Raw genomic sequence first — 57,671 nt, 5'->3', positions numbered from 1 at the left:
GTGTCTAAACCGCCGTTTCCATAAAGCGTATCAACGCACTCGAGATGCCAACTTCTCGCTAGATGGCCTAGTCGGTTTTAACTTTTTCGGCAAAACCGTGGGGGTCATTGGTTCTGGAAAAATTGGCGTTGCCACCATGCGCATTTTAAAAGGCTTAGGCATGCAGATCCTCTGCTTTGATCCATACCCGAATCCAGATGCGATTGCATTAGGTGCTCGCTATGTGGAACTGCCAGAGCTGTTTGCAGAGAGTGACGTCATCACGCTGCATTGCCCAATGACAAAAGAAAACTATCATCTGCTCAACGATACCGCATTTGATCAGATGAAAGATGGCGTGATGATCATCAATACAAGCCGAGGTGAGCTGCTTGATTCAGCCGCGGCAATCGAAGCACTGAAGCGTGGACGCATCGGCGCGCTGGGATTGGATGTGTATGACAACGAAAAAGATCTGTTCTTCCAAGATAAATCGAACGATGTGATTGTGGATGACGTATTCCGACGCCTCTCGGCTTGTCACAACGTGCTGTTTACCGGTCACCAAGCATTTCTCACCGAAGATGCACTCAACAACATCGCACAAACCACACTCAATAATGTTCAGCTCTTTTTTAGCCATCAGCCATCAGGTAACGAGCTAATTCAATAGCTCACGCAGATGGGGTAATAAATCGCTGGCCAGAAGCCCTCTCTGGCCATGCGATTTGGCATTTAAATCCGCCGCATTACTGTGTAACCAAACCCCAAGTTTAGCGGCATCTGACAAGCTGATCTTTTGTGCCAAAAGCGCCACAATAATCCCCGTCAACACATCCCCCATGCCACCACTCGCCATTCCTGGGTTGCCTTGTAAGCAGACGGCGATCTCTTGGCCATCATAAACTAAAGTTCCCGCACCTTTGAGCACCACGACCCCGCCATAGCGTTGTTGAAGCGCACGAATGGCAGCAAAGCGATCCTGCTCAATGTCTTCGACTTCACACCCCAATAAACGAGCAGCTTCAACCGGATGCGGAGTGATAATTCGCTGAGCATCATAGTTAGACTGATGAGAGAGGAAATACAGCGCGTCAGCATCCCACACTTTCGGAACCTTTAAAGCACTCAACTGCTGCATGATTTGCAGTGCTTGGTCATCTCGACCTAAGCCGGGACCAAGAGCCAAGGCATCACACCATTTAATCCTTTCTTCAAATAAGTGCTGTTTGCTCCAACTGGTACACATCACTTCCGGAGTATTCGTCAGCATAGAGGTCACATTATCAGAATGAGTCATGGCCGCACTCAGTCCAGCTCCTGTGCGAGCACAGGCAGAAGCACAGAGGATCAACGCTCCGCCCATTCCTTCATTTCCTCCAATGATCAACGCTTTTCCGTTTTGGCCTTTGTGAGTGCAGGCTTGGCGTGGTGGCAACAATTTATGCCGTAGTTTACCTTCAATCGCCACTAATGACGGCTTATTGTGCTCTGCAAATACCTCTTCGACACCTAACCCTGCGTAGTGCAGCGTTCCCACATAGCAGCGTGCTTGTCCTGTGACTAAACCTTGTTTTAGACCAATCAGGCTCACAGTGTGCTGCGCTTTAATACAAGCCCCCATCACTTGCCCTGTATCAGCACATAATCCTGAAGGAACATCAATAGCTACAATCGGTTTGCCACTTTGATTTAACTGATCCACTAAGGGGATCACTTGTGGCCGTAATGCCGCTTTTAAGCCAATACCAAACAGTGCATCAATAATGACATCCGTAGACTCGGGGATTTCAGATTGCGGTGCATATATAACGCCCCCTAATTCTTTCCATTGTAGATAAGCTCGATGAGCATCTGGTGGTAGTTTTTCAGGATCCCCCAATTGCCAAACCGTAACATCAATCCCCATATGTCTTGCTAACACCGCCACAATATAGCCATCCCCACCATTGTTACCGCCACCGCAGCAAATTAACCAATGATGACTAGTAGGAAATTGAGCAAAAGCGATAGTAAAGACGGCTTGACCTGCTCGTTCCATGAGATTGAACAACTCCAGCCCTCTCTCTTGAGCGGCGTCTTTTTCGCCCCGCTTGAGTTGCTGTGCTGTATAAAAATAGCTGGGTAACGGCATAACGGTGTCCAAAAACTGACAAAACGGCCATCAATAGGCCGTTTTTGTTTACTGAGAGGATGCTTGTAAAGAGATGAGAGCTTCACTAGTCGCATCTTGAATAGATAAAAAGAGCGAGTTGACTACGCCAGTCGGAGTTCGCATGGGATTCAGCGTGACATTTTGATACATGAACTTAGCTTGCTGAGTCACTGGGCGCACGTTGCGACAATGGAACAGATACGGGCGCTGTTGCCAAGTTATAAAACTACGGCAACCCAGATCGTAAACCGGTTTCGATTTAAGCTTAAACCACTCTTTAGGGATCTCCGGGAACAGTTCAAACAGCGATTTACCGATCGCTTCATGTGGCTGCTTACCGCTGTGATGGGTCATGAATCCATTCCAGACCTGAACGTTATAGTCACGATCGATCACCACCAACCCCATATCGACATTCTGTACCATGTCGACCATCCAGTGAAATTGCTCAAACTCCGCAGGTAAGGCTAGCATTAGAAGTCCTCCATCAAATAAGCAAGTTTGTTATCTAGCAACGGCAAGGATTCATCCACAAACATAAATAACAAATCGCAGCGAATCGATGTTCCTTCAATGTTGTAACTCACTTCAAAAGTCATCGTCTTACGAAATGTTCCTTCAGTCGAATTAATCACCGAATCAATCGAGAGATGCCGCCCGAGTAAAACGGGAGAACTTTGAAAAAAGCGCACTTCCGCTTGGTGCCCTAAACCATTTAAAAAAGAGCCCACCAAAATATTGGAAACATCCATCAAGAGCTCCAGCTCTTGCAGATCCTCGGTATCCACTGGCACTTTCATTAATTTTTTCAGATCAGCCACACTGGAATCACTCAGTAAGACTAAAGCCTCACCTGCAATCCCCTCACCACTGAATCCTTGGCAAACACCGGACACTTGGCTGTTATCCGCTAAATCACGCAAAGCCATGTGCAACTCACTTACCTCAAAAATATTCACATTCGGTAAGGGTAATTCCACGAATACATCAAAGTGACGAGCCAAAGCGTCTGCTGCTCGGCCAATCGAAACGTTTGCGACCTCCATATAGATGTCACGACGTTTTAAAATAGGCAATTCAACAGAAGTCGGCGTAACAATGCGCGGCTGTGTAGGCGGCTCCACCAACATTTTGAGCACGTCATTAAGCGCATTTGGGTCAATCGGTTTTTGAATAAATGCTTTGGCACCAAGCGCCAACACACGCTCTTTCGCTTTAGGTTGGATATCACCAGACACCACCACCACTGGTAAGTCATAGCCTTTATTCGCTATAGCTTCGAGTGTCTGGAAACCATCCAACTCAGGCATGGTCAGATCCAGAAACATGAGTTTAAAACTCTGTTTTTCTAAAATCCCCATTGCATCCAAACCATGCACGGCAAAAGTAATATCAGCATTAAGTGATGCAGGAAGCGAACGCGCCATCTGTTTGCGCGCGAGTGGAGAGTCATCACAGATGAGAACAGGGAAAGACATGCCACCACCTTATATGTTTTATCAGTAACTAAAGTGTATACCCAAAATTCACACAACAGCTAGGTAAATGGTGGTGGGAGTGTAAATCAAATAGCTGGCCAGAAAGTTAGCAGAGCAATACGTAAGATAACAGCAAAGACAATACAGCTTATCCCTAACCGATACCATTTGAACTCTTCGATCGTCATGGGAATGCGCTTATAGAACATAGTGACCACACCTTTCCAATCTTGGCTGCGTCGTCCATAACGCATCACTCCTGTCAAAACTAACAAAATCCCGCTGACAAGAATTACTTTCTCAATCCAAAATAGTGCAACGTCCATAAACATACCCCTCATTCAATTTTCTTTATTGTAATCATCAGATTGAGATTTGACTGTTGTACAAAGGTCTAAGGTATGAACACCGGATTGGTTTTAGTAGAAATAAATACAACCAATATTGAGCTCGTATAATGCAAAAAGCAGAGCTCAGCGGCTCTGCTCTTCATACAATCAACGTATCGTACTCTTAGTGAGAAGGCGATTGGGTGTGCGTGGCAAGGATTTTAGCTCTAAGTTTCATTGCCAGCTCGCGGTAACGGAACCAAAAATAGGTCGCCACAATAGAGAAGAAAAGATAAGAAAGCGCAAACACAAACGGAGAGCTCATCAACTCATTCGAGATACCCCACATGACCCCGACAACGGTCACTGTCACTTTTGCAAAAAATCCGCACAGCAACAAAAATACCGCTAGTTGAGGAAAACGAGTGCTGCGAAACGCCAACCAGTAGCAACTACCAACCGCAAGTGAAGCGACACCAAAACCAAGCATAAAAGAATGAATATGCTCCGCAGAAGCAATGCCACCAGACACAGAAAGCATGAGAATTAAAAACAGTTTCATGATGCACCTACCTTAATTTACTGCAAAAAGCATCCATTCATTTTTGAAAACTCATTTTTAGCTAATTTTGAACGTTAAAATTATTATTTCAAGCTCAAAAACTAGACAGATTTTGTATCCAAATTTTAATGAAAAACCTTGTTACACAAAGGTTAAATGCAAACTGCTTATAAGATCAGAGGTAGAACAGACAAGAACGAACCAAAACACACAAGCCGAAACATTTTAAACAAAATTGTTACATTTAAATTGAGTGCTATTTTTACTGTTTTGAGATGTGAGACAAGTTTATAACATCAAGGTAAGTTGCCTATTTCAGCAATGAGTGAGACGTTACATAAAAGTAACCAAGAGTAGTAATTGGAAAAATTTGCGCAGACAGAGGCGTGTGATCGAATTGCTGTATTCTTAGAAGAAAAAAGCCTTACGCAAACACAAGGTCACACATTGGTTTTGCGTAAGGCTCTCGGCCTTTGTATTTCATTTTTCGCGAATAGCTGCCTTTGCCTTTCTTCGCTTTCTCAACTCGACATCGAAACACTGCACTCGTAACAACCGCTTTGAGTGCGTTATCTTTAATCGTTCCACGTCCGCAATCGGTTTCAACCACCGAGGAGCGTACGGGTTCAACAACTGGCTCTTCTTTCATTGGTTCAACTCCATATCATTAATAACCACATTACAGCGGTGACGACATTTTGTACTCAATTTCAGCTGAGTCAACTCATAATAGTGCGGAATAAAGAGAAAACGCAGTTACATAGAAATGGTGCTCAGTGCAAAAAATGGATTAATTTTGTTAACAGCTTTCGACTCTATTCAAGATTTGATTGACAAGCCAAAGGTTTACTCTAGACTCGATCGCGGCTAGAAAGAGTTCTTTGTATACACATCGCTTGGTTGGATTATTCGTAACCGTCCGTGTCGTACGCAATAGCAAGCAACTTTTCCACGCTATCCGCGCCGTAATCGGCCTACGTTAAAAATGTTTTTAGGATATTTATTATGTCTACTCCAGTTACTGGTACCGTGAAATGGTTCAACGAAACTAAAGGTTTTGGTTTCATCAAGCAAGAAAACGGTCCTGACGTTTTTGCTCACTTCAGCGCAATCCAAGGTGACGGTTTCCGCACTCTGGCTGAAGGTCAAAAAGTGGAATTCGTGATCACTCAAGGCCAAAAAGGTCCACAAGCTGAAAGCATCAAAGTTCTGTAATAGACTTGCCAAAGATTTTAATAGCCAGCCTAGTTAGGCTGGCTATTTTTATGCTTATTTTTTCTATCTTTAGTTCAGTTATGCCGCTAACTGTGCATGTGGACCAAACACTTCGTAATGAATACGTTCCTTTTCTACTCCAAGTTCCAATAGCTGTTTCACCACGTACTGCATAAACCCAATAGGGCCGCACAAATAGAAATCACCATCTTGGACTAGTGAGACTTGGGTTAACTGCATCTCTCCTTGCAAAGCATGTTCTGATGCTTCATCGCGATACCATACCTGTTGTTGCCAACCATGCTCAGCGACCAACTTTGCAGTTTCTTGAGCAAAAGTATGTTCCTTCGCACTGTTACACGCATAAAGATAAGTCACTCCCGATTTGTTGTGCTCCGCTAACGTGTGCAAGATGGCTTGCATTGGCGTTGCGCCTACACCAGCAGAAATCAACACGACAGGACGGTTGCGCTCAACGTAGAAAAAGTCTCCAGCGGGGGCGTAAAGTTTTACACTGCCTCCCACTTTCACCTTGTTGTGCAGATAGTGCGAAACCACCCCTGGGTTATCACTTCCTACGCCTTCACGCTTAACCGAAATACGATAATCTTTGCCATTCGAGCCTTGTGACAACGAGTATTGGCGAATTTCTCGATAATCACTTCCCTCTGGGGTCACCTCAATACCAATGTATTGTCCGGGTTGGTAATCAAGAACAGCCCCACCGTCAGCAGGTACCAGAATAAAACTGGTCACGTATTCCGATTCGGCTCGTTTCTCTTGCACAACAAAGGTTCGCCCATTCCGCCATCCGCCTAGTGCGTGATTACGTTCTAAGTAAAGAGCACCTTCTCGGTCAATAAATACTTGAGCCAAAAAGAAGTACGCGGCAGTCCAAGCCTCTTCAACTTGTTGAGTGAAAGCCTCTGGAGCTAATTCGCGCAAGGTTTCAAGCAGATGATGCCCGACAATCTGATAGTGCTCAGGCTGAATGTTAAAGCTGGTGTGTTTATGAGCAATACGCTCAACAGCACTGGTTAAGGCCGCTAAATTATCAATGTGCTTAGCATAGGCGGCAATCGCTTCAAACAACGCCACACTTTGTCGCCCAGTCTTCTGATGGGTCATATTGAATATATGCTTCAGCTCAGGGTTATGACTGAACATACGTTGGTAAAAATGCTGAGTGAGCGCAGGGCCTGCTGACTCTAGCAAAGGAATAGTACTTTTGATGATATTAATGTGTTCTTGGGTGAGCATAACTTCTCCTCAGTAGGCTAAAACGGTGGCTTAAGCCACTCTAAACAAGCCTTTTCTATGAGCAGATTACGTGCCAAAAACTAATTTATTGAAAAATATAAATAAATACTTTACCTATGAGTCAATTAAACACTTTGAGATGCGTCTAATTGACACTACACTATCAAAAAATCCGAACTCAAGAAGCTAAAATGCAAGAATTCTCACTAACCACTTTGTTAGAAATGACGGTTGGTCTCGCCAGCGGAGCGAATAACGAAGAGCGCTTCCACCGATTGTTGGATGCGGTGCGTAAAGCGGTCATTTGTGACTGTGTAGTCTTGATGTCACTGCAAAACGACACCCTAACACCACTGGCAATGCAAGGATTGACTCGTGATACCTTGGGTCGACGTTTTATGGTCAGTGAGCACCCAAGGTTGGCGCAGATTTGCAGTGCAGACCTGCCTGTGCGTTTTGCGGCAGATTGCCCACTTCCTGATCCTTTTGATGGCTTACTGCTTGATAGCGAAGATGATCTTCCAATGCACTCTTGCATGGGCTTACCACTGCATTTTGGCGACCAACTGCTGGGTATCTTGACGCTGGATAGCTTAAAACCGGATGCGTTTGATCATCTCTCCCCTCGTAGTTTAGAAATGCTAGCGGCGATTGCTGCTGCCACGTTGAAGATGGCTCTCACCTTCTCTGAGCTTGAGAACCAAGCCAAACAAACACAACAGCGCCTTGAAGAACTCAATGAGGAAGCTTGGAGCCGAGACAACATAGAGATCATCGGTAATAGTGGCTCAATGCTCGCCATGAAAGCGGATATTGATGTCGTTGCTCCCTCTCAATTCAATATTTTGATCCACGGTGAAACCGGTGTGGGTAAAGAGTTAGTTGCGCGGACGATTCATCATCGCTCCAACCGCAAACGCCAACCGCTGGTGTATGTTAACTGCGCCGCCATTCCCGAAAATTTGTTAGAAAGCGAACTGTTTGGCCATGTCAAAGGGGCATTTACTGGTGCAGAACGCGCGCGAATGGGTAAATTTGCTCTGGCCGATGGTGGCACGCTGTTTCTCGATGAAATCGGTGAGTTACCACTGAGTGCCCAAAGCAAAATTTTGCGGGCACTGCAAAACCATGAAATTCAACCCGTTGGACAAGATCGTGTACAGACCGTTGACGTGCGTATTCTAGCGGCGACCAACCGAGACTTGAAAAAAGAAGTTGAAGCAGGTCGTTTTCGTGCTGACCTTTATCACAGATTGAGTGTTTACCCGATTTATGTGCCGCCACTGCGTGAACGCAAAGGCGACCTTTCTCTGCTTGCTGGATATTTCGTTGAGCAAGCGAGACGAAAGCTCGGCATTACTCAACTTAAACTGCACGCCGAGGCGTTAAGTCAACTCATCCAATATCCTTGGCCGGGCAATGTTCGCGAACTAGAGCATGTGATCAATCGGGCGGCACTCAAGGCAAAAGCACGCCAACGCGGGCGCCCCGTAACGACACTCAAAGCTGAAGACGTGGGTGAATTACAAGGGCCAAGAGCACCCTTGGTACCACAAACACCATCAGAGGATTTTGTGTTGAGTGAAGCACTCCAAGATTTGGGATTACGAGAAGCGACTGACGAATTCCAACGCCATTTGATCAGCGAAACGTTAACCCAAGCCAACTTTAATTGGGCCGAAGCAGCACGCCGTTTACACACCGATCGTGCTAACCTCACTCGACTGGCGAAACGACTGGGACTCAGCGTTTCACGCAGCCATGCGATTGAACGCTCACATTAACTGTTCGAGGGAGTTACAGTCATTTGTGCAGGATGAGAACGAGGGAATACGCGTTCATACTCCTGCATAAAATCACATCGGATTAACTGCTCTAGCTGATTGGCACGTTCTGTAGGACAAAAAATCATAAAGTGAACCACCTGCTCACCGGTCGATGAACTACTGATTTCAATATGCGGCTCCGCACTTGGCAAATCGACACCGGCGTGCCGCTCAATCACCGTATTGTACCGGCGAGCAACATCCATAAAATGTGCAAAATGCTCATCAATTTTTTCATGCAGCACTGGAACTAGAGGGAAAAGATTCACAAAATCCGGCACCACAATATTGAAGTTATGGAAGACATAACGCTTCATAAAATTCAAATTCTTGACCGGAAAAGAGAAAAACATGCTGTTAGGCAAAGTCGCGGTTTTTCCGGTGTAATTGTACTGCCCATGATGTAGGTCGATTTCTTGGATCACCGTTGCCATCAAGTTGTGCTCAATCACTTCGCCACATACAGTTCCCACTTCAATCCAATCCCCAATGCGAAATGAGCGAGAACTCGCCCGTTGAATTGACCCCGTAAAACACAAAATAATCTCTTTTGAAGCCACGACAATGGCGACTGCAATTGCCGTAACCGACAGCGCAAACTCACTAATTTCAGATTGCCACAGCATGAATATGGCAAGCAAAGTAACCGTAAACACCCCATTTTTGGTACGAGACATCCATTTGCGCTGCTTTTCGGTAATGAGGGGGGCATCTCCACGAATGTTATCCAAAATGATGCGGCGCACTGAAATAACGCCTAGTAAAATTAAGGCTGTCAGCAGCAACTTATGTGTGAGCAAAAAATTCACCGCTATGCTCAGTTGTTCCATGTCATTCTCCTACTACGGCTTAACCCGCCGCTTTCATCTGGTTGTGTTGCTTGTCGCGCCAATTTCAACATTGAACACCCTTGCGTGACAAGTTCTATCCCCAAACTCTTGGCTCCTCGGCAAATTTCATCATAAAAAAAGCCGCTTAATGCGGCTTTTCAAAGGAAAAACGTTTACTGCCGATAATGCAGTGCCGTTTTCTCTGCGAGTTTAACAATCACTCGAACCGCAGCTTCCATCCCTTCAATCGTGATGAATTCATGAATACCGTGGAAATTGTATCCCCCAGTAAAAATGTTTGGACAAGGTAGCCCCATGAATGAAAGGCGCGCCCCATCCGTACCACCACGAATCGGCTTAATTTGAGGTTCCACATCGCACTCGATCATCGCTTGTTTTGCCAGTTCGATAATATGCGGATGCGGCTCAACCATTTCCTTCATATTGGAATAGCTCTGTTCAAAGCTCACTTCAACGCAGCCTTTTTTGAGCTGCTGGTTTAATTCCGCCACTTTCTCTTGCATCAAATCTTGGCGCGCTTGTAAACCATTTGCCTCAAAGTCCCGCAGAATGTATTTCAACTCAGATTTAGCCACACCCATGGTCGCGCTCGAAAGATGATAGAAACCTTGATAGCCCTCAGTGTGCTGCGGTGTTTCAATTTCCGGCATCATCAAAATAAACTGCGCCGCAATGTGCATCGCGTTAACCATTTTGTCTTTCGCCGTCCCAGGATGCACATTCACACCATGACAAGTGACGGTCGCCGTTGCAGCATTGAAATTCTCATACTCCAACTCTCCGATCGGGCCACCATCAATCGTGTAGGCCCACTGCGCCGCAAACTTCGCAACATTAAAGTGGTTCGCTCCACGACCGATTTCCTCATCCGGAGTAAAAGCAATCGAGATGTCGCCATGCGGAATGGAAGGCTCGGCGAGCAATATTTCGATTGCAGTTATAATTTCAGCAATCCCCGCTTTGTTATCGGCACCAAGTAACGTTGTACCATCGGTTGTGATCAAGTTATAGCCATGCAACAGATGCAGATCGGGGTATTGGATTGGCGAGAGCACTTCATCCCCTTTACCGAGGGCAATATCACCGCCTTGATAATCTTCAACGATTTGTGGTTTCACATTCTTACCGCTGGCATCCGGTGCGGTGTCCATATGAGCAATAAAACCAATCGCAGGAACTGAGTAATCGACATTGGATTTCAATTTGGCCATGACATAGCCATGCTCATCCAGCGATACATCACTCAAGCCTAACTCCAAAAGTTCTTCATAAAGCGCCTGTGCAAACACTTTCTGCCCCGTTGAACTTGGGCTATGGTGGTTTTTCGGTTTGGATTGAGTATCAAAAGTGACATAGCGCATAAAGCGCCCAACAAGATTTTTCATAAACAAGCACTCATCATTTAAATACGCAGCGTTGGTGAAACCTCGCTGAAAGGGTATAAGCAGTGAATTGCATCCCATACTACGTATTCTTGCCGCAGATGAGTTGCTACAAATCAGTTTTTCACCGATTAATCGAAACTCGCTGTGCTTCTTAACTTAAAAAAGTGATGAGAGATGGAGCGACATAAAGAAAAGCCTACCCCGTTGGGTAGGCTTGATATTCTTGCCCTATAAACAACTTTGCATTGTCGCCAATCACATAGCGAATGTGAGTCGGTGGTGGCTAAATTGATTTATAACGAGATGAAGATACCCGCTAAACAAGCACTCATTAGGTTAGCCAGTGTGCCAGCAATCACGGCTTTGATACCGAGGTTTGCTACGTCAGAACGGCGCTCTGGCGCAATAACACCAATGGAGCCTAGCTGAATGGCAATAGAACCGATGTTAGCAAAACCGCACAACGCAAAAGTGATGATCACTTGGCTATGCTCAGAAAGCAGTGCTTTGTGCTCAACAAAGTCTATGAAGGCGACAAACTCGTTCATGACGACTTTCTGGCCGATGTAAGAACCCGCCGCCAGAACTTCATGGCTAGGAATACCAATCACCCACGCCAGTGGCGCAAATAGGTAACCAAACAGTGCTTGCAGAGTGATCCCGCTAAAGCCAACCAACTCACCAAGATTTTCAAGGCCAGTGTTCACCATGGCTATCACACTGACAAACGCGATAAGCATGGTGCCTACGGCTACAGCCACTTTCATACCGTTCATCGCGCCGCTGGCGAGAGCATCAATCAAATTGCTGTCTTGGGCTTTGTCCAACTCAACTTGGCTTTGATCAATAGGGGTACCACGCTCAGGAATGATGATTTTTGCCATCATCAAGCTACCTGGTGCGGCCATAAAACTCGCCGCAATCAAGTATTTCAGATCAACACCCAAACCTGCATAACCACCTAACACGGAACCCGCAACCGATGCCATACCACCCGCCATAACAGCAAAGAGTTCTGAGCGAGTCATATTAGCTAAGAATGGGCGCACAAGCAGTGGTGATTCACCTTGTGAAAGGAAAATGTTACCTGTTGCAACCAGAGATTCCGCCTTACTGGTACCCAAGAAACGTTGGATACCACCACCAATAAACGCAATGACTTTTTGCATGACGCCAAGGTAATAAAGTGCAGAAATAAGCGCACTGAAGAAAATTATGATAGGTAAGACACGAATCGCGAAGATAAAGCCCGTATCCGCCAGATCACCAAATAAGAAGCGAATACCAATATCCGCAAAGCTCAGCAAGCCTGAAACACCGTTACTTAAACTGCTCAGAGCGGCTTGTCCCAATGGAAAATAAAGTACTAACGCTGCAAAACCAATTTGCAATAACAGAGCGCGAGAGACGGTTTTCCAATTAATCGCACTGCGGCTTTCAGAGAGCAGATACGCGCACAGGATCAGTACCGTAACACCGATGATTCCAAACAAAATCGCCATAATTTACCTAGAAAAATGTGAGTAAAAACAGGGAAACCCATTGCTTGGTCTAGGTGTAGGCGGAGACAATCTCAAAAGGAGAGAATAAAGCTTTATTGCTCACTAGCCATTCACTTCAACAGACACAAGCTTGGGAATTAGCTGGTCCGATCCTTGGGGTCATTCACATTTCCTTGTGACGGCTTGTACTGGCAGAGCAACCGGCTCTTAGCCGGACGCGAAGTATAACGATAAAAAAATGAGTTTCATCACATTTTTTCACGCAAACGTTTATTTATGCCATTTTTCCTTATGAAGACCCAAATCAAGCAGAGTGAGCGTGGGACAAATAATGGCTTAAGGCATTTCAATAACAAGCACCAACCAAATGGAACGCATATCACAAATGAATATTCTTTTATTTATTATTCACCAAGCAAGCTAGCGTTAGTCATAAAATCAGCCTACGTTTAACTGAATTTCTTCTTCCTTTTATCGCATAACCATTACTAATAACGTCAGTGTTCGCGCCTCACGTGTTTTTCGAAAACCGTGAGGCGTTTTTTCAGCTCAACCTCACTTTTTGTACATTTTCATCTCCTAAATCTCTCTTTAGCACTCCTCAGAAAAATAGATAAGGTTATGATGCGAGTGACCGCCACAGCAGATTTAAGTACAACAGTTATACTTAAACAACACCAACTAAGGAGAGTTCGATGCACAAGCTAACCATAGACCTTGTCTCAGATGTCGTCTGCCCTTGGTGCGTGATTGGCTACTACCGATTACAACACGCATTATCCAGACTACCGGAGATAGATGTGACGCTGAGATGGCACCCTTATGAACTCAACCCAAGGTTAGCCATGGGAGGGGAAAATTTGCGTGAGCATCTTAGTAAAAAATATGGCACTAGCCTTGAAGCGAGTCAGCAAGCGCGTAAAACCTTGACCGAGTTAGGCCGTGAAGTGGGGTTCGATTTTAACTTCTTTGATGACATGCGCATTTACAACACGCGTAAAGCCCATCAGCTACTCTTGTGGGCTAATCAGCAAAATAAACAATTGCCACTGACATTGACACTATGGCAAGCCTATTTCCAACAAGGTAAAGCGATTGATGAAGATGACGTGTTGCTTGAATTGGCCCATGAGGTTGGTCTGGAGCGTGCAGCATGCCAACAAATTTTGGCTGATGATTCTTGGGCTAAAGCGGTCGCAAATACGGAGCAACAGTGGTTACAAGCGGGCATCCATGCAGTACCGACCTTGATTATTGAGCAAAAATATTTAATTTCCGGAGCTCAAACTAGCGATATTTTGTTAGAGGTAATACAACGAGTCTCTGCTGAGACTGCCGCTTAGCCATGCTCCCGCACCTGAAGCTCCGATTGGTGCTGCTGTTTTAGTCAAAAATAAATCGAGCCGCAAAGCGGCTCGATAAAATGATGAGTAACGGATGAGCATCAGTTAGTGAATCGGTGTTTCCGCTTTCACATAATATTGACCAAAATAAGCCTCAAGCACTTCTGGAGTCAGTTTGCCTTCCGCTTCCAACTGTTTGAGTTTTTCTGCAATCGCTTTTTGCTCTTCCAGACTTGGCAGCTTGGTTTCTGGTTCTTCAGCAATCTGCTGAGACATCAACTCCAGCTCTTTTTCGAAATCGTTCATCACTCTTTACCTACTTGGTTTTTACTGGCCGAAAGTGTAACTAACTCCCGGCAAGGTTTCTAGAGTTTAAAGTTACCCACCAATTTATCCAAACGTCCGGAGAGTTCACGCAATGATTTGCTCGCATCAGCCAGCTCTTCTGCCGTTGATGTCGTCACTTCATTGATCGCGTTAATCTCTTCAATATTTTGGTTAATGGTGTGGACAACGGTCGATTGCTCTTCTGTTGCCGTTGCGACTTGAGTGTTGCGATCCGAAATATCATGAATACGCTCTGAAATACTCATCAGAACCTGTACTGCCTCATCGGAAGCGGCAACCCCTTGATGCGTCACTGTTTTACCTGCATCCATCGCAGACACTGCATTTTTTGCGTCAGTTTGCAGTTGGTTGATCATTTTCTGAATTTCTTCTGTGGAGGCTGCGGTACGACTTGCTAAGTTACGCACTTCATCAGCAACCACCGCAAAACCACGACCTTGATCACCCGCACGGGCCGCTTCAATCGCTGCGTTCAACGCCAACAAGTTGGTCTGTTCTGAGATACTGCGAATCGCATCCAAAATAGAGCCGATTTCTTGAGTGGTGGATGCTAATTGCTCAACCACTTTGCCTGTATTTTCAATATCATGAGCTAGGCGGCTAATTGCATCTTTAGCTTTATTAACCACATTGCGGCCCTGATCAGTATTATCTGATGCCTGATTGGCGGTTTCTGCTGCGGTTGCCGCATTCGAGGCAATCTCGCTGATCGTTGCCCCCATTTGGTTAATCGCGGTCACAACTTGAATGGTCTGATCGCGTTGCTGTTGGCTGTTATCATGAGTAACTAAAGCCTTACGCGATACACCTTCTGCTGCGACTTGCAGCTCACGGCTCGTCTGCGCCACGTCTTTAATTGACTGATGGATTTTTTCAATAAAACCATTGAAGCCCTTTGAAAGCTGAGCGATTTCATCATTGCCTTTCACTTCAATACGCTGTGAAAGATCGCCATCTCCTTTACCCAGATCGGTAAAGCGTTTCGCGATCTGATTGATTGGCATTGCGATACTATTGGCGAGAAAAATCCCCATCAGAATAAAGATCGCGGCAACAACGAGGGTGGTAAACATCATGCGTTGTGCTACGGCATCTAGCTCAGCAAACACTTCATGTACGGGCACAGTACCAATTAAATACCAGTCCATACTTTCGATATAGAGGCTCGCAACCATCACTTCTTCGCCTTGATAGTCGGCCGAAATCAAATTAAAACCTGATTTATTGAGCAGAGCACTCGCACCTGAACCATAAATCTGTTGCAGCGTCGATTTCACTTGTGCTTGTTGGCGGTGGATCTGTACCTCACCCTGCGCATTGGTTAAAAACACAAAGCCCGTGTCTTCGATTTTAAAGCTATTCAGTAGCTTGACCATATCATCCATCGATTTCGACATGCCTGACATCGTATCGCCGTTGATCAACTGATAGTTGGCGAACATTTTGACGTCACCATTAGCCTCTTGGAACATGCTCACCATGGTGGATTTGCCTGAACCCGTAAAACCGAAGAACCAGCCATCTTGTTGCGGGGTAAGCTCTCGCAGGAAGCCATTTTGGTTCCAGTAATAGGCCGTTTTGCGGTTGGCAACCGAGGCATCATTGAGCTTATATTGGTCACGCAGGTTGTTTAACTGCTTCACCAATAACGCTTCAGTAGCAGGATCTCGTTCTGTTGTAGAAATCGCCTGCTGTACAAATTCGTTACTTGCGATCTGCTGCGCGGCCGACAACAGTTGAATAACTTGGTGATCAATATCACTTTTGATCAACTTCAAAATATCGGGTAATTCCAAATTGACCAAGCGATGTTCTAATACTTCTCGCGCTTGACGCTGTGCCATCACACCTACAATTAGGGTTGAAGCCAGCACCGCTGGGGTAACCCCTAACACAACCTTTTGCTTAATACTCATCTGATGCAGTTTGAACATATTCTCCGCCTAATCATGGCTATCACCGAAACCTCTACATTATCGACTTAAGATCACGAAGATTGAGAAAATTCTTACAAATCTCAAGCACAAACTTGCAATGCGTCACACTTTTGATTGAAATCACCAAGTGATGTTTATAAATCGTCTGTTGGCATTCATTAAGATAGACGCTTTTATTCGTATTTTGAGTGATCATTTGCCCTTTTGATGAGCTTTCTGCCTTACCATAAAATTTTTATGGAACTTTCTGGGTAACACACAACACTAACCGCTGATATCTCTAGGAGTGGAAGAATTCATGCCGTTTCAACCCTTTCAAACATTACAGCATTATTTGAACCAACAGGTCATTGGCCAAGCCGATTTGATTAACCAACTGCTGATCGCACTTCTCGCCGATGGGCATATTTTGGTTGAAGGTCCGCCGGGATTGGCAAAAACTCGCGCGGTCAAATCCCTCGCTGAATGCATTGAAGGTGACTTTCACCGAATTCAATTTACACCAGACTTACTGCCTGCCGACCTTACTGGGAGTGATGTCTACCGCCCTGAAACCGGAGAGTTTGTGTTTCAGTCTGGCCCTATTTTCAACTCATTGGTATTGGCCGATGAGATAAACCGCGCCCCCGCCAAAGTTCAGGCGGCCATGCTAGAAGCTATGGCTGAAAAGCAGATTTCTGCTGGGCGAAAAACCTACCGTTTACCTGAGCTATTTTTGGTTATGGCCACGCAAAACCCCATTGAGCAAGAAGGAACGTATCCACTCCCCGAAGCTCAACTCGACCGTTTTTTACTGCATTTGGAAGTGAACTACCCTAGCGCACAAGATGAACTGGCGATTTTGCGTCTCAACCGTGGGGAAGCAAAAGGCGAACAGGCGATAGACAAGCCTTTGATTACTCAACAACAAGTGTTTAACGCCCGCCAAGAAGTGCTGAATGTGCATATGGCTGAAACAATTGAAAACTACCTTGTGCGTTTAATTATGGCGACACGTCAACCGGCCAAATACGATACAAAATTAGCACAATGGCTCACAATGGGGGTTAGCCCTCGCGCAACGATTGCATTGGATCGTTGTGCTCGTGCTCATGCATGGTTACATGGGCGTGATTTTGTCACACCAGATGATGTTCAGGTGATGGCTTTCTCGGTTTTGCGTCACCGCCTACTACTCAGCTATCAAGCACAAGCGGAAGGTGTTCATCCAAATCAGGTGATCTCCCATTTATTGTCACTGGTTGGTAGTGCGTAGGTTGTGACGATGCAGTCTTCTCTTCCTTTGTATGCTAACGGTATCACACTGTGTCTTGAAGAGTTGCTCGCTTATGAGCAGCAAACGGTGCATTTTCTTCCTCCTGCGCGCCAAGTTTGGTCACAGCGTATCGGTCAGCATCACAGCCGTCGTCTAGGACGGGGGATGGATTTTTCAGAAGTACGCCAATATCAAGCCGGAGACGATATTCGTTCGATTGATTGGCGAGTCACCGCACGAACTGGGAAACCACACACCAAACTGTTCAGTGAAGAACGGGAAAGAGCCGTCGTACTTTATATCGACCTCAGCCATTCGATGCAGTTTGGTTCCTGTTTACTGCTTAAGTCCGTTCAGGCTGCGCATTTAGCTAGCCTGTTGGCTTGGTTGGCGATTAAACAGCAAGATCGCGTTGGTGCGGTGATTGATGTGGGCCATCGGCTTATTGAAGTTAAGCCAAGCAGCCGTCAGCGGGGCGTACTCCCCATCCTAGCGGCCTGTATCGAAGCGCAACAAATGCTCCCGACACAGCATACTCCGCGAACGCTTGCGCGGCAGGAAGTCTTCACCACACTGAACCACTTATGCCCCAAAGGCAGCGAAGTGGTGTTGATCAGCGATTTTGTCGATCTCGATACACAGCAACACGAATTACCTCTGCGCCAATTGTGCCGCCATAACCGTGTCCGTCTGGTGCAAATTTATGACCCATTAGAGCAAGGAGACACCTCATTTCGAGGTATTGAGCAAGTACAAAGTCACAAAGAGACGCGCTGGCTCAACTTTTCGATAAATAGTACGCGGGCAGGTATCAAAAAAGCCTTTGAAACTCAAAAAGAAAAACTAAAATCACTCTGTCTATTATTGGAAATGGACTACCGCTCAGTTTCAAGCGGAATACCTTTGCTGCAACAATTATCGGACCATAAGAAATGAAGGAATCGTCAATCACATCACTGGATCTCAACGCTCTGCATTTGCCTGAGCTTCCTAGCTGGTTTCCACTGGCCTGGGGATGGTGGGCAAGCGTAGGCGGCATTCTCATCGTGATGCTCATCATCGGATTGGCTGTACGTTGGCGTCGCCGCCGACTGGCCCCTAAAAAAACCGCATTACGTCTCTTGAGCTTAGCAGTGACTCCGCAAACGCCCTCTTCAGCGATTGAATTGGTTCGTCAGGCGGCGCTTTGTTACTACCCTCGAGAAGAAATTGCGCATTTAACCGGTAAAGATTGGTACGCCTTTTTAGATGCCCAAGTCGGCCACCCACTTTTCGTACCAAATGAAACTTTGTGGCAGCAAGCGTTATACCAGAAGCAAAAAGTGAACAATGCCGATGAGTTAGTTCACCACTGTTATCACTGGGTTGAAAGTGCCTTGCCGCCGCGTAAACGGAGAAAATCAGGCATTGGCAAGTTTTGAGTTTATTTGGTGGTGGATGTTTTTACTTCTGCCACTACCTTGGGTTATCTATTTTTTTGCACCAGCCATAAAACCTAGGGTGGCGATTAAGCTGCCCTATCTTCCTCAATCATCGGGAATCCAGCCCTATTCATGGTTTCCACGGTTCATTGCCGCGGGACTGTGGATTTTATTGCTTACCGCTGCGGCGAGACCCGTGTGGTATGGAGAGCCAATCAGCACTACGACATCCCACCGCGATCTGATGTTGGTGGTCGATCTCTCCTATTCAATGAGCCAAGAAGATATGCAGTCCGGCCAACAGATGGTGGATCGCCTAACCGCTGTCAAACAGGTTCTATCTGAATTTATTGCTCAACGCGAAGGCGACCGCATTGGGCTGATCTTGTTCGCTGACCACGCCTATTTACAAACCCCTCTGACGTTAGACAGACAAACTGTCACGGAACAGCTCAATCAAGCCGTGCTCAAGCTCATTGGCACCCAAACTGCAATGGGTGAAGGGATTGGACTCGCTACCAAAACCTTCATTGATAGTGCAGCCCCTCAACGGGTGATGATTTTACTCAGTGATGGCAGCAATACAGCAGGAGTGCTTGACCCACTTGAAGCCGCCAACATCGCCAAGCAGTACCAAACCACTATTTACACTGTGGGCGTGGGGGCAGGTGAAATGATCGTGAAGGATTTTTTGTTCAGCCGTAAGGTCAATACCGCACAAGATCTGGATGAAAAAACTCTGCAAACCATCGCATCAACAACTGGTGGGCAATATTTTCGAGCTCGCAATCAGCAAGATCTGCAAAGCATCTATGACACCATTAACCAACTTGAGCCCATCAGCCAGTCCAATCAAACTTGGCGCCCCCAAACTGAGTGGTTCTTCTACCCTCTTAGCTTAGCTCTGCTGCTCTCTGTCGTTCTGGTTTTTGTGAGGAGATAAGATGGCACCGTTTATTTTTCTTTATCCATACTGGCTATGGTTGCTCGCACCGCTATTCATAGCGGCGTTATGGGTGGGTTTGCGCCACAACAAGCGCAGCTTGATCGCCCCTCATTTGGCACAAGCCATGGGTATCTATACTTCCTCTTCCCGTTATCTCAGTTGGCTATTAGCGATAGTTTGGCTGTTTGCAACGCTGGCACTAGCTGGCCCAAGCTGGCAATCCGCCGAACGGCCCAGTGTGCAAAACAGTGCTTCACGAGTGTTAGTCATGGATATGTCGCGCTCAATGTACGCCACGGATCTTGCCCCAAACCGTTTAACACAAGCGCGTTATAAAGCTCTTGATCTGCTCAAAGGCTGGCATGAAGGCAGCACAGGATTAGTCGCCTATGCCGCCGATGCTTATGTCGTCAGCCCGCTCACCAGTGACAGCGCAACACTAGCCAATTTAATCCCTAACCTGTCACCCGAGATCATGCCCTACCAAGGTGCTGATGCGGCAAAAGCATTAGCTCTTGCCATTAGCATGTTGCAGCAAGCCGGCCATCAACAAGGCGATGTCATCCTTATTACTGACGATTTAAGTTCATCTGAAAAAGAGAGGATGATTCAGCAACTACAAGGGAGCCCATGGCGACTCATCATGCTAGCCATAGGGACATCGAGCGGAGCACCCATTCCGTTAAGTGATGGCAGCTTACTCAAAGATCGACATGGGCAGACAGTGATTGCAAAAACAGCCTTTGATCAGTTGCAACAGCTGACTCACTCAGTTAATGGGATATTGGCTGCTTATCGCGCTGATGGCGCAGATATTGAACAGATCCTAAACCTTACTCAGCAAACCAAGGAGATCGGTGGCCAGGCCGCTAAACAAAACATTCAAGAGCGAGTCAATAACGGTTATTGGTTGATATTGCCTTTACTGATTGCGGCACTCATCATGTTTCGCCGCGGCGCTATTTTCAGTTTACTGCTGGTTATTGGCGTGGGTTTTCCAAACCAACAAGCTTGGGCATCCGCGTGGTTGAACCAAGATCAGCAAGCAATGCAGGCTTTCAAAGCTGAGCAATACGCCCAAGCTGCCGAAAAATTTAGCGACCCAAAATGGCAAGGTGCCGCTCGCTATTACGCTAAAGACTATCAAGGTGCGGTGGAGGCTTACTCACAAATTGCGGATCCAGATCTGGCAACCCAATACAACTTGGCCAATGCCTACGCGCAAGCTGGAAATCTATCCAAAGCGCGTGAATTGTATGAACAAGTCTTAGAGCAAGAGCCAAACCATCAAGATGCGCAGCACAACCTAAAAGTGGTGAAAGCCGCAGAGCAACAGCAACAGCAACAGCAACAGCAACAGCAACAGCAACAGCAACAGCAACAGCAACAGCAACAGCAACAGCAACAGCAACAGCAGGATTCTGTATCTGAATCCGCAGGTCAAGCTCAGCAAGAAAAATCATCCGACAATTCATCTGACACGAATGAGAGTGAAAAAACGAGTTCTCAAGCTGAGGAACAACCTGACTTAGCCAAAAATACGAACCAACAACATAACGCTCAACCTGAGGCAGATAAGGAAGAATCAACCAAGCAACCATCACCAACTTCCACCCAAAATGAACAAACGTCAGCGCAAGATGAGCAAACAAAGCTAAACAGTGCAGAACCGACTAATGAAAAGAACAATGAACAAAATGTCTCAGAGCAAATAAAACCGTTAACGTCAGCAACGGATCCCAATCTCGATCCTATGCTACGTAAGCTCGAACAAGTCGAAAGCGCTCGGGATCCAAGCGCTTTATTACGTGCACAACTTATCCTTCAAGCCCAACAAAAACCTCAACCAACGGAAACTGACCAGCCATGGTAAAGATGCAATCAGTCTATCAATCCGCGTTTTTCTGGCTCACACTGGTAGCAAGTTTACTTGTGCTCCCAGCTCATACGGCCGATTTGGTCGCCAGCGTCAGCAAAAATAAAGTAGTCAAAAATGAAGTGATTCAACTGCGTATCGTCAGTAATGATAAAGTCAGCGCAGAGGCGCTCGATTTTTCGCAATTGGAGCCTGACTTTTTCGTTGGGCAGCCGAGTTTTGCATCCTCAACGAATATTATTAATGGTAACTACTCACAACGCAGCGAATGGACAGTCGCTATCGCAGCGCAAAGAACCGGTGTTATCACTATCCCAAGTTTTCAACTCGGCAACGTTAAAAGTGCCCCGATTGCGATTCAAGTCGCCGATGATGAGCATCAACCCACTCAGGCAGAATTAGCCGAAGTACGCAGTCGTTTGGAGCGAACCCAGCTCTATCCTGGGGAAAGCACGCTATTCCACGCCCAATTAATTATTAAGGAAGATGTACGCCGCTTACGCGACCCTCAAATTACCCCACCCAAAGTAGAGGGTATGCGTATTGAATCAGCCAGCGAACCCAAACAATACCCTAGCGTACTCAGCGGTGTTGAGGTCACTATTGTTGAGCAATCTTTTCGCATCACGGCAGAGCAAGCTGGCAACTTTAGTCTGAGTGAACCCATTCTCAAAGCTGGGTTACTCTATGGTAATCAGTACAGTGGAGGGACACGTTTAATCCCACTGCTCACTCAGCCAAAGGCCTATGCCATTCAAGTGTTAGAGAAACCAAAGGATTATCAAGGCTTTTGGCTACCAACCGCCAAACTCCATCTAACGCAAAGTTGGAACGATGGGCAGAAAACACTGAACGCTCAGAGTCAATATGAAACACAGGTTGGCCATGCCATCACGAGAGAGTTGCGCTTACAAGTCAGCGGTCTCACCCAGCAACAGTTGACCAATTTCAGCATTCAATATCCTAGTAACGTCAGCGTATACGCGGAAAAACCACAATTTAGCACTTTGGATAATGGCGACACCCTGATGACCCTCAAACAAGTGCTGATCCCTCGCCAAGCAGGAGAAATACCTCTGCCCGAGGTCACACTCGATTGGTGGAACACCGGTACACAGACTGCGCAAGTGAGTCAAGTTGGCGGGTTAACGTTACAAGTGAAACCCAGTGAAGAAACTCCATTACTTGCACCACCGATTGCACCGCTAAGAGATGCTGCGAGCTCCACCACAATAGAAGCGGGTTATTGGCCCTACTTCACACTGCTATTTGCGGGGTTATGGCTTGGCACAAGTGGCCTTGCTTGGACTTTATGGCGCTCACGTGTTGAGCACCAAGAACCCAAATCGCCTCCTCCTATTCCAACCTCCGCCTATCAAACCCTGATATTAGCTCTGGAGCGACAAGATCTGCTTGCTCTTAGCCAAGCGGCGCGAATTTGGCAGCATGAAATCGCATTGAATGCTGAAGAGCAACAAACTCTTGCAGCCTATATCCATGCTTTGCAGCAAGCTTGTTACTCTGAACGACCTCAAACACCAGACTTCAATAAACTGAAAAGCTGGGTTGCTCTAAAGCAAAATCAACAAAGTAAAAATCGCCGCGGTGAAGCATCGGAGTTACCACCACTATGATATGCATGCCATTTTTCTTCATTGAAGAATGGCGCACTCATGTAGGCAAGAGTAACGTATAGCCACAAAGTTACACATAGCAACACTACACGTGTTAGTCGTAAGGCTAACGGTCAAATAATGGGAGGAATACCATGGCCAATATCAACACCAAAAGCGCCACCGTGCTTGGCTTAAGCCTAATCATCGGGCTTGCCTCACTAGGCTTTTTGGTACAACAAATGGCGGTAAAGTTTAAAGAATATGAACGAGTCGTTACTGTAAAAGGGCTTTCTGAACGAGAAGTCGTTGCTGATACCGTGATTTGGCCAATCCAGTTTACGGTTGCGGATAATCAGCTTTCATCGCTTTTTGCAACAGTCGATCAGCAAACTCAGCTCATTACCCAATTCTTAGTAGAAAAAGGGGTGGATCGCGCAGCAATTTCTCTTTCAGCTCCCGCGGTGATCGATAAAAAAGCCCAGCAATATGGGGAAGATCGCGCTGAATTTCGCTACTTAGCAACACAAACGCTGACAGTTTACAGTAAACGAGTCGAGCAAGTACGAAACATCATCAGTGAAATTGGTCAACTGGGTAAGCAAGGCATTGTATTTAACCAAGACCCCTATAACAACCGCATTGAATTCAGCTTTACAGGGCTTAATGACATCAAGCCGGATATGATTGAAGAAGCAACGAAACAAGCTCGTGAAGTGGCATTAAAATTCGCTAAAGATTCGCAAAGTACCTTAGGTAAGATAAAAACTGCATCACAAGGTCAGTTTTCGATCTCAGATCGTGATAACAATACTCCGTACATTAAAAATGTGCGCGTTGTTACGACAGTTGAGTATTACTTATCCGATTGATAAGCGCTAGGCTCTCCAACTCTCCAACTCTCCAACTCTCCACGTGGGTGGTAAATGATAAGTTAGATCAGAGTATTTAAAACAAAAATTCAAAACATTAAAAAGGGGCGTGGTTTACACCACGCCCCTTTTAGAATCAATCTGAGCTAATTACAGCGCAGTTACTTGAGCAGCTTGTGGGCCTTTTTTGCCTTGCTCAACGGTGAAGCTTACACGCTGACCTTCAGCCAGAGTTTTGAAGCCTTCAGAAACGATAGACTTGAAGTGTACGAACACGTCTTGACCGCCGTTGTCTTGAGAAATGAAACCAAAACCTTTAGTTTCGTTGAACCATTTTACTGAACCAGTCATTTTCTGAGACATAGTAACCTCTAATATATATTTGCTATGGGTTGATTTGGCTGATAACGAAAGCTATTGAATGGTATATCAAGACAAAGTTGACGCAGGTTTAACGAGAAATCGATAACGATCTGAGATTGAACTTTCACTGAATTTAACATTAACAACTCTTACCTAAGAGCCGAGGTAAACTATACACGTATTTTTTCGAAACGCTACACTTATTTGTGATATTTGCCATCCAGTGAAAAATCTGCCTATTAATGCTGCATTTCTGTCTCTATGTGGCTGATATTTTCAACAATTATGCCGAACACATTATTTCGTCCTTGACTCTTAGCTCGATACAATGCTTTATCCGCTTCGGCATAGAGTTGGTCAAACTGAATCTCTCGCGGCTTATAACGTGAGACTGCATAACCAATCGAAACCGTTAAAACAGTACCGCTGGGGTTTTCACAGTGCTCTATACCTTCCGCTTCAATACTGTGACGAATGCTCTCGGCAAGTGAATGAATCTCTTCAGCACTGCGATTGGCAATCAGCAGCAAAAACTCTTCCCCTCCAATGCGGCAGAAAAGCTCATGCTCTGATTGTGCGTGCCGACTCAAGATGTTGCCAATTCTCATTAAGGCAATATCACCTTCTAGATGCCCATAGTGGTTATTGAACAGTCCAAAATGGTCGATATCCAATAAAATAACACCATAGTTAACCACTTCCTTGATTGTTTGTTCACAGGTTTGCTCAAGCAGATGCTCTAACATTCGGCGATTACCAAGCCGTGTCAGGGGATCTAACTTCGCCATGAGATCGAGTTTTTCGTTCGCTTTTTGTAAGTCACGAGTGCGATTACGCACTTCGAGCTCCAAGGTTTCATTAAGCACGGTGATCGCTTCTTGCGCTTTCGCTCGCATTAACACCTCGGTGAGGTTTGAGGCGAACATGCGGATCACTTCACGCAGTTGCGACGTCAATGGAGTCCGCCGGATTAAATTATCAGCGGCAATAAATGCGATTGGGGTACCTTTGTCAGTCAACATGGTCATCGCAGTCCAACCATAACCGACAATTTTACAATCGTGATAGATGGGCACACTTTCTTTGAAAACCACTTCGTTAGGGTAAAGCTTGGCGAGATCAACAATGTCGTTCTCATGTGTCGAACCTCGAAAGTAAGATTCATCCACAATATTGCCTTGAATATCGGTTCCCCAAGTGCCTTGAATGAATGAGCAATCTTCATCTGTCAGAAACACCGCCATACGATCAATCCCCATCCGATTAATCGCAAAACTAACGGCGGATTTACAAACCTCGCTGACTGTCATACAACGCGATAATTCGACCATGCTGGCATGCAGCATACGTACATTCTGCTCTTGGCGTTTCCGAATATAGATTTGTGCAAGCAAGGAGCCAAATGACTCTAGCATTTGCTTTTGGTACTCGGTGATGGGTTGACGGTGAAGGTAATTGTCAATCGCAATCCAACCTATGGGGTCATTACCATCACGCAGAATCAGCATGCCATTCCAACCTTGACCAACTACCTGCCCAGCGGTGTACAGAGGTACATCCTGCACCACCATGAATGTGCACTCATCATTAGATAGCGCTTCGAGATACTGAGGTTCTACTTGGTGCAGATCATATTGTGTATGATGTTCATCCACCGTTTTGCCGAATTCATCCGTACCATAAGTACCACTAAAGCAACGCTTTTTCATATCCAACAGCAATAAGGCTGCGCGATCAAAACCAAGACGATGACGCACAGCCTCTACTGCTGTTCGATGTAGCTCATCAAGGTTTGCGGGGTTTGAAAGCTCCACCGCAACCTGATGAACCAGCTTCATGTTGTCGATGAACAACTCTCGCTGACTGATCTCGTTGAGATATTTTGCTTCCCGTAGATCACGATTTTTGAACTCTTTAGAAGCTTCAATTTCCGCGCGCAAACATTGCCATTTCGCCGCGATCAACTGCAAAAAATCCAACTCGCCAGATTCTGTACTGAGATGTACGCTATCGACACAAGCCGCTTGGATAATCAGATAGGTTCGATGGCGAGGATGGTTATCCAACATCAGAATAAATGACTCGCCTCCCATTACGGGTAGGTAGTCCCAACGGCAAGTATTGATGGCAAAAGGAATTAAGCCATCGGATGTATCAAACTGCCCAGCCCAAGCCCAAAACGGTTCTGGATACGCTTCTAATGCGACAAATTCCCCATGAGATAGAACCATTTCTGGGGAGGATTGTAAGGGAACTCGAACTATTCCAGCCGCAGATGTTTTTAAAAAAAGGGTCAGATACTCGAAGCTGGTATCGGCTAACATTCGATAATTTCGACTTGAGGTAACTCTTTTTAATAGGGTTCGGGGAAACATGCACGGCCTGATGTTATGAGCTAGTTTTGCCAAAAATAATGGCTGAAACAACGATAAGCAATCAATTGGCTATCTTGTTAGCTGTTAACTCTGCCGCACTTTTTCTCGACAACTGGTTACATCCTCGGCACAAGCAACATTTTTGCGATGCTGTTTCCATTTATTTCATCAATAACACATTCTTTTTGAATACTTTCTCATTATTGAGTCAATTTTTTGTTACCACTATCTACCTGTAATAACGCTGATATCTTAAATCTATCTGCTAGAATTACGCGCAGTTTGCTTTTATTTTGGGTTACTTATGCGTCTTTTCTCAACCGTACTGTTGTTGCTACTGTTTTTCCCTAACCTTGGTTATGCTCAGGTCGATTTAGTCAAAGTAGATAAATCTAAGCGGCGTATGTATTTACTGCAAGGTAATGAGGTGATCCGCGAGTATCGCATTGCATTGGGTAAGTCGCCGAAAGGACATAAACAACAAGAAGGCGATCAACGCACTCCGGAAGGACATTATTTTTTAGACTTCATTATCGATGATTCGAGCTTCTACCGCTCAATACACATTAGCTATCCGAACGCTCGCGATCAGCAACTTGCTCAATTGCGCGGCGTGAATCCTGGTGGTGATATCAAGATTCATGGCTTAAAAAATAGCGATGAGAGGGAACCAGCTTTTGTGCAGAGCTTTGACTGGACGAATGGCTGTATTGCAATCACTAATCAAGAAATGGATGAGTTTTTAAGCCTAGTGCAGCCCGGTATTCCCATCCAGATTGAGTGGTAAAAACGCGGCTTTGTTGCAAATCCTTAAAGCAGTAGAACTCGCTCACTGCTTTAAGGGTTTGACTAAAGATTCTAATCCTTCAATTTTGATAGCGAGGCAAAGCTCAAGTAAAACGCCCAACTCACCTTCCGGAAAACCCTGCTTTTGAAACCAAAGTAAATAAGGTTCAGGTAAATCAATCAAAATACGACCTGCATACTTACCAAATGGCATTTTCATGTTTGCTAATTTTAATATATGTGTTTTTTCAAACATTTCGATTTAGTCTTTCTAAAAAATAGAGATTAGACTAAATCCAAGTCATAAGAAAGTAAATAGATCTATGCATCTTGATGTAGCAGTCTGTCGCCACTCAAATGCAATTTGATCCCCCTTTATTTTTGTTAGTCGATTCTCAATTTATCACCAAGGAGATGACAAATTAATAATTTCGACCATAATTAGTTTATGGTTTGAAATGCATGATTTCAAATGGGTGACATCATGAGAAATTACAACATCTCTAGTATTTGGTTTACTCTCGATTACAAAATCGCTTTCTTCTTCCCTGCGTAACCCCTTCTCGTATGGATGAGTAAGCATGTTTTTGCAGTCAACTTACTGCAGTAACTGTTTGTCATTCAGCCTTCTTACAAGCCTGAAGTATCGTTTTCGTAAAGCTTATGTCTGTTTTAGGAAATTATTAAGTCTTGCTTATTCACTTATATAATTTGTTTATATACAGATTCCAGAAAGTCATTACCAATAATTAATCGAACATTTTAACGTCAAGCTCAGTAAGTATTTAAAAATTCATCTGCTCTGAGGTTTGTATTATTTTACGTCACTGCAGTATATTCAAACACTTGGAAATCAAATTATTTCCCAGTACGGATTCTTATTTTTTAAATTTAGGAAAATCTATCATGGAAACGTTTAAACATTTACCTGAACCCTTCCGTATTCGTGTGATTGAACCGGTAAAACGTACGACTCGTGAATATCGTGACCAAGCTATTTTAAATGCAGGTATGAACCCTTTTTTGCTAGATAGTGAAGATGTTTTTATTGACCTGCTGACAGACAGCGGCACTGGTGCAATCACTCAAGAGATGCAGGCCGCCATGTTCCGTGGAGATGAAGCTTACAGTGGTAGCCGAAGCTACCATACACTTGCCAGAGCGGTTAAAGCGATCTTTGGTTATGAATATACGATTCCCACTCACCAAGGGCGCGGCGCTGAGCAGATTTATATTCCTGTTTTGATTAAAAAGCGTGAAAAAGAGAAAGGGCTCGATCGCAGCAGAATGGTCGCCTTATCAAACTACTTTTTCGATACCACTCAAGGCCATACCCAGATTAACTGCTGTGTTGCCAAAAACCTGTATACCGAAGAGGCGTTTGATACCGCCGTCAAAGCTGATTTTAAAGGCAATTTCGACTTAGAAAAGCTCGAACAAGCCATCCTTGAAGCAGATCCTGCTAATGTTCCTTATATTGTCAGCACCATCACTTGTAACTCTGCGGGTGGCCAGCCGGTTTCGATCGCCAACTTAAAAGCCGTGTATGAGATTGCCCAACGTTACGACATTCCCGTGATCATGGATTCTGCTCGTTTTGCTGAAAATGCGTATTTTATTCAGCAACGTGAGCGTGATTACTGCAACTGGAGCATCGAAGAAATCACTCGCGAAGCTTATAAGTACGCGGATGGACTCGCGATGTCAGCCAAAAAAGACGCCATGGTGCAGATGGGCGGCTTACTCTGTTTCAAAGATGAAAGCTTCTTTGATGTGTACACCGAATGCCGAACCTTATGTGTGGTGCAAGAAGGTTTCCCAACCTACGGTGGCTTAGAGGGCGGAGCGATGGAGCGTTTAGCTGTCGGGTTGTACGATGGTATGCGCCAAGATTGGCTGGCTTATCGTATTAACCAAGTGGAATATCTGGTCAACGGTTTAGAAGCAATTGGTGTTGTTTGCCAACAAGCTGGCGGCCATGCCGCGTTTGTCGATGCAGGAAAACTTCTCCCTCACATCCCAGCGGATCAATTTCCTGCTCACGCTTTAGCTTGTGAACTTTATAAAGTGGCAGGGATCCGCGCGGTAGAAATTGGTTCACTCCTACTTGGCCGTGATCCTGCAACGGGTAAGCAGCATCCTTGTCCAGCCGAATTGCTCCGCTTAACGATTCCACGCGCGACTTATACTCAAACGCATATGGATTTCATCATCGAAGCGTTTGAGAAAGTGAAAACCAATGCTCGTAACGTCAAAGGACTGGAATTTACTTACGAGCCACCCGTGCTACGCCACTTCACGGCTCGTTTAAAAGAAAAAAATACGTAACCTTAAACCAGCCACATCAGTGGCTGGTTCTATTTACTCCAACGTCCAACAGCGATCTACTTGGGTTTCTGCCACAAAATAATCATCATGACTGACGAGAATCAATGCGCCTTGGTAATGCGCCAATGCCTTGGCTAAGGCTTGTTTGGATTCAAGATCGAGATGATTATCCGGCTCATCAAGCAGCAAAATTGGTTCATTGGCAACATGGCTGACCATTAACATCGCCAGTTTTATTTTTTCACCTCCACTGAGAGGCTTCGCGAGTCGATAAACGGTGTCTCTGCGAAAACCGATCCCCGCCAAAAGTAAGCGAGCATCATTGGCCGTCAAACCTTCACAAAACCCCGTCAAATTGTCGAGCAGTGACTGGTTTAAATCCACCAGGGTATAATGCTGATCGAGATACACCACAGGAGCGTTGCACTGGATATTGCCTTGATATTGATGATGCAAACCCGCAACCGCTTTAAGAAAAAGGCTTTTACCCCCACCGTTTGGAGCGGAGAGACGATAATGCTCTCCCTGCCGTAGAAGCAGAGTCAGTGGCAAATGGTTAACCCCATCAGCGCTGTAATTCTCGACACTCAGCAAGGTGCGTTTTTTGTTGTTACCAATATCGGCAAGATAGAGCTTGGGATCCGACTCTTGCACTAACTTACCTTGCAATCCTTGCAATTGCTGCTGGTTTCGCTGACGCTGGTTGTGCGCATTCACCAAAGCCGCAGAACGATTTTTCTCGGCACGGTTCTTTTTCATATCCATCAAAATTTTCGGTTGGCTACCCGATTTCAGCGTTTTAACTCCCTGATTTGCCCGTTTTTGCGCTTTTTCCTGACTCTTTTGTATTTCACGCTCAATCGCTTTCTGTTCATTGTGCAATTGACTCACACGTCGGCTCACCGCTTCTTGCTGCAACTGCCATTGCTGTTGATAGTGGGCGTAGTTTCCTTCGAACCAATGCAAACCTTCTGCAGTGATCCGGACAATACGATCCATCTGCATTAACAGTGCTCTATCATGACTCACCACCAACACCGGACGATCCTCTTGTCGCAACTGGTCTATTAACCATTGGCGTCCAGTCTGATCGAGATGGTTACTCGGTTCATCCAACACTAACGCATCACAATTCGACAGAAACAGACGTTTGAGTCTGAGCGCCGCCAGTTGCCCGCCGCTGAGAAATCGACAGCTGGCATCCATAGGTAACGTAATACGCAGCTCATCCAGCAGTGCTTGAGTGGTTTCAGCAATGTCCCACAGCTCTCCCAACTCATCAAAATGCTGTTGGTCTACACTGCCAGCTTCGATTGCACGTAACGCATTGAGCGCTTTCGCTACACCAAGAAACTCGGCAAGGCTAACATCCGTTTCGGGATCCGAGGTTTGCTGAGCGTAGTAACCGACCTGACCGTGGCACACCACATGTCCAGCCGTAGGTTTTAACTTACCCAGTAGTAACTGAAGCAACACCGATTTACCGATACCATTACGGCCAACAATGGCAGTGTGTCCTTGAGGAAAGTGAAAATTAAATGGATGAAACAGCCACTCACCACTTTCTAACTGATAGCTTAATTGGTGGGCATAAATAATGGGCATAAAGATCCCCTCTACTGTTCAAAGAAAAGTAAAGAAGCCAGTAAGCAGATGACCACGCTGGATAGGCGTTTTCCGGCGAACCATCGCCAATCGCACACCCTAAAATATGGCAAAACGAGTCACACTCAGTGAACAAACAGAAATGCAATAACGCCTACTAACTCCAAGAGCCGAATGAAATTAAGATCATCGGTAATAAGGAAGTTAGATATCCATGTTGGCGTTATCTCCAGAAGAAAGGATGGCGGGAGGTTAACAAGTGAGCGACTAAGTTGTCAATATTGGGCAATAGTGGATTCTGAGTTGTTTACTCACTTCCTAGATCAAAAAGCCACCCGTTATACAGGCGGCCTTTTTATTTTGAAACAATCGGTATGTCGCGATTAGCGTGCGCGATTCTTCACATGTTTTTTGACTTTTTTCATCGCCATTTGCTGTTTCAGTGGTGATAGATAGTCGATAAACAGATTTCCAGAAAGATGGTCAATTTCGTGTTGCATGACAATGGCAAGGAAATCGCTCGTTTCGATACGAAGTGGCTTACCATCACGATCCAACGCTTCAACCACGACAGAGGTATAACGCTCCACATCAGCGTAGTAGTCAGGCACCGATAGGCAACCTTCTTGCCCCATCTCTTTATTGCTGCCGCTCACCACTTTCGGGTTGATCAACACCATCGGCTCGTCACGATTGTCTGACAAATCAATCACCACAATCGCTTCTTCGCGACCTACTTGCGGCGCTGCCAGACCGATGCCGTTGTCCGTGGCGTACAGGGTATCAAGCAGGTCGTCAATTAAGGTTTGTACTGAGGCAACATCCGTTACCTGTTTGGATTGAACACGAAGTCTTGGATCGGGTGCAGTAAGAATCTCTAGAACAGCCATGGTTTCCTTGGATCATCAATTGAATAAAAATAACGCGGCGTAAGATAGTGTTTTCTCTCCAACTTGTAAACCTTGTCTCCCCTCTCCATGAACACCGAGTCTCAGATGCCAGCCCACAACTGGTTTTTTCGTACCAGTCGGTACCGGCTTTAAAAAGGGCTGAGAGTCGCCCAAGGGTAATCAAACCTAGAGAGAATAATGAATGTTCTAGCAAGAAAAAGGTCGCCTTATGGCGACCTAGATACAGGGGTTACTTAGTGCTCACTACCACAATGTTCATGGTTGTGATCACTCTCAAGAACAGAGAATGTGCGGCTTACCGATGGCGAAGTCCAGCCTCCTTTGTAGTTAAGCGGTGTCCAACCAGAACTGAAAGTCCAACGATTTCCGTTTGACCAATACACGTTCGGTAATTGTGTACACTGCCCACGGTCATTCACAAAACCCGTACCATAGAATCCCTTATTATCAATCTGACACAATGGTTGACCATTTGAGTGCACAACGGGTTCACCACTCATGTCGGGGTTATAAATTGAAATCCATTCAAATGTATTCCATTCAGATTGTAGCGGTACTTTTGAACCATCTGGGCGTCGATAAGAAATACTGCTCCCCGCTTCACAACGTGCGCTATCGCCTTGCTCAGCAACAAAACCAAAATACTGTTCACCATCTTCGAAGGTGAAACGGCACAGGTAAGGTTTTTGCTCACCCATTGGGTAATTCACCACGTAATTTCGCTCTAAAAAGTTCAAGTTCTCAACCGCGCTGGTGCTCATCTCCAAACCATTTTGTAACCAACCTTGAGGCATGTCAGATTGAGACATAAAGTAGTTCTCAAGTGTGTACATGTGGTTTGGATCGCGGTGTTTACGTTTGCCAGCCTCAATGCCACTGTAATGATAAGGAGCATGTTCTGGCTTGTAGAAGCCATTGATGTTGTCATCCATATAAGGCAAATCACCTTTGCGGATATGGTAATTAGCGAGCTGGGTGATTAACGGCTGCCAACCATTGCCACCATTTGCAAAGCTTGTGTGGTGCCCAAACAGAGAGTGACCATCAAAACCGTGGCCAAACTCATGGGCAATAATGCCCCACGTTCCGTAGTAATGGGTGTAGAACATCCATGTGTCCACTCCAGTCACCGATGCGCTACCGAGTCCTCCACCCATCGCCGTAATACCAGCATTGACTCTGGGTCTCGCCATCAAAGCATCGTACCAATGTTGATAATCTTGCTCGCTGAAGAAACCTTGAGGCCCTTCTACCGCGCCGGCCTTACCATGCATGTTGTAGCCAAAAATATGCTTAAAGTTAAACCAGACGTGATTGAACTCTTCTTCCGACACCATATACGCCAGATTCGTTAGAATGATCAACCATTCACGGGCATAAAGGCCGTTCATCGCACGCCATTTGCCATCTTTTTGGGTTGCGAATTGTACATTCCAAGTTGGCTTCATAGAGGCAAGCTTTTGGGCAAACGCATCGGTTTTTGAGTTAAAGCGATAATCAAATAAGTTGGCGTATTCCATGCTACTGGAAAAAACACTTTCCAAATCGAGCAACCCAGTATCATCACTGGTATTAAACTGACCTGTACCAAAAGAGCTCAATGGCAGGGTAAATTGCGCATAAGCAGGAATACGGTCAAGATTCGCGAGCACAACCCAATGATCAATGCCTTCCAGTTTCAATTCCAGATTGATATCAGTCAGCTCTACGGCGGCATAGCTTGTGACCTGTACTGTATCTTTATCGAGCAATACGGTTTTGACAGGGGAATTAATTTTTACCGAACGTAATGATGGATTGGTCAGGATATGATGCGGCTCATCGAGTGACAGAATGTCGCCGATAGAAAATGGAGCCAACTCGTCAAATTTAAGTTTGGTGGTTTCTACATAAGCATTAGGGGTAAATGTCACGGCGTTGGTACGTAGTGCATCAAAGCGAATTTGTCCTGCCGCCGCGGAGATCAATTCATCATGTGCGAAATGCAGATCGTTTAGGTTGCCGACCGGTGCGCCATTCAGTTGAGTCATCGTGCGAATTGGGTTGGTAAACTGGAATTGGTTGGCAATCACATCGCTCACCTTGTGCCATTCCAGTCTGCCATTGCGGTTCACGATCAGCTGTTCACCATCTTTATCGATTTTCTGCAGTTTGACATCCAGTCGTTGTTCCGCTTGCAACGGAACGCCCGCCGCAGCGGCAGATTCCACTTTGTTCAAGTCGTAGATGTAGTAGTTTTTATTTTCACTCTGCACAAGCAGGTAGTGATCTAACACGTGCATTTGCACCTTACGGTGAGTGTACTTACCTTCAAACTGTAAAGTGGCAAACTGTGGTGCACGTAAGTTATTTTCTGGTGTTGCATCTTGCTGGCGGTACACCTTGATTTTGTCTGAGGCGTCAGAAACCACTACATAATCACGCGTTGTAGTCACGGCTTGTGCATGCAACAACGAATTTGTACCCGAGTGGTGGCCCGTACCTAAACTCATTACATGTTGGTGATTGTTATCTAAATCAAAAATATCGACACGGTTGGAAGAGAGAGATGCCACATAAAGGAGGTTGTTGTCGATATGAAGTTCATTGATCCGGCGATAAATCGATATATCAGAACCTTGTTGAATACCTTCGATTTGCCCCAGCATGCTTCCTGTCTTCGCATCAAGAATCAATACCACACCCGGCGTAATATCATGCGTGACGTAAAGTCGGTCTTGATAACGTTCAACTGCAGAAATAGTTAACCCAGAGATACCCAGCATGTCACCATTTAAGGTAAGCCCACGCTCAAAGTATTCAAAGTACGTAGTGACAATGTCACCTACTGGTGGAGTAACATCATCACTCTCTTTTGATACCCATACCCAAGGCGAATCCCAGCTATTTTCGGTGATACCGGCAGGAGACTGACCCGGATTAGCCCACCACTGAGTTTCATAAATATTGCCATTAAAAGAGACTTGCTCTCCGGCTGGATAGTTTTGACTTGGGTTATAAAGTTCTGCGGCTGACAAAGAGCCAGAAAGCATGATGGAAAGGGCAATCAAGTTTAGTTTCATTTTACACGAGCTCACTGTTTGATTAATGAATGGCGATAAAGTGGGGAACGCCTAAATTGAGTTCAATAGTCACCGACAGAGTCTTGGCAGATTGAAAGCCACGAGTCTAAATAGAGATGACAGAGTTAAAGCGGATTATTAATTACAGAATGTCATTTCGATAGAAACACTACCGCGACAATGAGACAGGGGTTCCAACAGCGTCAATTCAATATGCAAAAAATGAGATCTTTTGCCAAGAATAGGCAATTAGCATCATATAAACCAACCGAGAGGTAACAATAAAATCAATTTAACACACTGATAAGTAAGAATTTACTGACGATAAGTATTTGTGGAGAAGAAAATGCCCACAATGCCCCGTGAGCATAAGGAAGATTAAAGGGTCAACTTTTCCGCGATTTTGTCACACAGATATTCGCCAATGGGCATCGCAGAGGTGGCCGCTGGAGAAGGGGCGTTACACACATGCAAACTGCGCGGACTTTCGGCAAACAGAAAATCGTGCACCAGCGTACCATCACTTAATACCGCTTGGGCACGAATGCCTGCAGGGTAAGGCTGAAGATCGGTCAGTTCGATATTTGGGCAGTATTTACGTACCAACTGTAAGTAGCCCGCTTTCCACCATGAGTTTTTCATTTCGACCATGCCAGTTTTAAAGTGCTTGGCACTCACTTTCCAAAACCCAGGGAAGCGAAGCATCTCCCACACATCATGCAGACTGACATTCCATTTGCCATAACCTTCACGCTTAAAGCCTTGTACCGCATTGGGGCCAACGGTCACGCTGCCATCAATCATGCGGGTTAAATGTACACCGAGAAACGGCAATTCAGGATCGGGGATCGGGTAGATCAGATGACGCACCACTTGGTTATGCTTGGGTGCCAAACGATAGTATTCGCCACGATAAGGGATGATCTGAAAATCCGTCGGCAAACCGAGCATCTTGGTTAAGCGATCGGCCATTAATCCAGAGCAAGTCACTAGAAATTTGGCCTGATAACTCACGCGTTGGTTCTTCTGTTGGCAAGTCAGCGTGATCGAGGATGGCGTTTCTTCCAAGCCCACCACTTCCGTGCCAATTTTCACATCACCCCCCAACTGCATAAAGGCTTCGGCCATTTTCTCAGTCACCAGACGATAATTGACAATACTGGTCGCTTTCACCAAGATCGCCCCCAAGCCACGAATATTGGGCTCCGCCAGCTTCAACTGTGCGGCATCAAGCTTTTCAACGTCGATCTGATTTTGTAAGCAGCGATCATAGAGTGCGTGCATGCGTTCAAGTTCTTGCTCATTGGTGGCCACCAATAACTTGCCGCAGTTTTCCACTGGAATATTGTTTTGTGCGCAAAACGCCAAAGTACGTTCGACTCCGCGCTTACAAAAATCGGCCTTCAAACTGCCGGGGGCATAATAAACCCCCGCATGGATCACCCCGCTGTTGTGACCGGTTTGATGGAGGGAGAATCCCGCCTCTTTCTCAATCAACAGCACCGATTTTTCCGGATAACGCTGTTTCAGTTGCCAAGCGGTGGAGACGCCGACAATGCCGCCTCCGACAATCACGTAATCATAAATCATGCAGATTTCGCCTCCTGTACCACCGAATTTGCTCGCTCAACGCGAGTTGATGATTTTCGTGTGTAGATAAAAATCGCCACAAATAACGCCACACAAACTAAACGGATCCAAATCGGCAAATTTGGCCACACCAGCAGCACACCGATCACCGCCAACAGCAAACGCCATAAGAGATTCAGCTTCCCTTCTAGATAGCCTTCAATCGCACCAATCATGGCGTAGGTGCCAAAAATCGCGAAGATGCCGATGGTGATAACCGTGGTCGCATCCCAACTGATGAGTTGGGTATAGGCAATCAACACAGGAACCAAATACAAACCTTTGGCAATTTTCCACGCGGTAAACCCAGTACGCATCGGCGGTGTTTTGGCGATGGTGGCCGCTGCAAAGGCCGTCAAACACACCGGTGGCGTCACGTTACTGTCTTGCGAGAGCCAGAAGATAATGAGGTGCGCCGAAAGCAGAGCCAAACCAATCGCTTCTAACCCTAAGCTTTGTTGTAGCAAGGTTTCCACAAAATCTGCGGGAACAAGACTAATCAGCTCATGGGCTTTTTCCGCCGCCATAGGCGCATTGAGCAAGCTCAATTGATCCGGCGCCGCCAGCATGAAAATCGCTTTGGCTTGTTCCGGTAATTGCCCCGAAACCATTAAGTCCACCAACTGGCTTTCTGCCAGCAGTTTGTACAGCGCCGGAGCAGAAAGCGTACCCAAAACAATGTACGCTGCCGTTACTGGTAGCCCCATCCCCAGCACCAAAGAGGCCAAGGTAATCAGCACCAACATGGTCAACAGATCGCCATTTGCCCAGTTGTTGATCATCAATGAGAAGGTATTGCCGATGCCGGTTGTGCTAATGACGTTAATCACCAAGCCGATGCCGACCAACAATACCGCGGTGGTTGCCATGTTTTTCGCACCTTGCTCCAACGCTTCAATGATCGCTTTAGGACCCATTTTGTGATTTTTGGAAAACCACGAAGCGACAATCACCGACAGAATCGACAAGCCCGCCGCGTACGTTGGGGTAAAGCCTACCACCAATAAGGTCACGAGTACGGCGAGTGGGATCAAGTTATGCCAACCCGACACCAACACTTTCATAAACGGCTCTTGGCTCGTAGTGACAATCTGTACGCCCATGCGTTTGGCTTCAATACGCACGAAAAACGCAACGGAAAGGAAATAGATGAGTGCCGGAATAAACGACACTGCAACAATATCCACATACGGAATTTGCGTGTACGACGCCATGATGAACGCGCCTGCGCCCATCACCGGCGGCATGAGTTGCCCGCCGGTCGAAGCTGCGGCTTCCACACCGGCGGCGAAACGTGCTGGAAAGCCCGCTTTTTTCATCATGGGAATGGTGATCACGCCCGTTGATACCGTATTCGCGACACTAGAGCCAGACACCGACCCCATCAAACCCGAAGCCAGTACAGCAATAAAACCGGGCCCCCCCACCACTTTACCTGCCGCAGCGCGTGACACATCCATAATGTAATCACCCACCCCAGAGCGCACTAAGAAGGCACCAAACAGGATGAACATGAACACGAAACTCCAGCTGATCGCAGCAATCGAGCCAAACATGCCTTCGGAGGAATAGAAACTGCGATACAGCAGCGTTTCAGCACTTAAACCGGGAAAATGGAAAATGCCGCCAGCCCACTTGCCCCAGACTGAAACATAGGTCAAACAGATCAAAATCAATGTAGGGATAAACCAACCCATGGTGCGGCGGATCATCTCCATCACAATCAAGATCGCGAGAATTGAGAAAACCCAATCGCTGGTGACAAATTTCACGCCGCGCTCATAGAGCGCATCTTCCGCCAGCATCAAATAGATCAAGCACGCCAGTGCCAGCAGCGCTAACAACACATCAAACGCCAGCGCAACTTTGCTTTCACGCCAACGAGGTAAGGCGGGATACCACAGCGCGCAAATCATCGCGAAACCCGCGAAGTGGATGGCCGAAATCCACAATTCTGACCAAGTGGATAACGTATTAAACCAAATGTGCGCCAGTGACAGCAGCACACACAATACGGAAATCGTGCGCGTTACCCAGCTAAAACGGGTACGGGTCGGCACTTCGAACTTTTCCAGTTCTTGTTCTACTGAATTGCTCATTGCGTTACTCCAACAGCGAGACAACTAAGCCATATCCCCTCGCGAAGCGGCCGTAATGCAAAGACTTCCGGCAGTTTCGGGATAGACAAAGAAAACCGAGATGCCCTTTCTTTAGATTGACTTCATGTTGAAAGGGTAAGACTGCCCGCTCCCGAGCAGTCTTTCGCGTTCGCCAAACTTACTGTGGCATCAAGTGAGCTGGAATTTTAATCCCCACTTCTTGGTAGTAACGCGCCGCACCGGCGTGCAGTGGCATAGGCAAGCCTTCGATGGCTTTCTCAATTGCCATATCTTTGGTCGCTTTGTGGATGCCTTGTAGGAAAGCTAAGTTCTCGTACATGGCTTTAGTGAGCTGATACACATCCTCTTCCGAAATGTCGGTACGCACCGCGAGGAAGTTCGGCTGAGCAATGGTGGTGATGGTTTTATCGACGCCCGGATAGGTGTTCGCCGGAATATCAAACTTGGTCCACAAGTTGTAGTTACCGTTGGCTTGTTTGATCTGCTCATCGGTAAAAGAGAGGATCTTGATGTCGTTACCCATCGCTGCAAAAGCTTGAGTCACCGCGCCCACGGGCACACCCGCAGGCGTGTTCATGCCATCAATGGTGCCGTTTTGCAGCGCACTAGCACTGCCGCCGTAACCCAAATAAGCCAGATTAAAGGTATCAGGGTCAACGCCAATCCCTTTCATGATCTGCCGACCCGAAAATTCCGTGCCTGAGTTTTTCGAACCAATCGAAAACTTTTTCCCTTTCATGCTGGCCAGATCGGCAATGGTGCCGGTTGGCGCGAGATCAGAGCGCACAATAAAGTGCTCCACGTTCTGCCACAGCATAGAGACGGAACGCAATTGGTTTTGACGCTCCGCATACGGGCCTTCGCCCGCCCATGCCCAAGCACCGTACAAACCTTGTAAAATCGCGAACTGCGCTTCGTTATCGTTCATCAACTTCACGTTTTCACCCGATCCTGCCGAGCTAATAGCGGATAATGAAAAGTGGTAGCTCGGGGTGAGTTTGACTTTAGTCAGGGTCGCTAGAGCTACCCCAACGGGGTAATAGGTTCCTCCGGTTGACGCGGTGGCAAGAATGTAGCTACGTTCTTCGGCTGCGTAAGCTCCACCGATTAAACCAAACGAAGTGATGGCGGCTAATAGGGTTTGCGTAAGGCGCTTTTGTTTCATCGTGACTCTCCATGTTGTGATTATTTTTCGATGCTGCACCGTTTCCAAATACGGCTGGCGTACAGCATTGGCAATATCACTAACAGCAAAGAAGGTGCCAAAAATTAATTCATTGTTTTATAAGTAATTAATTTTCAACACAGATAAAAATGAGCAAGATCTTGCTGATTGAGCCTAAACCACATCAGCAAAAAACCGCCGATCATCGCGCGTGTTTTAGGCTCACAAATCAGGAGAGCGATCACGCAAGGTTAATTAAATGTGATCGATGTTAATAAAAGCCATTGAAAAGTGATGAGCAAAATTTTGCTCATTCCTCCTGCGAAGTAAAATCACCGCGGAGCAAACCAAACTTCTGCATTTTCTGATTCAGAGTGCGCCTTGGCAAATCCAGCTCTTTCATCACTTCACTGATATTACCTTGATGGCGATGCAGCGCTTGAGCGATCACTTTACGTTCAAAATTGTGTACTTGAATCGCCAGCGGTAACCCCGCCGAGGCTTCTTCTTCGGTCATTCCCGGACGTGAAACCAGAATTTCCCCAACACTGATGGTGTCATCCAGCGCATAACGCAGCGCGACATTGCGCAGCTCGCGCACGTTGCCCGGCCAACGATAAGTGAGCAGCGCCAACCGATCCGCTTCACTTAGGCTGCGCCATATCGGTTTCACTTGTACGCAGAAGTGTTCAAACAGCAGCAAAATATCTTCACCTCGCTCACGTAGCGGCGGTAAATAGAGCTGCGCGACATTGAGACGATAGAACAGATCTTGCCGAAATTCCGCGTGCTGCCGCAGCTCTTCCTTGGCTGCCGCGATGACCCGCAGATCAATGGTGAGCGGCTGATTACTTCCCACCCGCTCTACCACATGATCTTGCAGCACGCGGAGCACTTTCACTTGCATGGCCAGCGGCATGCTCTCGATTTCATCCAGAAACAGGGTGCCTTTATCGGCCAGTTCCAGCTTGCCAATCCGCCGCTTCACCGCACCGGTAAACGCACCTGCTTCATGGCCGAACAGTTCACTTTCAAACAGGTTTTCTGGGATCGCGCCACAGTTGATCGCCACAAATTGACCACGCTGACGCTCACTGGTTTGATGCAGACACTGCGCCACCAGCTCTTTGCCACAGCCGGTTTCGCCGTAAATGATCACGTTGGTATCCATCGCTGCAACTTTAGCGATTTGCTCGCGCAGCAGTTGAATCGACTTACACTGCCCAATCAAGATCTGCTCTAACCCTTTGGCAGAGGCAAGATAGTGGGCACGCGATTGTGATGACAGCGCGTTTTGGTACCGACTGACCGCTTGCGCCACGGTGTTGGCAAGGCGTTCTGGTTGAAATGGCTTCTCAATAAAATCGAACGCGCCTTGATGCAGCGCTTTCACCGCCATATCGACATCGCCATGTCCAGTGATCAAAATTACCGGCGTCAGCGGCTGCACATTTTTCAATGCCACCAACAGACTCAACCCATCGGTATCGGGCAAGCGTACATCACTCACCACGGCCGCGAAACTCTGCTGCTCAATCGCCGCTAACGCGGATCTGCCATCAGCAAACATTTCCACGTCAAACCCCGCCAGTTGTAACCACTGGCCTGTGGCTTGACGCACAATGTCGTCGTCCTCAATCAATGCAATCCGTTGGCTTTCCACACTTGACCCCTTGTTCTATACCCAAACAACTTGGAGTTGCAGGTAGGCGGCAAGTGAGTGAGTCCCCATGAGCATAGATAGACTATGTGATTGGGGTGAACGAACGTAGCCAACACCGCTGCAGCTTCAAGTAGGAAGGGTATACTTGTTGTGCGGCTAAAGTAAGCAAATTTGTCGAGCTTGGAAAGGAGCCGCCTCTCACTTCTGAGTTACCCGTCATTAACATTTATCGCTTTCGTTGCTAAGTTGAACCGTCAAGCTCGGTGCTCGTTTTAAATAGGAAAATGCTTTGAAGCTCAATAAAGCAAGTTGGATAGTGTTAATCATTGTGCTGCTGATCGCGGTGCGATGGGGCTCGCACGCCATCAGTGAAAACTGGCAACTGGGACAAGCGCAGCGCCACGGCGAGCAGCGTTTGCTCGATTACATCAGTGATGTAAGGCGCACTCTAAGCCGCTTTTATCATTTGCCGTACCTGATGACCAATGAAGCCAACACGCTCAAACTGTTTCAGGGCGATGCTCGCCCGCAAGCCCAATTACAGCAACAATTGGCGCAACTCGATAAAGCCGCCAATACCAAAGGTTGGTACATACTAACCCTCTCCGGCTCAGTATTGAGCGCCAGTAAAAATGCCGAAAACTGGAAACTCTCTGATGGCAAAGCCATCATCAACAAAATTTTGCAACAGCGTGAAGGGATTTCGATTGTCACCAAATCCGTTGGCACTAAGCCTATTTACTTTGTGGCCGCCCCTGTTTACTTAGATTTGGAAATCATCGGCGCTGTTGCAGTACAAGTGGATTTAAATGTATTGGCTGATCAATGGTTTGCCAACGATGAATTAATCCTCTTTCAAAATGCTCAACGCCACTATTTTCTCTCCAGCAGTTCAGTTTACAGCGCAGACTGGATTGCGACTCACCCAGAAGTAACGGAAGCAGCACACAAGCGCACCCTCTTTGATAGCACACGCATCACACTGTGGAATGTCGAACAAGCCCCTTACCTTGCTCAATCCGTCACGCTAGATGACCTGAATTGGACGATTACTTATCTGACACCACTCAAGACCATCAATGCCACGGTGATGTGGATCAGCACCAGCTCTGTCGTAGTCGTTTTATTGCTGCTGTTACTGGCACGGCTGCGTTATGAGCAGTATCAAAAGCGCCTGAGTGAAGCCAAGATTCAGCAAGTGTTGTTTGAGGCCGAAGAGCGACAACGCAATATGATCAACAAAACCCACGTTGGACTGCTGCTGATCGATGAGCAAGGCCGCATTGAAGAGATCAACCCGATGGCAAAGCGTTATTTCAGCCTCTCGGAAAGCATGGTGCATCACCTGCAAGCGTGGTCGCTGTTTGATACTGGAAACCCGAATACCACCGTGCCATTGCTGCTAAAAAACCTCACTCGGCACCAAGAACTGGCCGACATCACCAACGTGGAAACGGTCGCTCGGCGCAGTGATGGCCGTTTGTTTCCGGTGCTGTTCTCCCTGATTGCGGTCAGTTGGAAAGATCGCCGTCACTATTTGGTGACACTGATTGATATCAGTAAACGCAAGAAAGCGGAAATCGCACTACAGAATGCCAATCGCGATTTGCAAGAGCGAGTAGAAGAGCGCACCGCAGCGCTGAAATCCGCTCAACAAGAGCTGATTGAAGCGAGCAAAATGGCGGCACTGGGACGCATGTCGAGTGCGATCACCCATGAGCTCAATCAGCCCCTCACCGGTTTGCGCACCCTACTTTCTAGCAACGAATTACTCCTTGAACGCGGTGAAACTCAACTACTGAAAGCCAATACCAAGCTGGTGCATTCTTTGATTGATCGCATGGCGGCGATGACCTCCCAACTCAAATCCTTCGCGTTCAATCGACCCGACGCTTTGCAAGCCATCTCGCTGCCCGATGCGTTACAGGAGATTTTGCGCATTCATCAAGCACGCTTGGCTCCGGTGGATGTTCGAGTTCGGCTTTCTAGCGATCTGCCGTTGGTGATGGGGGAAGAACAACGCTTGCGCCAAGTGCTCGGTAACTTGGTGTCTAATGCGTTAGATGCGATGAGTCAAACCTTAGAACCGAAGCTCAGCATTAGCGCCGTGAGTGAAGAACAGCAAGTGATCGTGCGCGTAAGTGACAACGGTTGTGGGATTGCCCCTGAGCTTCTCACCACCATGTTTGAGCCGTTTCAAACCAGCAAGAAAATGGGCGAAGGATTGGGGCTTGGCCTAGCGATTGTCGCCAACAGCCTGCGAGATATGCAAGGCAGTATTGTGGCAACGAATAACCCCGATTCGGGCATGAGCTTCGAAATCCGCTTGCGTGCCGCCCAATAGCGGCAACGTGCTTGATTAAAAAGAAAAACAGGTTGTACGATACAACCTGTTTTGGCGAGTGACAGCGCCTTTTGAGTGTATATAAACGCTCAGTTCGTCAAAAAGGCAGCGCGCTTAGCGCCACACACCCCATTCACCTGTGGTTCCCGGCTCTTCACCTTGTGTCCACCACTGGGCAGTCCAGCTCTTGCCTTTATGAGTGACTAACGCGCCTGCGGTATAAGTCTTGCTCTTATCCCATGCATTTTCGGGTTGAGTCGGTGGCGTGGTATCTCCCTTCGTCAGCGATAAACGGTAAGTGAGGTTACTGTTTGGCGCAAAGACTTGGTTGGCATACAGATTTTGCGTATCAAACATGTAGTGGTTCATCTCTTGGTGCCAAATACCAATAAACCATTCGCCGTTTTTCAGTTGATTGAACTGACCCGCGAGCTCGGCAGGCCAAGTCTCCAAATTGTTGGCACGAATTGGCAAGGCAATATCTGTCGTTTCCATACCTGTCGCATCAAATGTTCGCAAGCGAACACTATCTCCGACTTCAACAAGGCCAAACCCTTGCGGTACGTAGTAACCCAGAGCAGTGAGCTTAACTGGATCGGTCGGGTCAGTCGGATCTGGTGGCGTTGTAGAGCCGCCAAAGGTGATGTCACTACAGTTGTAGAAACCTTCACCACCCGCATCTACCCGCTGCCAGCGCGTGTAAAGAATCGCATCACCACTGCGATCTTGTGGCAGTGTGACTTTAAAGCGGTATTTTTTATCACTTCCCGCAGCGACATCATCCGAGCTGCCCACCAATTCCAAGTCATCCCACGTCAGTGGCTTGGTGTGGTCGTAAGTCGCTTTAGTTAAGTAAAATTGCCAATACGAGGGATTGTGAGGGGTCGCCGCATGGAATACGACCTCAATTTGACCATTGGCATCTAGGGTGATTCCGGTTTTTTGCCAATGGGCAGAAGGCACATTCAAGCCCGCTTTGGCTTTATCGCCCGCCGAACAGAGCTCGCCATCTTTCACCACCGCTTTTACCGCGGCCATATCCCGATACTTCTGCACATTGGCCGAGACTTCATTGCGCTGCACAAACGGAAACGCGCCGGAAACATCATAGGCCGCCTGACACGCTTGATTTGGAATGGCGTTATCCCAAAAACCGCCGTCAAGGTAACAGGTGTTTTGCCTTGCGCTTGGGAATTCCACCCAACCATGTGCTTGTACCTGCGGTGTAGCCAAAGCCCCGAGCATGACTGAGCCTAGCGCACTGATTTTTAGTCCGTATTTCATGATTATTCCTTATTCGTTCTGACTATGGTTACTCGCCATTCTTGTTTACAAATGGCTAACCAAAGCTAGCAATAACCCCAAAATAACATGTCAATTTCAGCACAAAGCCCAGTGTAGAATTGGTCAATTTGCAGCTTAACTTCCATTGCCAACATGCAACAATCATGAGTTGCTTAGGCTCTTCGAGACACTTCAAACTCTTTTGTCTAGAGCCTAGGCAAGCTCTAACACAACAAAGGCTGAAGTAAATAGGGATTTAACTGTGTCATGAAATCCCAGCTTAAGTCAGTTTATGTAAAGAAACCCAACCATACCTTTTCAAAAGCTTTACCCTGCTTGACGGACTCTTTACATAACCATTGATAGTATGAATATCTCTCTCAACAAGAGAACACAAATTACTTTTAGAAACTCATTACAGCTTTCAAACTAAATAAGGAAAACTTATGAAAAAGATTATTCTCGCCGTTACCGCTCTTACTCTCAGTGCTGGTGCGTTTGCGTCTATCGATACCAACCACAAAGCACGCTCAATCAATGCGGGTGTTTACGCGAGCCAAGAACAAGCTTATGCCGCTGGATTTAAGAAAATCGAGCAGTTACAAGCTCTGCCTAGCAACAAATTAGTGAATGAACTTTCAGTATGGCAAAACAGCGTTGTACCAAAAAGTGTCAAGATTGATGGTACTGAAGTTGTGGTTCAATCTTTTGCGAAACAGCCAGGTGTCGTTGAGTATCGCTCGATTGTTAAAGTCGACTACCAATACAAAACTCGTGAAAGCAATCGCGACTAAGTCGATCAAACCTGTCTCAGATGGCAAAGGATTGCCATTGATTCACCTCCTACGTCCATTCCCTCTCTTATTATCCCCATACGCACTTCCAGCACTCAATTTACGAAAGTGATTTATTTTCGCTCAATCTACATTTAAGTTCAGACGAAAATTTCACAACCACAAAAGCAATGAAAATAATCCAAACGCTTAATTTTGCGATTAGAGTCAATAAAAACGAAAATTTACAATTTGTTTTTATCAATGAAATAATTCACGTGCCACATCAATCACAGTAATAACAACGAATAAACATAAGAATCTCGAAACTTTCGAACGAAAACAAATTGCTCGTTCGCTATTTCTTTACTGTGGTTATACCCATTTTTGTGCAGCGGAATGCCAAGCAGTAAAGGTTTTTATACCATCGCAAAAAACAATGAGGTCAATATGTTTGGGATCTTCAAACCAGCAGCTCATACTGAGCGGCTGTCGTCTGACAAGATCGACAGCGCCTACTCTCGCCTTCGTTGGCAACTTTTCATCGGCATTTTTGTTGGCTATGCCGGTTATTACCTAGTTCGTAAAAACTTCAGCTTGGCGATGCCTTACCTCATCGAACAAGGCTTTAGCCGTGGCGATCTCGGTGTGGCATTGGGCGCGGTTTCGATCGCGTATGGTCTGTCCAAATTTTTGATGGGGAACGTCTCTGACCGTTCTAACCCGCGTTACTTTCTCAGTGCAGGCCTGCTTCTGTCCGCTATCGTGATGTTCTGTTTCGGCTTTATGCCTTGGGCAACCGGCAGCATCACCGCAATGTTTATTTTGCTGTTCTTAAACGGCTGGTTCCAAGGCATGGGTTGGCCGGCCTGTGGCCGTACTATGGTGCACTGGTGGTCACGTAAAGAACGTGGGGAGATTGTTTCAGTCTGGAACGTCGCCCACAACGTGGGTGGCGGCTTGATTGGCCCAATCTTCTTGCTCGGTTTGTGGATGTTTAACGATGATTGGCGCACTGCGTTTTATGTGCCAGCTTTCTTCGCCACACTGGTCGCGATCTTTATCTGGATCACCATGCGTGATACGCCACAATCTTGCGGCCTGCCGCCGATTGAAGAGTACAAAAACGACTATCCCGATGATTACGATAAATCGCATGAAAACGAGATGAGCGCGAAAGAGATCTTCTTTAAGTACGTTTTCAACAACAAACTACTGTGGTCAATCGCCATTGCTAACGCTTTCGTTTACTTGATCCGTTACGGTGTACTCGACTGGGCTCCGGTTTACCTCAAAGAGGCCAAACACTTCACCGTTGATAAATCTTCTTGGGCTTACTTCCTGTACGAGTGGGCGGGTATTCCGGGCACTTTGCTGTGTGGTTGGATTTCCGACAAAGTGTTTAAAGGCCGCCGCGCGCCAGCAGGCATCCTGTTCATGGTGTTGGTAACACTTGCTGTACTGGTTTACTGGTTCAACCCAGCAGGCAACCCAGCAGTGGATATGGCTGCACTGGTCGCGATCGGCTTCCTGATCTACGGTCCTGTGATGTTGATTGGCCTTTACGCCCTTGAACTGGCTCCGAAGAAAGCCGCCGGTACAGCCGCAGGTTTGACGGGTCTATTTGGTTACTTAGGTGGCGCAGTAGCAGCCAACGCGGTATTGGGTTACACCGTTGACCACTTCGGCTGGGATGGCGGCTTCATGGTATTGGTTGCCTCTTGTGTACTCTCAGTGCTCTGCTTAATTTACGCTTTTGTTGGTGAACGCGCTCACCATAACGAAAAACTGAAACAAGCGGCCGTTTAAGAGCACGCCTGTCATCAACTAATAACGTTAGTGTGGTTTTATCTCCCTCGCCGCGCTCTTGCCTGATTAAGAGCGCGGCAACTCAATATCCCCAGCCCATAGGAATTGCATGTTTTGCACCTGTCAGCTGGGAATAACAAAAAAAGGATTTCATGATGCTTAAACCATTCTCGCTTTCTCTGCTGGCTCTGGCCTGCTCAACTTCTTTATTTTCAGGCATTGTTTCCGCAGAACCGTTAGTGATTGCTCACCGTGGAGCCTCTGGCTACTTACCTGAACATACATTAGAAGCCAAAACACTGGCTTATGCGATGAAACCGGATTACATCGAGCAAGATGTGGTGATGACCAAAGACGATCAATTGGTAGTGTTACATGATCACTATTTGGATCGCGTCACCGATGTTGCAGAGCGTTTCCCCAATCGTGCACGAGCCGATGGCCGTTACTACGCGATTGACTTTACGCTAGCCGAAATTAAAACCTTGCGCGTGACGGAAGGTTTCAATATTGATGATCAAGGTAAAAAAGTCGCCGGCTTTCCTGATCGTTTCCCTCTTTGGAAAGGGGATTTCACTGTCCCGACTCTGGCAGAAGAAATTGAGCTGATTCAAGGGCTCAACAAAACTCTGGGTTATAACATTGGTATCTACCCCGAGATCAAAGCCCCTTGGTTTCACCGCCACGAAGGCAAAGATATTTCTCAAGCCGTCCTCAAAGTGCTAAAGCAGTATGGTTACGACAGCAAAGACGACAAAATCTATCTGCAATGTTTTGATCCTATCGAGCTAAAACGCATAAATGATGAGCTGCTGCCAGCGATGAAGATGGATCTCAATCTGGTTCAGCTACTGGCGTACACCGACTGGAATGAAACCATGGTTTATCAAGATGACCAAGCCACACCCTATGACTATGACTGGATGTTTGCTGAAGGCGGCATGACCAAAGTCGCGCAATACGCCGATGGCATCGGCCCGTGGAAACCTATGTTGGTTGATGATGCGTCAACCAAAGACAATATCATTATTAAGCCGTTGATGAAGCAAGCGAAAGAGGCTGGCCTCGCGGTGCATCCTTACACTTTCCGTGCCGATAAAGGGCGCATTGCACCTTGGGCAGACAACTTCGAAGGGATGTTGGATGTGTTCTACAACCAAGTGAAAGTCGATGGTCTGTTCACTGACTTCCCCGATAAAGCGGTGGCTTTCTTAAATCAATAATGCTTTAAGCTGCGAATAGCGGGGAGTAACCCCGCTTATTCAAAGCTGACCACAAAAGCACGCAAAGCTTCAATATCTTTGATGATGAGTCCACGCTCGCCTTTTTCGACCAATCCCCTATCCACCAACTCTTTCACAGCACGGCGATACACTCGGCTCGACGTACCGAAGCGCTCCGCTTCTGGCTCCATCCTTTCAAAGCCACCTAAATTGACCCGTGTTTCATGCTGGAGCAGCAGATCATGTGCGATGTTAAAACTGATTGAATGCATCAAACGCTGCGTATAAATGTCCAACGACTCTTGGTAATCCAGCGCTAAAGCAGAAGCAAAAAACAGGCTAAGAACAGGTTGTTGTTCAAGGCACTCTTGCAGCTTCTGAGCACAAATAACCGCCGCTTGAATCGGCTCTTCGGCCACCACATTCCACTGACAAGGCATGGCGGTGAAAAACTCCATCTCGCCAAACAGGTGATCGTCACACTGCACTTCTCCGAGTTGAAAACGGCGTCCATTAGCCGCCAGAATATTCATCGAAACTCGGCCACAAGACACCACATACAGAGACTCAACAGGCTGGCCTTGCTGCAACAGCGCTTCACCCGCATCAAACCTTTTTGTCGCCGTTTGACATTGAGCCAACGCCAAGCGAAACGCAGGCAGTTGTGCATTCAAATAGCCTGAGAAACGGCCAGTAGTATTCACGGTAAGTTGCATAGCGTTTTGAAATTCGATTCACATGGGCATAGGCTACCTGTTTTTTGCTATTAGGCGAAGCTCTACCTAGATTCCTCACTCAACTGAACAATACCGCTCATTGAGTGAGGCCATGTAATGGGTCGTAAATAGGTTGGGGCTAATCGTATTTAAGCGCGTTTAATGCATGCAAAGCAGCACGTGCAGCCAGCGTTTCGCTCTGCATCATCCTTTGATCAGCATTGACGTATTGATTCACGCCCTCTTGCACATCTTGCTCATACAACACCACATTATTGAGAACGGAAGCGACCTGTAACCCGCGTAAACGGCCAACCGTAAGCAGTGCAGAGGTTTCCATATCCGCCGCGAGAATCCCCTTGCGATGCCAATAACGGCACAGTTCTGCTTCTTCATCGGTATAAAAGCTGTCATGCGAGCGAACAATACCTCGGTGAGTCGGTACTGACTGCTCAGCTAAAAAGCGTTGCATCTCCAGCACCAATTCAAAGCTTGAGTAAGCCGGATAAGCGGCGCCAATATATGCCTTTGAACCGCCCTCATCACGCACTGCGCCTTCCACCAAAATCAGTTCACCTAATCCGATTTCTGACTGCATTGCGCCTGCAGAACCTACTCGCACAATGGCTTTTGCGCCACTTCGTACCAGCTCTTCCACCGCGATGATCATGGATGGTGCACCAATCCCTGTGCTGCATACGGTGATCGGCTGCCCTTTGAACTCACCACTGAATAATCGGTATTCGCGATTTTCAGCGACAAGCTCTGCGTTAGTCAACAAGCTGGCAATACGGTTCGCACGATTCGGTTCACCGCAGACCACAACACGTGGCGCAACTTGAGCAACATGAATGTGGGGTTGAATGCTCATGCTGTTGCCTCATTGGTCAGGTTTTTTTCTGCATTATGACGAGCAGTTTGCATCCAAGCTCGGGTGCCATTGGCGGCAATGAACAGCAAAATCGCGTATTCGATAGAGAGAGCATACACACCTTGCGCCGCATAAATTCCGACACTGATGATGTTGATAACCACCCACAGAATCCAGTTTTCCACGTATTTACGTGTCATCAAAATCTGCGCCATCACCGAAAGCACCGTCATCGTTGCATCCCAGAATGGGAAAGCATCTGGAGATAACACTGGACGATCCAGTTGTGCGCCAAACAGATTCAATACATCAACGGTAATATTGGCTAAAGAAAAGAACACCGGATCGATGTAAATGGTCATCAAGATAATGCTGATCACGCTAATGCATGCCGTAAGCAGCAATTTTTGGCGGCTCATCCAACGCACCACGAGCGTATCCCCTTGAGCATTCGGGCGAGTCCACGCATACCAACCATAAATGTTGGCGCAGAAGAAAAACAGCTGTAGCAACAAGATTCCATACAGTTGGATCTGATAAAAAATGACCGCAAACAGCGTGACATTAATCAGGCCAAACAAGTAGTTAATGGTTTTTTCTTGGCTCGCAAACCAGATACACAGCAAACCAAACAGCGTTCCCACCGCTTCAATCCACGACATGGCATACTCGCCACCGATCGGAATATTGACTAGGGTGTGGTTAATATCAAAAAAAGTCATCAGATCCATTTGTTCTATCTCTCATTGTTATGGCTTGCCACACTATAAGGAACAAAACGGGGAAAGCGAGAGGACATTTGTCCTCTTCGATTGGCTTGGATCATAAATTAGAACAATGGGAAGAACGGAGGCGGCTAATCAAGTTTTCGAACACTACTACGCACCGCTAAAGTCGGTTCTAACTGTACGACTTGTGCGGTGGTGTCTGGGTTTTCCAAGCGATAAAGCAAGGTATCCACCGCCGCTTTGCCGAGACGGTATTTGGGTTGATGAATGGTGGTTAACGCCGGGGTCATAAACTTAGCAATATGCACATCATCGTAACCAATCAAGGAAAGATCGTCCGGTACTCGCAAACCTCGTTGGCTGGCGGCTTGAATCACGCCCATCGCCATCATGTCGTTACACACAAACAGTGCGCTTGGCAGCTTTCCTCGCTCATACAGCTTTTCAAAAGCTTGGTAGCCACCTTCACATTCGAAGTCAGATTCAATAATCCAGTCAGGATGAATTCCAAGCCCAGCTTCCGCTAACGCACGTTTGTAACCTTCATAACGCATCTGTGCTTGGTGGCGAATCAGCGGACCTGTGATACAACCAATCTCTTTATGTCCACACTCGATCAGATGTTTGGCCGCCATGTAGCCGCCTTGTAGTGAGTTGTCTTGAATTTTGTCACTGGCAAACAGGATCGGGCCCCAATCCATCACAACAACAGGAATGTCGGGATAACGATCAAACACATCCAACCGTTCTCCCTCAAGGGTTGAACACATCAGCAATAAACCATCGACACGCTTTTGCAGCAAGGTATTGATGCTGGCTTTCATACGTTGGTTATCGCCTTCGGTGTTACACAGAATCAGGTTATAGCCTTGGTGATAACAACTACGTTCTACGCCTTTTACCACTTCACCAAAAAATGGGTTGGTTGAAGTGGTCACTAACATACCGATGGTTTTGGTGCGGTTCATTTTTAGGCTACGCGCGAGGGCGGAAGGCGCGTAATTGAGTTGCTGAGCCGCGTTGTTCACCCGCTCAGCAATTTCATCACTCACAAAACGGCTTTTATTGATCACATGGCTCACGGTTGAAGTGGAGACGCCTGCAAGTCGAGCGATATCCTTCATGGTGGCCATGTGTTTTCTCCTATGAGTGTTCTGCTAAAAAGGCCTCAACTTCCGCACGAGTGGGAATCGAGGTTTGCGCGCCAAAGCGTGTTACCGAAATTGCGGCAGCAGCATGGGCAAACTTAATGGCTGATTCTAGAGGCATTTCTTGCAACAAGCCAGTCACCAATGCACCGTTAAAGGTATCACCTGCGGCGGTGGTGTCCGTGGCTTTCACCACAAAACCGGGAATTCGTTGTCCGCGACCATTTTGGCTTAACCACACACCCTTTGAACCAAGGGTAATAATGGCAATCTCGATGCCTTTACAGTGTAAAGCGTCCGCCGCTTGCTGCGCACTGGCATCATCCGAAACCGTAATTCCGGTGAGCACTTCCGCTTCGGTTTCATTCGGCGTGATCAGATCCACACACTTCAACAGTTCATCCGGCAATTCACGGGCGGGCGCAGGGTTAAGAATCACATTGGTTTTAGCCGCTTTGGCTTCTTGCGCCGCTTTTAAAATGCCATCGAGTGGCGTTTCTAATTGCATCAGCAGATAACGTGCATCACGAATTGCCGCGAGATCTGGCTCAATCGCAGCGGCCGTCAGCTTGGCATTGGCTTCTGCAGAAATGCAGATGCTGTTCTCACCACTGTCGGAGACTTGAATCATCGCAATGCCGGTTGGGCAGTTCGGTTGCAGCTTCACGCCCGCCGTATTGATGCCATCTAGCTTGAAGCTTTCGCGAATATTAATGCCAAACGAATCATCGCCAACACAGGCAATGAAACCCACATCCGCTTGCATACGCGCGGCGGCAACCGCTTGATTTGCCCCTTTTCCACCCGGAATGACTTGATAATTGCGCCCGTGTAGGGTTTCTCCGGGGCGAGGAAATGAAGGCACTTGCAGCACATGGTCTGCATTGACGCTACCCAGAACCACCAACTTATTCATACGGTTATCCTTTGTATTGATGAGGAAAAACAGAGTGGTTTAATGGCTGATACCCTCTTTCTTCATTGGGTAAACGAGGAAAAGAGAACCAGTAAACCGCTCGGTTTTCCCTCCTCATGTGAGGAGGGAAACGGGTGATTATTTTGAAATCACTTTCAGTGCGACAGGGATGTAAGCTTCCACTTTTTCACCCTTGAGCATTTTGTCAGCAGTTTCAACACCAATCGCGCCAATCATGTCTGGCTGCTGTGCGACAGTGGCTGCTAATTGACCGCGCTCTACCGCTGCGATGCCATCATCAGTGCCATCAAAACCAACAATCATCACAGACTTGCCTGACGCTTGAATCGCACGCAGTGCACCCAATGCCATTTCATCGTTTTGCGCGAAAACCGCTTGAACATCTGGGTTAGCTGCCAGTAGGTTTTCCATCACGTTCAAACCTTTAGTACGGTCAAAATCCGCAGGTTGGCTGGCCAACAGTTGCATCTTGCTGCCTTTCACCGCATTCATGAAACCTTCACCACGCTCACGCGCCGCTGAAGTTCCGGCAATGCCTTCCAATTGGATCACTTTGGCATCGCTGCCAATTTTCGCTTCAATAAAATGGCCAGCCATTTCGCCACCGACCACGTTATCGGATGCAATGTGGCTCACTACCTCACCACGGCTTGCACCACGGTCAAGCGTCAGCACTGGAATCTTTGAGCGGTTCGCGATACGAATCGCGTTAGAAACCGCATCCGAATCGGTTGGGTTGATCAGAATCGCTTTCACGCCGCGCACCGTCAGATCTTCCACGTTCGAAAGCTCTTTGCTTGGGTCATTTTGCGAGTCCAACACAATCAGGTTGTAGCCAAGTTCTTTGGCTTTCGCTTCTGCCCCATCCTTCATAGTTACGAAGAAAGGGTTATTCAGCGTTGAAAGCACAATCGCTACGGTATCTTGCGCTTGCGCAGCAAAAGAAACCGAAGTGGAAAGTAGAGCAGCAGAGATAAGAGTGGTCAGTTTTTTCATTCTCGTAGTCCTTTGGGGTTTAGCCTCGCAGCCCTTGCTCTGTCGAGGCGGATTCACGTTTTATTTATTTTTGTTGTCTACCAAGACCGCCAGCAAAATAACCACAGCTTTCGCAATCATTTGGTAGTAGGAGGAAACATCGAGCAAGTTCAATGCGTTGTTTAAAAATCCGATGATGAGTGCGCCGATCAGCGTACCCATGATGCGGCCTTTACCGCCCATCAAACTGGTGCCCCCGAGCACCACAGCCGCAATCGCATCCAACTCATAGCCCATACCCGCGGTAGGTTGCGCAGAAGAAAGGCGAGATGTAACAATAATGCCCGCCAGCGCAGCCAGTAGACCACAGATGGCATACACACCGATTTTGACGCGATCTACGTTGATACCTGAAAGGCGAGTTGCCGATTCGTTGCCGCCCACCGCATACACATAACGGCCAAAGCGTGTGTGATTGAGCAAGTACCAAGCGCCGGCAAACACCACGACCATCAGCCATACCGGAACCGGAATGCCCAACGCGTAACCCGTGCCAAACCACGCAAAGTTGTCCGCCGTATCAGTGAATCCAGTCGAAATAGGACGACCATCGGTGTACACCATGGTCACGCCGCGCAGCAGAGTCATGGTCACTAATGTCGCGATAAATGCCTGAACTTTACCTTTGGCAATGATGATGCCGCTGATTGCGCCAAGCGCAGCACCGGCCAGCAAAGCCGTCGGTACAGCCACCAGAACAGGAACTTCCATCGCCACTAAGGTGGCCGCAAAAGCGCCACACAAGGCGAGCACCGAACCGACGCTCAAATCAATCCCTGCGGTTAAGATGACCAAGGTCATACCCACCGCGATGATCGCGTTGACCGAAGTTTGGCGCAGAATATTCAGTAAGTTATCAACCGTGAAAAAATTCGGGTTTAAGAAAGAGACGACAACCACTAAAAACAGCAGTGCGATCAGCGATTTTTGTTCAATCAACCACTCTTTGCTGAGCAGTTTTTTACGGTTATCAGATGTCGTATTAGCCATGGTTCGGGTACTCATGCTGTATCCTTGTTTCATGCTGCGTGAGCAGGGTTACGCCCTACCGCACACGCCATTAATTTCTCTTGATCGGCTTCGCTCGCCATAAACTCGCCGCTAATGCGCCCTTCATGCATCACCAGAATGCGGTCACTCATGCCAAGCACTTCTGGCATTTCTGAGGAGACTAAAATGATGCTCATGCCTTCAGCTTTGAATTGGTTGATCAGTTGGTAGATCTCTTTTTTCGCGCCAACGTCAACACCGCGAGTTGGTTCGTCCAAAATCAGCACTTTGGGTTTGGTCATCAGTCCTTTGGCAATCGCCACTTTCTGCTGATTACCACCGGAAAGATTGCCGATGATTTGCTCACGACTTGGGGTTTTGATGTTGAAAAGACGAATAAAGTCATCCACAGCAATCACTTCATCGGCATGACGAATTTGCATGCCTTTGCTCAACTGATCGAGCGCGCAAAGTGACATGTTCTCTTTCACCGAAAGGCCAAGCACCAAGCCATCACCTTTACGATCTTCAGAGATATAAGCGATACCGTTGGCCAAACCATCTTGCGGACTGACAGGGTTAACAGTGCGTCCGTTGACGTTAATCACGCCACGCTCTGAAGGCAGCGCGCCATAAATCACCTTCATCAGTTCAGTGCGTCCAGCCCCCATCAGGCCAGAAACACCAAGAATCTCGCCTTTTTTGAGCGTAAAACTGACATCCTGCACACCCGAGCCAGTTAGGCCAATCACCTCAAGGCTGATGTCACCTTGCTGCGCGACAATACGTGGGTACTGCTCTTCCAGTTTACGCCCGACCATCATCTCAATCAGGCCATCTTCATTGGTATCGCACACGCGGCACTCACCAATAAATTTGCCGTCACGCAGCACGGTGATGTCGTCACAAATCTCAAAAATCTCTTTCAAACGGTGCGAGATATACACAATGCCGCAACCTTGTTCGCGCAGTTCATTAATGACATTGAACAGAGATTCGGTTTCGGTATCGGTCAGCGCATCGGTCGGTTCATCCATGATGATGACTTTCGATTCAAACGACAGCGCTTTGGCAATTTCCACCATCTGCTGCTCACCCAAGCTCAGCTCTCCGAGCAAGGTTTTAGCACTGTGTTTCACATTCAAACGTGCGAGCAGTTGATCCGCTTTACGATGCATTTCATCCCATAGAATGCGTCCGAATGGCGAAGTCATCTCACGACCAAGGAAAATATTTTCCGCAATCGTCAGCTGCGGGATCAGGTTGAGCTCTTGGTGAATAATGCTGATGCCCGCCAGTTGCGAATCTCGTGGGCCTTTAAAACTGACAGGTTGGCCTTGATACTCAATGCTGCCCGCATCTTTGCTATAAATGCCGGTCAGCACTTTCATCAAGGTTGATTTGCCAGCACCGTTTTCACCCATTAACGCCATTACCCGCCCCGGATAGACATTCAGGCTCGCTTTGTCCAAGGCTTTTACGCCAGGGAACGCTTTTTCAATTTGGCTCAGGGCTAAAATTGCTTGAGTCATAGTGGTTCCTCCATGGTTGGGCGTGGTTAAAACACGACACCCGCTTGGAAAATCACATTGGCGTAAGGTGTACATTCACCGGTGCGCACTACCGCGCGGCTTTGCAGCGTGCGTTGTTTAA

50 protein-coding genes (2 of these 50 cut by a window edge) are annotated in these 57,671 nt (G+C 46.9%); 18 read left to right on the top strand and 32 right to left on the bottom strand.

Going from position 1 to position 57,671, the window contains the following annotated elements; translation table 11 throughout:
• Positions 1-652: the 3' portion of a 2-hydroxyacid dehydrogenase gene (locus tag VOA_RS07980; RefSeq protein ID WP_000932325.1), read on the top strand. The gene continues 344 nt to the left of window position 1, outside the view; only the last 652 of its 996 coding nucleotides appear in the window; its start codon lies beyond the left edge, outside the window; it ends in the stop codon at positions 650-652.
• On the opposite strand, the gene VOA_RS07985 is transcribed toward VOA_RS07980, so the two are convergent.
• The 6 genes from VOA_RS07985 to VOA_RS08010 form a co-directional block, all read right to left on the bottom strand.
• The gene (locus tag VOA_RS07985; RefSeq protein ID WP_001130872.1) at positions 641-2,113 is read right to left on the bottom strand and encodes a bifunctional ADP-dependent NAD(P)H-hydrate dehydratase/NAD(P)H-hydrate epimerase; all 1,473 of its coding nucleotides are present in this window, start codon (positions 2,111-2,113) and stop codon (positions 641-643) included. The genes VOA_RS07980 and VOA_RS07985 overlap by 12 nt on opposite strands.
• Positions 2,114-2,161: 48 nt before the next feature.
• Positions 2,162-2,608, bottom strand: a complete 447-nt coding sequence (locus VOA_RS07990; protein WP_000880549.1) for a PAS domain-containing protein — start codon at positions 2,606-2,608, stop codon at positions 2,162-2,164.
• Positions 2,608-3,612, bottom strand: coding sequence for a response regulator (locus VOA_RS07995; protein WP_000009681.1), 1,005 nt, complete (start codon positions 3,610-3,612; stop codon positions 2,608-2,610). The genes VOA_RS07990 and VOA_RS07995 overlap by 1 nt, the downstream gene beginning before the upstream one ends.
• Positions 3,613-3,698: 86 nt before the next feature.
• Positions 3,699-3,938 carry a hypothetical protein gene (locus VOA_RS08000; protein WP_032468272.1) on the bottom strand — a complete coding sequence of 80 codons (240 nt, stop codon included), beginning with the start codon at positions 3,936-3,938 and terminating at the stop codon, positions 3,699-3,701.
• A 187-nt stretch (positions 3,939-4,125) separates the two neighbouring features.
• Positions 4,126-4,503, bottom strand: a complete 378-nt coding sequence (locus tag VOA_RS08005) for a hypothetical protein (RefSeq protein ID WP_000765285.1) — start codon at positions 4,501-4,503, stop codon at positions 4,126-4,128.
• Positions 4,504-4,927: 424 nt separating this feature from the next.
• Complete coding sequence (locus tag VOA_RS08010) at positions 4,928-5,152, bottom strand: alternative ribosome-rescue factor A (RefSeq protein WP_000657002.1); 225 nt, start codon at positions 5,150-5,152, stop codon at positions 4,928-4,930.
• Between the two features lie 356 nt (positions 5,153-5,508).
• Between VOA_RS08010 and VOA_RS08015 the strand changes: the two genes are divergently transcribed.
• Complete coding sequence (locus tag VOA_RS08015) at positions 5,509-5,718, top strand: cold-shock protein (protein WP_000106983.1); 210 nt, start codon at positions 5,509-5,511, stop codon at positions 5,716-5,718.
• A 78-nt stretch (positions 5,719-5,796) separates the two neighbouring features.
• Here VOA_RS08015 and hmpA read toward each other — a convergent pair whose 3' ends face one another.
• A complete protein-coding gene (gene hmpA / locus VOA_RS08020; RefSeq protein ID WP_000957484.1) occupies positions 5,797-6,978 on the bottom strand; it encodes an NO-inducible flavohemoprotein in 1,182 nt (393 codons plus the stop codon).
• A gap of 191 nt (positions 6,979-7,169) precedes the next feature.
• On the opposite strand from hmpA, the gene norR reads away from it, so the two are divergent.
• Positions 7,170-8,762 (top strand): nitric oxide reductase transcriptional regulator NorR, encoded by a 1,593-nt coding sequence (gene norR, locus VOA_RS08025; RefSeq protein WP_001155030.1) that lies wholly within the window; start codon positions 7,170-7,172, stop codon positions 8,760-8,762.
• Here the strand turns inward: norR and VOA_RS08030 are convergent.
• From VOA_RS08030 to VOA_RS08040, 3 genes are all read right to left on the bottom strand, one after another.
• Positions 8,759-9,634, bottom strand: coding sequence for a mechanosensitive ion channel family protein (locus VOA_RS08030; RefSeq protein ID WP_000436943.1), 876 nt, complete (start codon positions 9,632-9,634; stop codon positions 8,759-8,761). The genes norR and VOA_RS08030 overlap by 4 nt on opposite strands.
• A 173-nt stretch (positions 9,635-9,807) precedes the next feature.
• Positions 9,808-11,040: a peptidase T gene (gene pepT, locus VOA_RS08035; protein WP_000793876.1), complete on the bottom strand. Its 1,233-nt coding sequence runs from the start codon at positions 11,038-11,040 to the stop codon at positions 9,808-9,810.
• Between the two features lie 293 nt (positions 11,041-11,333).
• On the bottom strand, positions 11,334-12,542 hold the full coding sequence (locus VOA_RS08040; RefSeq protein WP_000986007.1) for a NupC/NupG family nucleoside CNT transporter: 1,209 nt from the start codon (positions 12,540-12,542) through the stop codon (positions 11,334-11,336).
• A 695-nt stretch (positions 12,543-13,237) separates the two neighbouring features.
• On the opposite strand from VOA_RS08040, the gene VOA_RS0117955 reads away from it, so the two are divergent.
• On the top strand, positions 13,238-13,885 hold the full coding sequence (locus VOA_RS0117955; RefSeq protein WP_032468243.1) for a DsbA family oxidoreductase: 648 nt from the start codon (positions 13,238-13,240) through the stop codon (positions 13,883-13,885).
• 105 nt (positions 13,886-13,990) lie between these two features.
• Here VOA_RS0117955 and VOA_RS08045 read toward each other — a convergent pair whose 3' ends face one another.
• Both VOA_RS08045 and VOA_RS08050 read right to left on the bottom strand, forming a co-directional pair.
• On the bottom strand, positions 13,991-14,191 hold the full coding sequence (locus tag VOA_RS08045) for a chromosome segregation ATPase (RefSeq protein ID WP_000997591.1): 201 nt from the start codon (positions 14,189-14,191) through the stop codon (positions 13,991-13,993).
• Positions 14,192-14,250: 59 nt separating this feature from the next.
• On the bottom strand, positions 14,251-16,167 hold the full coding sequence (locus VOA_RS08050) for a methyl-accepting chemotaxis protein (protein ID WP_000475392.1): 1,917 nt from the start codon (positions 16,165-16,167) through the stop codon (positions 14,251-14,253).
• 301 nt (positions 16,168-16,468) lie between these two features.
• Between VOA_RS08050 and VOA_RS08055 the strand changes: the two genes are divergently transcribed.
• The 7 genes from VOA_RS08055 (at position 16,469) to VOA_RS08075 (ending at position 24,153) form a co-directional block, all read left to right on the top strand.
• Positions 16,469-17,425: an AAA family ATPase gene (locus tag VOA_RS08055; RefSeq protein ID WP_001116524.1), complete on the top strand. Its 957-nt coding sequence runs from the start codon at positions 16,469-16,471 to the stop codon at positions 17,423-17,425.
• Between the two features lie 9 nt (positions 17,426-17,434).
• Positions 17,435-18,361, top strand: coding sequence for a DUF58 domain-containing protein (locus VOA_RS08060; RefSeq protein WP_001191958.1), 927 nt, complete (start codon positions 17,435-17,437; stop codon positions 18,359-18,361).
• The gene (locus tag VOA_RS0117950) at positions 18,358-18,846 is read left to right on the top strand and encodes a DUF4381 domain-containing protein (RefSeq protein WP_000665190.1); all 489 of its coding nucleotides are present in this window, start codon (positions 18,358-18,360) and stop codon (positions 18,844-18,846) included. The genes VOA_RS08060 and VOA_RS0117950 overlap by 4 nt, the downstream gene beginning before the upstream one ends.
• Positions 18,833-19,789 carry a vWA domain-containing protein gene (locus VOA_RS0117945; protein ID WP_000135739.1) on the top strand — a complete coding sequence of 319 codons (957 nt, stop codon included), beginning with the start codon at positions 18,833-18,835 and terminating at the stop codon, positions 19,787-19,789. Before VOA_RS0117950 ends, VOA_RS0117945 begins: the two co-directional genes overlap by 14 nt.
• A 1-nt stretch (position 19,790) precedes the next feature.
• Positions 19,791-21,665, top strand: a complete 1,875-nt coding sequence (locus VOA_RS08065; protein WP_000035225.1) for a VWA domain-containing protein — start codon at positions 19,791-19,793, stop codon at positions 21,663-21,665.
• Positions 21,659-23,302 carry a BatD family protein gene (locus VOA_RS08070; RefSeq protein ID WP_000240269.1) on the top strand — a complete coding sequence of 548 codons (1,644 nt, stop codon included), beginning with the start codon at positions 21,659-21,661 and terminating at the stop codon, positions 23,300-23,302. Before VOA_RS08065 ends, VOA_RS08070 begins: the two co-directional genes overlap by 7 nt.
• A 134-nt stretch (positions 23,303-23,436) precedes the next feature.
• On the top strand, positions 23,437-24,153 hold the full coding sequence (locus VOA_RS08075) for an SIMPL domain-containing protein (protein ID WP_001284180.1): 717 nt from the start codon (positions 23,437-23,439) through the stop codon (positions 24,151-24,153).
• A 150-nt stretch (positions 24,154-24,303) separates the two neighbouring features.
• Here VOA_RS08075 and cspE read toward each other — a convergent pair whose 3' ends face one another.
• The gene (gene cspE, locus VOA_RS08080) at positions 24,304-24,516 is read right to left on the bottom strand and encodes a transcription antiterminator/RNA stability regulator CspE (protein ID WP_000078819.1); all 213 of its coding nucleotides are present in this window, start codon (positions 24,514-24,516) and stop codon (positions 24,304-24,306) included.
• Between the two features lie 239 nt (positions 24,517-24,755).
• Positions 24,756-26,840: a sensor domain-containing diguanylate cyclase gene (locus VOA_RS08085; protein WP_000878955.1), complete on the bottom strand. Its 2,085-nt coding sequence runs from the start codon at positions 26,838-26,840 to the stop codon at positions 24,756-24,758.
• A 355-nt stretch (positions 26,841-27,195) separates the two neighbouring features.
• On the opposite strand from VOA_RS08085, the gene VOA_RS08090 reads away from it, so the two are divergent.
• Complete coding sequence (locus tag VOA_RS08090) at positions 27,196-27,678, top strand: L,D-transpeptidase family protein (protein ID WP_001236301.1); 483 nt, start codon at positions 27,196-27,198, stop codon at positions 27,676-27,678.
• Positions 27,679-27,720: 42 nt separating this feature from the next.
• On the opposite strand, the gene VOA_RS08095 is transcribed toward VOA_RS08090, so the two are convergent.
• On the bottom strand, positions 27,721-27,933 hold the full coding sequence (locus VOA_RS08095; RefSeq protein ID WP_000462092.1) for a DUF3820 family protein: 213 nt from the start codon (positions 27,931-27,933) through the stop codon (positions 27,721-27,723).
• Positions 27,934-28,149: 216 nt separating this feature from the next.
• On the opposite strand from VOA_RS08095, the gene tnaC reads away from it, so the two are divergent.
• Entirely contained in the window at positions 28,150-28,233 is an 84-nt protein-coding gene (gene tnaC, locus VOA_RS20515; RefSeq protein WP_083806514.1) for a tryptophanase leader peptide, read from the top strand.
• A gap of 350 nt (positions 28,234-28,583) precedes the next feature.
• A complete protein-coding gene (tnaA, locus tag VOA_RS08100) occupies positions 28,584-30,005 on the top strand; it encodes a tryptophanase (RefSeq protein ID WP_000447272.1) in 1,422 nt (473 codons plus the stop codon).
• 33 nt (positions 30,006-30,038) lie between these two features.
• Here tnaA and VOA_RS08105 read toward each other — a convergent pair whose 3' ends face one another.
• The 7 genes from VOA_RS08105 to VOA_RS08130 all read right to left on the bottom strand — a co-directional run bounded on the left by VOA_RS08105 (position 30,039) and on the right by VOA_RS08130 (position 42,160).
• Complete coding sequence (locus tag VOA_RS08105; RefSeq protein WP_001121821.1) at positions 30,039-31,610, bottom strand: ATP-binding cassette domain-containing protein; 1,572 nt, start codon at positions 31,608-31,610, stop codon at positions 30,039-30,041.
• A 383-nt stretch (positions 31,611-31,993) separates the two neighbouring features.
• Complete coding sequence (gene def / locus VOA_RS08110) at positions 31,994-32,500, bottom strand: peptide deformylase (protein WP_000279459.1); 507 nt, start codon at positions 32,498-32,500, stop codon at positions 31,994-31,996.
• Positions 32,501-32,754: 254 nt separating this feature from the next.
• On the bottom strand, positions 32,755-35,583 hold the full coding sequence (locus VOA_RS08115) for a hypothetical protein (RefSeq protein WP_000773771.1): 2,829 nt from the start codon (positions 35,581-35,583) through the stop codon (positions 32,755-32,757).
• A 378-nt stretch (positions 35,584-35,961) separates the two neighbouring features.
• Positions 35,962-37,173, bottom strand: coding sequence for an L-2-hydroxyglutarate oxidase (gene lhgO / locus VOA_RS08120; protein ID WP_000638712.1), 1,212 nt, complete (start codon positions 37,171-37,173; stop codon positions 35,962-35,964).
• Complete coding sequence (locus tag VOA_RS08125; RefSeq protein ID WP_000072023.1) at positions 37,170-39,311, bottom strand: TRAP transporter permease; 2,142 nt, start codon at positions 39,309-39,311, stop codon at positions 37,170-37,172. Before VOA_RS08125 ends, lhgO begins: the two co-directional genes overlap by 4 nt.
• Positions 39,312-39,489: 178 nt before the next feature.
• Complete coding sequence (locus VOA_RS0117940; protein WP_000810877.1) at positions 39,490-40,497, bottom strand: TAXI family TRAP transporter solute-binding subunit; 1,008 nt, start codon at positions 40,495-40,497, stop codon at positions 39,490-39,492.
• 310 nt (positions 40,498-40,807) lie between these two features.
• Complete coding sequence (locus VOA_RS08130) at positions 40,808-42,160, bottom strand: sigma-54-dependent transcriptional regulator (protein ID WP_000445773.1); 1,353 nt, start codon at positions 42,158-42,160, stop codon at positions 40,808-40,810.
• Positions 42,161-42,449: 289 nt separating this feature from the next.
• Here VOA_RS08130 and VOA_RS08135 point away from each other — a divergent pair, with 289 nt between their 5' ends.
• On the top strand, positions 42,450-44,504 hold the full coding sequence (locus tag VOA_RS08135) for a sensor histidine kinase (RefSeq protein ID WP_000773412.1): 2,055 nt from the start codon (positions 42,450-42,452) through the stop codon (positions 44,502-44,504).
• Positions 44,505-44,618: 114 nt separating this feature from the next.
• Here the strand turns inward: VOA_RS08135 and VOA_RS08140 are convergent, their stop codons facing one another.
• The gene (locus VOA_RS08140; RefSeq protein ID WP_000873601.1) at positions 44,619-45,788 is read right to left on the bottom strand and encodes a lytic polysaccharide monooxygenase; all 1,170 of its coding nucleotides are present in this window, start codon (positions 45,786-45,788) and stop codon (positions 44,619-44,621) included.
• 446 nt (positions 45,789-46,234) lie between these two features.
• Between VOA_RS08140 and VOA_RS08145 the strand changes: the two genes are divergently transcribed.
• The 3 genes from VOA_RS08145 (at position 46,235) to glpQ (ending at position 49,593) form a co-directional block, all read left to right on the top strand.
• Positions 46,235-46,582, top strand: coding sequence for a DUF3316 domain-containing protein (locus VOA_RS08145; RefSeq protein ID WP_000720503.1), 348 nt, complete (start codon positions 46,235-46,237; stop codon positions 46,580-46,582).
• 429 nt (positions 46,583-47,011) lie between these two features.
• Positions 47,012-48,370, top strand: a complete 1,359-nt coding sequence (gene glpT, locus VOA_RS08150; RefSeq protein ID WP_032468269.1) for a glycerol-3-phosphate transporter — start codon at positions 47,012-47,014, stop codon at positions 48,368-48,370.
• 155 nt (positions 48,371-48,525) lie between these two features.
• Positions 48,526-49,593 (top strand): glycerophosphodiester phosphodiesterase, encoded by a 1,068-nt coding sequence (gene glpQ, locus VOA_RS08155; RefSeq protein ID WP_000917225.1) that lies wholly within the window; start codon positions 48,526-48,528, stop codon positions 49,591-49,593.
• A 35-nt stretch (positions 49,594-49,628) separates the two neighbouring features.
• Here the strand turns inward: glpQ and VOA_RS08160 are convergent, their stop codons facing one another.
• From VOA_RS08160 to rbsD, 9 genes are all read right to left on the bottom strand, one after another.
• The gene (locus tag VOA_RS08160) at positions 49,629-50,309 is read right to left on the bottom strand and encodes a Crp/Fnr family transcriptional regulator (RefSeq protein WP_001177674.1); all 681 of its coding nucleotides are present in this window, start codon (positions 50,307-50,309) and stop codon (positions 49,629-49,631) included.
• 139 nt (positions 50,310-50,448) lie between these two features.
• Entirely contained in the window at positions 50,449-51,180 is a 732-nt protein-coding gene (locus VOA_RS08165; RefSeq protein ID WP_000027391.1) for a nucleoside phosphorylase, read from the bottom strand.
• Positions 51,177-51,911, bottom strand: a complete 735-nt coding sequence (pnuC, locus tag VOA_RS08170; RefSeq protein ID WP_000365202.1) for a nicotinamide riboside transporter PnuC — start codon at positions 51,909-51,911, stop codon at positions 51,177-51,179. Before pnuC ends, VOA_RS08165 begins: the two co-directional genes overlap by 4 nt.
• Positions 51,912-52,036: 125 nt before the next feature.
• Positions 52,037-53,041 (bottom strand): substrate-binding domain-containing protein, encoded by a 1,005-nt coding sequence (locus VOA_RS08175; RefSeq protein WP_000224444.1) that lies wholly within the window; start codon positions 53,039-53,041, stop codon positions 52,037-52,039.
• A 10-nt stretch (positions 53,042-53,051) separates the two neighbouring features.
• Positions 53,052-53,972 carry a ribokinase gene (rbsK, locus tag VOA_RS08180; protein WP_001038370.1) on the bottom strand — a complete coding sequence of 307 codons (921 nt, stop codon included), beginning with the start codon at positions 53,970-53,972 and terminating at the stop codon, positions 53,052-53,054.
• 138 nt (positions 53,973-54,110) lie between these two features.
• Complete coding sequence (rbsB, locus tag VOA_RS08185; protein ID WP_000737178.1) at positions 54,111-54,989, bottom strand: ribose ABC transporter substrate-binding protein RbsB; 879 nt, start codon at positions 54,987-54,989, stop codon at positions 54,111-54,113.
• Between the two features lie 60 nt (positions 54,990-55,049).
• Entirely contained in the window at positions 55,050-56,018 is a 969-nt protein-coding gene (rbsC, locus tag VOA_RS08190) for a ribose ABC transporter permease (protein ID WP_198006583.1), read from the bottom strand.
• A 29-nt stretch (positions 56,019-56,047) separates the two neighbouring features.
• Positions 56,048-57,550, bottom strand: a complete 1,503-nt coding sequence (rbsA, locus tag VOA_RS08195) for a ribose ABC transporter ATP-binding protein RbsA (RefSeq protein WP_000189461.1) — start codon at positions 57,548-57,550, stop codon at positions 56,048-56,050.
• Positions 57,551-57,576: 26 nt separating this feature from the next.
• On the bottom strand, positions 57,577-57,671 hold the 3' portion of the coding sequence (gene rbsD / locus VOA_RS08200) for a D-ribose pyranase (protein WP_009355959.1). The gene runs 325 nt beyond the window's last position; 95 of the gene's 420 nt are visible here — the last part of the coding sequence; its start codon lies beyond the right edge, outside the window — the gene reads right to left on this strand; its stop codon occupies positions 57,577-57,579.

Source organism: Vibrio sp. RC586, from assembly GCF_000176715.1.
Classification (GTDB): domain Bacteria; phylum Pseudomonadota; class Gammaproteobacteria; order Enterobacterales; family Vibrionaceae; genus Vibrio.
Note: the sequence above shows the minus strand (reverse complement) of the source record. Positions and strands in the feature narration are given on the sequence as shown.

What these genes read in the sequence shown, in the direction of transcription:
- VOA_RS08140 (WP_000873601.1), bottom strand. Translation starts at nt 45,788, where the DNA reads ATGAAATACGGACTAAAAATCAGTGCGCTAGGCTCAGTCATGCTCGGG.
- def (WP_000279459.1), bottom strand. Translation starts at nt 32,500, where the DNA reads ATGGCTGTTCTAGAGATTCTTACTGCACCCGATCCAAGACTTCGTGTT.
- pepT (WP_000793876.1), bottom strand. Translation starts at nt 11,040, where the DNA reads ATGAAAAATCTTGTTGGGCGCTTTATGCGCTATGTCACTTTTGATACT.
- VOA_RS08065 (WP_000035225.1), top strand. Translation starts at nt 19,791, where the DNA reads ATGGCACCGTTTATTTTTCTTTATCCATACTGGCTATGGTTGCTCGCA.
- glpT (WP_032468269.1), top strand. Translation starts at nt 47,012, where the DNA reads ATGTTTGGGATCTTCAAACCAGCAGCTCATACTGAGCGGCTGTCGTCT.
- VOA_RS08160 (WP_001177674.1), bottom strand. Translation starts at nt 50,309, where the DNA reads ATGCAACTTACCGTGAATACTACTGGCCGTTTCTCAGGCTATTTGAAT.
- VOA_RS08000 (WP_032468272.1), bottom strand. Translation starts at nt 3,938, where the DNA reads ATGGACGTTGCACTATTTTGGATTGAGAAAGTAATTCTTGTCAGCGGG.
- tnaA (WP_000447272.1), top strand. Translation starts at nt 28,584, where the DNA reads ATGGAAACGTTTAAACATTTACCTGAACCCTTCCGTATTCGTGTGATT.
- rbsK (WP_001038370.1), bottom strand. Translation starts at nt 53,972, where the DNA reads ATGAATAAGTTGGTGGTTCTGGGTAGCGTCAATGCAGACCATGTGCTG.
- VOA_RS08175 (WP_000224444.1), bottom strand. Translation starts at nt 53,041, where the DNA reads ATGGCCACCATGAAGGATATCGCTCGACTTGCAGGCGTCTCCACTTCA.
- VOA_RS08145 (WP_000720503.1), top strand. Translation starts at nt 46,235, where the DNA reads ATGAAAAAGATTATTCTCGCCGTTACCGCTCTTACTCTCAGTGCTGGT.
- VOA_RS0117950 (WP_000665190.1), top strand. Translation starts at nt 18,358, where the DNA reads ATGAAGGAATCGTCAATCACATCACTGGATCTCAACGCTCTGCATTTG.
- VOA_RS07985 (WP_001130872.1), bottom strand. Translation starts at nt 2,113, where the DNA reads ATGCCGTTACCCAGCTATTTTTATACAGCACAGCAACTCAAGCGGGGC.
- VOA_RS08010 (WP_000657002.1), bottom strand. Translation starts at nt 5,152, where the DNA reads ATGAAAGAAGAGCCAGTTGTTGAACCCGTACGCTCCTCGGTGGTTGAA.
- VOA_RS08005 (WP_000765285.1), bottom strand. Translation starts at nt 4,503, where the DNA reads ATGAAACTGTTTTTAATTCTCATGCTTTCTGTGTCTGGTGGCATTGCT.
- VOA_RS08115 (WP_000773771.1), bottom strand. Translation starts at nt 35,583, where the DNA reads ATGAAACTAAACTTGATTGCCCTTTCCATCATGCTTTCTGGCTCTTTG.
- VOA_RS07990 (WP_000880549.1), bottom strand. Translation starts at nt 2,608, where the DNA reads ATGCTAGCCTTACCTGCGGAGTTTGAGCAATTTCACTGGATGGTCGAC.
- VOA_RS08075 (WP_001284180.1), top strand. Translation starts at nt 23,437, where the DNA reads ATGGCCAATATCAACACCAAAAGCGCCACCGTGCTTGGCTTAAGCCTA.
- VOA_RS08055 (WP_001116524.1), top strand. Translation starts at nt 16,469, where the DNA reads ATGCCGTTTCAACCCTTTCAAACATTACAGCATTATTTGAACCAACAG.
- VOA_RS08015 (WP_000106983.1), top strand. Translation starts at nt 5,509, where the DNA reads ATGTCTACTCCAGTTACTGGTACCGTGAAATGGTTCAACGAAACTAAA.
- VOA_RS07995 (WP_000009681.1), bottom strand. Translation starts at nt 3,612, where the DNA reads ATGTCTTTCCCTGTTCTCATCTGTGATGACTCTCCACTCGCGCGCAAA.
- VOA_RS08040 (WP_000986007.1), bottom strand. Translation starts at nt 12,542, where the DNA reads ATGGCGATTTTGTTTGGAATCATCGGTGTTACGGTACTGATCCTGTGC.
- VOA_RS08125 (WP_000072023.1), bottom strand. Translation starts at nt 39,311, where the DNA reads ATGAGCAATTCAGTAGAACAAGAACTGGAAAAGTTCGAAGTGCCGACC.
- cspE (WP_000078819.1), bottom strand. Translation starts at nt 24,516, where the DNA reads ATGTCTCAGAAAATGACTGGTTCAGTAAAATGGTTCAACGAAACTAAA.
- VOA_RS08070 (WP_000240269.1), top strand. Translation starts at nt 21,659, where the DNA reads ATGGTAAAGATGCAATCAGTCTATCAATCCGCGTTTTTCTGGCTCACA.
- pnuC (WP_000365202.1), bottom strand. Translation starts at nt 51,911, where the DNA reads ATGGATCTGATGACTTTTTTTGATATTAACCACACCCTAGTCAATATT.
- VOA_RS08085 (WP_000878955.1), bottom strand. Translation starts at nt 26,840, where the DNA reads ATGTTAGCCGATACCAGCTTCGAGTATCTGACCCTTTTTTTAAAAACA.
- rbsB (WP_000737178.1), bottom strand. Translation starts at nt 54,989, where the DNA reads ATGAAAAAACTGACCACTCTTATCTCTGCTGCTCTACTTTCCACTTCG.
- hmpA (WP_000957484.1), bottom strand. Translation starts at nt 6,978, where the DNA reads ATGCTCACCCAAGAACACATTAATATCATCAAAAGTACTATTCCTTTG.
- VOA_RS08095 (WP_000462092.1), bottom strand. Translation starts at nt 27,933, where the DNA reads ATGTTTGAAAAAACACATATATTAAAATTAGCAAACATGAAAATGCCA.
- lhgO (WP_000638712.1), bottom strand. Translation starts at nt 37,173, where the DNA reads ATGATTTATGATTACGTGATTGTCGGAGGCGGCATTGTCGGCGTCTCC.
- VOA_RS08045 (WP_000997591.1), bottom strand. Translation starts at nt 14,191, where the DNA reads ATGAACGATTTCGAAAAAGAGCTGGAGTTGATGTCTCAGCAGATTGCT.
- VOA_RS08050 (WP_000475392.1), bottom strand. Translation starts at nt 16,167, where the DNA reads ATGTTCAAACTGCATCAGATGAGTATTAAGCAAAAGGTTGTGTTAGGG.
- glpQ (WP_000917225.1), top strand. Translation starts at nt 48,526, where the DNA reads ATGCTTAAACCATTCTCGCTTTCTCTGCTGGCTCTGGCCTGCTCAACT.
- norR (WP_001155030.1), top strand. Translation starts at nt 7,170, where the DNA reads ATGCAAGAATTCTCACTAACCACTTTGTTAGAAATGACGGTTGGTCTC.
- VOA_RS0117940 (WP_000810877.1), bottom strand. Translation starts at nt 40,497, where the DNA reads ATGAAACAAAAGCGCCTTACGCAAACCCTATTAGCCGCCATCACTTCG.
- VOA_RS08105 (WP_001121821.1), bottom strand. Translation starts at nt 31,610, where the DNA reads ATGCCCATTATTTATGCCCACCAATTAAGCTATCAGTTAGAAAGTGGT.
- VOA_RS08030 (WP_000436943.1), bottom strand. Translation starts at nt 9,634, where the DNA reads ATGGAACAACTGAGCATAGCGGTGAATTTTTTGCTCACACATAAGTTG.
- rbsA (WP_000189461.1), bottom strand. Translation starts at nt 57,550, where the DNA reads ATGACTCAAGCAATTTTAGCCCTGAGCCAAATTGAAAAAGCGTTCCCT.
- VOA_RS0117955 (WP_032468243.1), top strand. Translation starts at nt 13,238, where the DNA reads ATGCACAAGCTAACCATAGACCTTGTCTCAGATGTCGTCTGCCCTTGG.
- VOA_RS08090 (WP_001236301.1), top strand. Translation starts at nt 27,196, where the DNA reads ATGCGTCTTTTCTCAACCGTACTGTTGTTGCTACTGTTTTTCCCTAAC.
- VOA_RS08060 (WP_001191958.1), top strand. Translation starts at nt 17,435, where the DNA reads ATGCAGTCTTCTCTTCCTTTGTATGCTAACGGTATCACACTGTGTCTT.
- tnaC (WP_083806514.1), top strand. Translation starts at nt 28,150, where the DNA reads ATGGGTGACATCATGAGAAATTACAACATCTCTAGTATTTGGTTTACT.
- VOA_RS08165 (WP_000027391.1), bottom strand. Translation starts at nt 51,180, where the DNA reads ATGAGCATTCAACCCCACATTCATGTTGCTCAAGTTGCGCCACGTGTT.
- rbsC (WP_198006583.1), bottom strand. Translation starts at nt 56,018, where the DNA reads ATGGCTAATACGACATCTGATAACCGTAAAAAACTGCTCAGCAAAGAG.